Source organism: Streptomyces sp. UC4497 (assembly GCF_054871485.1).
The window spans coordinates 114,932-162,599 of sequence record NZ_JBTYHB010000018.1; the positions used below are offsets into that span (position 1 = coordinate 114,932).

Sequence of the window (47,668 nt, forward strand, 5' to 3'; positions counted from 1 at the left end):
ATCGTGCGGGTGGCGTGAGGCGCCGCCCCCGGCAAAGCTCGGCCCCCGGTGCCGCGCACGATGCGCAGGTCGGGCCCCCGGCGCCGCGCACAAGTACGCCGGGCAGGCCCCCGGCGCCGCCCCCGGCCCCGCCCAACCACACCCCCGCCCACCCGAACGGCACCGCTCGCCGAGACCCCGCCCCCACCCCGTGCAACGGTGGTCCGAACGACTGTCCCACCGACGTCCGGAGCCCTGCCATGGCAGACCTACAGGACGAACTCACCGCCCCCGCCGAGGCAGGCGATCTGGAAGCCGCGAGGCCCACCACCGCCGACCTCGCAAGACCCGTGCCCGCAGGCCACGTCCCGGCCGACGCGGGCAACACACCCACGCCCGCAGGCCACGTCCCGGCCCACGCGGGCAACACACCCACGCCCGCAGACCACGTCCCGGCCGACGCGGGCAACGCCCCCACCCCCGCGGATCCCACATCCGCCGCGCCCACACCCACACCGGCGCCCCCCACCCCACCCCACACCCTCCTCACCCGCCACCCCGTCGCCGACGGCTACTGCGGTCTCCCGCAGGTACTGCGCACCCTCCCCTGGTACGACCTGGAACTCGGCGAGAGTGCCGTGGAGGTCGATCTCCCGAGGCTGCGCGCAGGCGGCACCGGCGCTCAGCTGTGGGCACCCCACGTAGCCCCGGACGCCCCCGTCGCCACGACGCTGGAACAGATCGACCTGATCACCAACGTCGTCGCCCGCCACCCGGAGGACCTCCGCCTCTCCCGCTCCGTCTCGGACACCGCCGACGCCCGCGCCCACGGCCGTATCGCCGTCCTCATCGGCCCGGCCCCGGCCATGGCGGCGGCGGACTCGCTCGGCACGCTGCGCTCCCTGCACGCCCTCGGCCTGCGCGCACTCACACTGAGCGGCACGTCATGGGCGTCGGACGCCGGCCTGACCCGGTTCGGCGAAGAGGTCGTACGGGAGATGAACCGGCTCGGCATGCTCATCGACCTCACCGGCGCCTCGGCCGCGACGGCCACCCGCGTCCTCGCGGTCTCCAAGGCCCCGGTCGCCCTGACCCGCTCCGGCGCCCACGCCCTGAACCACCACCCCGACAACGCCCCGGACGAACTCCTCGCCGCACTCGGCGAGAGCAGGGGGCTGTGCCTGGTGCCGTGCTCCGCGGACCGTACGGGCCCCGCCCTGCGCGACGTGGCCGATCACGTCGACCATGTGCGGCGTCTCGCGGGCCCCGAGGCGGTGGGCCTGTCAGGGACGTACGACACCGGGGAGGCGCGCCCCGAGGGCCTCACCGACGTCGCCGGTTACCCGGCCCTGATCGCGGAACTCCAGGACCGCGGCTGGACCGACGCCGACCTCGCCCTGCTCACCTGGGGCAACGCCCAACGGGTGCTGCGCAGCACGGAGTTCGCCTCCCGCGCCGCGCAACAGCGCCGCGGCCCGTCGACCGCCACCCACGAACCGTAGGGGCCTGCCCAGCCCTGCTTGATCCGGCCGCTAACCCGCCTCCGGCCGGATCAAGCAGAACGGATGCCCCGCCGGATCCGCGTACACCCGGAAGTCACGGGCGCCGCCCTCGTCGTCCAGGTCGAGCGGGACCGCGCCGAGGGCGAGGATCTTCTCCTGCGCGGCCTCGATGTCCTCCACGTCCAGGTCGAGGTGGAGCTGCTGCGAGTCGTGGTCGGCGGCGGGCCACTGCGGGGGCTTGTGGTCAGGGACCCGTTGGAAGGACAACCGCTGCCCACCCGGCGCGTACAGGTTGTACCAGTACCCCTTGCCCTCGTAGTTCTCGATCTCGCCGCCGAGCACGGCCGCGTAGAACTCGGCGAGCGCGAGGGGGTCGGGGCAGTCGTAGGCGATGGTTCCGATCTTCGCGAATGCCATGGGAGGCCCTCCGTCTCGCCAGATGCGTCCCGCGGGGCTCAGCAGGCGCAGAGGCAGAACGGGTGCCCCGCGGGGTCCGCGTAAACCCGCCAGCTGCGATCACGGTCCTCCGCGTCGAGCACCGTGGCGCCCAGTGCGAGAACCTCCTTCTCGGCCGCGTCCAGGTCCTCCGCCGTCAGATCGAGGTGGAACTGCTGCGACGCGTCCGGCGCGGGCCACGAGGGCGCCACGTAGCCGGGCGCCTGCTGGAACGCGAGGCGGTGGCCGCCCGGCGCCTCCACATCGACCCAGTCTTCCTCGTCGCCGGTGATGCTGCCGCCGAGCACGGCGGCGTAGAACTCCGCCAGCTCACGCGGCCGCGGACAGTCCAGGACGACGACTCCGAGTTGTGCGATGGGCATGATGCCTCCTCGTGTTACCCCTATACGGGGTCAACAGGTAACTTCGGCGTTACTGGATACTCCCGCATTGCGGGTAACGTCGCAACCATGAATGCGCGCCCGACCGCACCCGGTGGCCTCGCCCTGATCGAGGCCCTGGTGAACACGCTGCTCGACATCACGACGGGCGAGGACGCGCTGGACCGGGCCGAGGTGCGTGAGCGCTTCGGCATCACGGCGGGCGGGCTCGACGAGGCGCGCGAACTGCGCGAGTCGCTGCGCGCGGCCTGCCTGGCCCACGCGGGCCATCCGCCGCACCGCACCGTGACCCCGCTGGGGGAACTGCTCGCGCGGGCGCCGCTGCGGGTGGCGGTCGACGAGCGGGACGGCGCGGCGAGCCTGGTCCCGGTGCAAGGGGACTCACTGGCCGGACGCGTGGCGGCCGCCATCGCCGAGGCGCGCGGCGACGGAACCTGGGCGCGGCTCAGGGCCTGCGAGGCGGCCGACTGCCACTGGGCGTATTACGACCGGAGCCCCGCGGGCCGCGGTCGCTGGTGCGACATGGCGGTCTGCGGGGCCCGGGCGAAGATGCGGCGCTACCGCGCCAAGTAGCGCTTCAGAGCAAGCGGTACTTCAGAAAGGTCCTACACGGTCCTACGAGGTCCTACGCCGACGGACGCCCCATCGCCCGATACGTCCACCCGGCCGCCCGCCACAGCGAACTGTCCAGCGCATTGCGCCCGTCCAGGATCACCTGGCTCGTGGCCACCTTGCCCAGCTCCGCCGGGTCGAGCTCGCGGAACTCGCGCCACTCGGTGAGGTGCAGCACGATGTCCGCGCCCCGCACCGCCTCAAGCGCCGAATCCGCGTAGCCGAGCGTCGGGAAGACGCGGCGCGCGTTGTCCATGCCCTTCGGGTCGTAGACCGTGACCTGGCCGCCCTGGAGGTGGATCTGCCCGGCGACGTTCAGCGCGGGGGAGTCGCGTACGTCGTCGGAGTCCGGCTTGAACGTGGCGCCGAGGACGGCGACCCGCTTGCCCAGGAACGCCCCGCCTCCGAGCGCCTCGCGCGCCATCTCGACCATCGCGCCGCGCCGCCGCATGTTGATGGAGTCGATCTCGCGGAGGAACGTCAGGGCCTGGTCGGCGCCCAGCTCGCCGGCGCGCGCCATGAACGCGCGGATGTCCTTGGGCAGGCAGCCGCCGCCGAAGCCGATCCCGGCCCGCAGGAACTTGTGCCCGATCCGCTCGTCGTAGCCGATCGCCTCGGCGAGCTTCGCGACGTCGCCGCCGCCCGCCTCGCAGACCTCGGCCATGGCGTTGATGAAGGAGATCTTGGTGGCGAGGAAGGAGTTCGCCGACGTCTTCACCAGCTCGGCGGTCGGGTAGTCCGTCACGATGAACGGGGTGCCCTCGGCGAGCGGCTTCGCGTACACCTCGCGCAGCAGGTTCTCGGCCCTGTCGCTGGTGACGCCGACCACGATCCGGTCCGGGTGCAGCGTGTCGTTCACGGCGAAGCCCTCGCGCAGGAACTCCGGGTTCCACGCCAACTCCGCGTGCTGCGGCAGCAGTTCGGTGAGGCGGACCGCCGAGCCGACCGGCACGGTCGACTTGCCGACGACGAGCGCGCCCTCCTTCAGATGCGGGGCGAGCGAGGAGAAGGCGGCGTCGACGTAGCTCATGTCGCAGGCGTACTCGCCGTGCTTCTGCGGTGTGTTCACGCACACGAAGTGCACGTCGCCGAACTCGCCGGCCTCGGCGAAGTCCATCGTGAAGCGCAGTCGACCGCTCGAACCCTCGAACCCCGGGACGTGCCGGCGAAGAAGATCCTCCAGGCCGGGCTCGTACATCGGGACCTCGCCCCGCGTGAGCATGTCGATCTTCTCGGGCACGACGTCCAGGCCGAGCACCTCGAAGCCGAGTTCGGCCATGGCTGCGGCGTGTGTCGCGCCGAGGTAGCCGGTGCCGATCACGGTGATCTTGAGGGCCATATCGGGGGGCTCCAGAGGTGTGGGTGCTTCAGGGCGCTGCCGAGCATAGCCGTGGCATGTGGAGGCGCCTCACCGGGCAACTTTCCCTTTGTCGCGTAGCTCACGTATCCGTGGTGTGCGCCGAGACCTAAAATTCGGGTTACTTAACGGTAATTAGCATCGACATCTGCACCAGCAGAAGCGTGGCTTGGAGCGTGAGAGACCTTGGCCGGATCGGCTGACTTCGACCTGTACCGCCCGTCCGAGGAGCACGACATGCTCCGCGACACGATCCGCGCGCTGGCCGAGGCGAAGATCGCCCCGTTCGCCGCCGCGGTGGACGAGGAGGCGCGCTTCCCGCGCGAGGCCCTCGACGCGCTCACCGCGTCGGACCTGCACGCGGTGCACGTACCCGAGGAGTACGGCGGCGCGGGCGCCGACGCGCTCGCCACGGTCATCGTGATCGAGGAGGTGGCGCGCGTCTGCTGCTCGTCCTCCCTGATCCCGGCCGTGAACAAGCTCGGCTCCCTCCCCGTGATCCTCTCCGGCTCCGAGGAGCTGAAGAAGAAGTACCTGGGCCCGCTGGCCAAGGGCGACGGCATGTTCTCGTACTGCCTGAGCGAGCCGGACGCCGGTTCGGACGCGGCGGGCATGAAGACCCGCGCCGTGCGCGACGGCGACTTTTGGGTCCTCAACGGCGTGAAGCGCTGGATCACCAACGCCGGTGAGTCCGAGTACTACACGGTGATGGCCGTCACCGACCCGGAGAAGCGCTCGAAGGGCATCAGCGCCTTCGTCGTGGAGAAGAGCGACGAGGGCGTCTCCTTCGGCGCCCCGGAGAAGAAGCTCGGCATCAAGGGCTCGCCGACCCGCGAGGTCTACCTCGACAACGTGCGGATCCCCGCCGACCGCATGATCGGCGCCGAGGGCACCGGCTTCGCCACGGCGATGAAGACCCTCGACCACACCCGCATCACGATCGCCGCCCAGGCGCTCGGTGTGGCCCAGGGCGCCCTCGACTACGCCAAGGGCTACGTCCAGGAGCGCAAGCAGTTCGGCAAGCCGATCGGCGACTTCCAGGGCATCCAGTTCATGCTCGCGGACATGGCCATGAAGATCGAGGCCGCCCGCCAGCTGACCTACGCGGCCGCCGCCAAGTCGGAACGCGGCGACAAGGACCTCACCTTCCAGGGCGCCGCCGCCAAGTGCTTCGCCTCGGACGTCGCCATGGAGGTCACCACGGACGCCGTCCAGCTGCTCGGCGGCTACGGCTACACGCGCGACTACCCGGTCGAGCGCATGATGCGCGACGCCAAGATCACCCAGATCTACGAGGGCACGAACCAGGTCCAGCGCATCGTCATGGCGCGCAACCTCCCGCAGTAAGTAACCTCCCGCCAGCACCCATGCGAACGGCCCCCGGCTCTGTGCCGGGGGCCGTCGCATCTCAGGACACTGCCCGGGGCAGCCAGTGAAGGACGTCTTCGGATGACGGGAACGGACGACCGGCCCACGCGCATGCAGGACCGGCTGTGGCGGGCCGTGAAGGAGTGGCTCACGCCCGCGGACGCCAAGGAGACCGCCGCCAGGGCCAAGGAGCTCGCGCTGAGCGTGCTGCCTCCGGGCGAGGGCGCCGAGCCGTCCGCGGCGCACCTCGTACAGGTCGACTCGCAGGTGCCGCAGCCTCCGGCCCGGCTGCGGCCGAACGCCTTCGACGGGTCGCCGGGGCTGCTGACCCGCGCCGGGGAGATCGACGACCGGCTGTTCCGGCTCAACCCCGTCAACGCCCTGGTCCGCGGCGGCAAGGAGCGCGAGGCGATGCGCGGCGACTGGGAGTCGCTGGCCGGGCTGCTGGTCCGTGCCCTCGTGCCGCGCAAGCTGGAGAACCCCGGCCACGTCCTCGTCGCGGGCGCCGGCGCGTACCACCTGGTCCGTGTCGAGGGCCGGATCGCGCGGGGCGAGGTCGGGCCGCGCGCCGAACTGGCCTGGTCGCTGCCGCGCCCGGCGCTGGCCTGGGTGCGCAGCCGTAACGACATCAAGCACAACACCCACGAGCTCGGTTTCGCCGACGGCTCCTGGACGACCGCCCTGTTCACCAGCGACGGAGCGCATGCCGTCGGCCGCACCTTTCCGCAGCGCCTCCCGTACAGCGCGCCCCGCCCCGGAACCTAGGACGTCCGCCGCAGCACCAAGCACGCGAAGCCGAAGCAGTGGCGGTAGCCGCGGAGCCATTCCGTGCGGCGTTCGTCGACCAGGGTCAGGAGGTCCGCGCTGTCGGGGTGGTCCGGGTGGTCGAGGGACCAGTTCGCGACGGAGCCGAGCCACGACCATTCGTACGCGTCCAGCTCGTGCCGGGTGCTGAGGTGCGCCGCGACCGGGGTCCAGCCGGCCCCGGCGACCCGGTCGAGGGTGGTCGCCAGGTCGGCGAAGTCGCCGAGCATCTCGACCGCCTCGGCGGAGGGCGTGCCCTCCCAGTAGCCGTCGCCGATCACGACCCGGCCGCCCGGAGCCAGGTGGGCGCGCGCCGCGTCGAGGGTGGGCAGCAGGCCGCCGAAGGCGTGCGCGGCGCCGACGCTGAGCACCGCGTCGAACGGCTTCTCCGGCACGAAGTCCTCGGCCGCCTTGTGGTGCAGCGCGAGGCGGTCGGACACACCTGCTGCTTCCGCCCGCTCGCGGGCCTCGGTGAGGGAGCTCTCGGCGAGGTCGACCCCCTCGGCCCGGACGCCCGGATGCGTCGCGAGGGCGCGCAGCAGCCATTCGGCGGGGCCGCAGCCGAGGTCGAGGACGCGCTCGTCGCCGCGGGGCAGGGCGTGGCGCAGCAGTTCGCTTACGGAGTCGTCGCCGAGCGGGGCCTTGATCGGGTGGTCGGCGTGGGCGATGCGGGAGATCTCTTCGCGATCCATCGGCGCAGCGTGTCAGGGGCGGGGGCCCGCCGCACCACCTTTTGCGACTTCCGGCAGCGCCGCGAGGTAGCCGCCGTCCACGGGCAGGCAGACCCCGTTGACGTACGAGGAGGAGGGCCCGGCCAGGAAGGCGACGACGTCGGCGATCTCCTCGGGGGAGCAGAGGCGGCCGAGCGGGTAGTCGGCCTCGACGCGGGCGCGTGCGGCGGGGTCGCGCCAGCGGTGGGCATTGCGCTCGACCGGCACGAAGCCCGGTTCGACGACATTGGTGCGCACACCCAGCGGCCCCCACTCGGTGGCCGCCGCCCGGGCGAGCGCTCCGAGCCCCGCCTTGGCGACCGCGTACGGTGCGCAGCCGGGCGCCGCACCGTGCGCGTGCACCGACCCGACGAGGACCACGGACGCGGGCCCCGCACCCTTGCGCCGCACCAGCTCTGCGGCGGCCTGCCAGGCCGAGACGAGCCCGACGTCGAAGACCCGGTGCCACTGCGGTGACGTCAACTCGCCCAGTGGCGAACGAAGTTCGTGCAGCAGTGCGTGTATGAGTATGGAGGGCCGATCGGGGGCGGCGTCGAAGGCCCGCCCGATGACGGTCGGTTCGGTGGCGTCGCCCACCAACACCTGGTGTGCGCCCGGGAGTTGACGGGCCGTCGGGTCCTGGTCGACCGCGACGACATGCGTACCGCCGGCGGCGAGCCGGGCCACGATCGCCCGGCCGACCCCACCGGCGGCACCGAGAACAAGAGCGGACGTCATGACGACACCCTGGCCTCAGTCGCTGGAGACCGTGACCTTCTCGTCGTTGTTGAACTGGTTGACCAGCTGCTTGACCTTGGCCTTGTCCCACAGCAGGTTGCCGCCGACCGAACCGCTCGTCGGCATGTTCATCGACTTGCCGTCACCGCTGTTGGTGGACTTCATCGCCATGAACATCTTGCCGAGGTCCCACAGGCTCATGTCCTTGTCGACGGTGAGCGAGTCGAGGCCCGCGCCCATCGTCGGGTACAGCGTGAACGGGTTCAGGATCGTCGAGGGCGAGGACACCTTGTGCGCGAGCGCCCCGAGGAACTGCTGCTGGTTCTTGGTGCGCTGCAGGTCGGACTGGGCGAAGGCGTGCCGCGTACGGACGAAGGCGAGGGCCTGCTGGCCGTCCAGGGTCTGCTTGCCCTTCTGGAAGTCGGCCCCGGACCACTTGTCCTTGAAGCCCTCCTTCAGGTTCATCTCGACGCCGCCGACCGCGTCCACGATGCTCGCGAAGCCGCCGAAGCCGATCTCCGCGTAGTGGTCGATGTGCAGACCGGTGTTGAACTCGACGGTGCGCACGAGCAGCGTCGGGCCGTCCTCCGCGTACGTGGCGTTCAGCTTCGTCTGACGGCCCGTGGCGGGGTACGTCTTGCCGGACTCGGCGCCCTTGTACGAGGGGATCTCGACGTTCGAGTCACGCGGCAGCGAGACGAGGGTGTCCCCGTTGGAGCCGACGTGCAGGATCATCATCGTGTCCGTGCGCTTGCCCGCGGCGGAGCCGGTGTGCAGCTTCTTCTTGTCCTCGGCGGACATGCCCTCACGGCTGTCGGTGCCGACGATCAGGTAGTTCGTACCGTCGCCGGCCTCGGGCCGGTCGATGACCTTCGACAGGTCGACGTCGCGGTGCAGCTTGGAGTCGGCCCAGAAGTACGTGCCGATGCTCGCGACGACCACCACGAAGATCACGGTCAGGACGGTCCACTTGATGCGCTTGCCCCAGTTGCGGGGACGCACCGGCCGGCCGCTCGGCGGCCCGTAGTCGCCGCCGTCGTCGAAGCCGGGACCCCGGCCCCGGCCGCTCGGCTGGCCGTAGACCTGGCCCGTGTTGTACCCGTCGTCGTACGACGCGTTGTACCCGCCACCGTCGTACGCGGGCTGCTGCTGCGGCGGCACGGGGCGCTGCACCTGCCGCATGACGCGGGCGCCCTCCGGACGTGCGCTACCGCTGCCACGGCCGTATCCACCGTTGCCGGCGCCGCCCTGCCTGTCGCTCCGCCCGTCGGGCCACTCATTCATAGGGCTCAGTGTGCCGTGCCCGAATACGTGCCTTACAAGCCCTGAAGGGAAATCGCACCAGTGCTGTTGCAGAGCTAACACATTCGGTGCGCGCATAAGGTTGGTGGCATGACAGACCAGGCCCACGGCGCGGAATCGGATATTCCGGGCAAGCCGACTTCCGCTTCCCGCACGACGTTGTCGCACATCATGACGCACAACGACACCAACCTTCTCGGCACGGTGCACGGTGGCGTGATCATGAAACTGGTGGACGACGCGGCGGGCGCCGTGGCCGGCCGGCACTCGGGCGGACCTGCGGTGACGGCCTCCATGGACGAGATGGCGTTCCTGGAACCGGTGCGCGTCGGTGACCTGGTGCACGTGAAGGCGCAGGTGAACTGGACGGGGCGCACGTCGATGGAGGTGGGCGTGCGGGTGCTCGCCGAGCGCTGGAACGAGTCGACGCCCGCGCAGCAGGTCGGCTCGGCGTACCTGGTCTTCGCCGCGGTCGACGCGGACGGCAAGCCCCGCACGGTCCCGCCGGTGGAACCCGAGACCGACCGCGACCGCCGCCGCTACCAGGAAGCCCAGATCCGCCGCCAGCACCGCTTGGCGAGGCGCCGCGCAATCAAGGAGCTGCGCAACTCCAACCCCGCCGGCGACTGAGCCTTTTAAGCCCCTGCGGCGATTGAGCAGCGGGGCCCGGGGCAGAGCCCCGCGACCGCAACCCCGGCCGACCGCAACAAGAGGTCAACCACACACCACCTGGTCCCCGGTAACCGCCCCGTACGACCCAGCGGAAGCGTCCTGTGCCCGCACGGCCCGTACGCCCTTGTAATCCGTCCCGGCGACGACCTTCAACGTCGGCCCAAGACCGTCCACCGGCTCCATCTCCGCCCCCGGCAGGGACGCCGCCAACGACTTGGCCGACCGGTCCCACCCGGGGTCGTACAACACGGTCGTCCGCTTCGCGGTGCGGTCGTCCGCGTTGACCGGCGCCCCGGTCGTCCGGAACCCGGTCTTCTTCAGCGCGGCGTCGACCTTCTTGCCGAGCCCGGAGGACATCGTCCCGTTCTCGACCTGGACGCTGATCTCCTTCGGCGAGACGTCGACCACGGCCGCCTTCTTCGCCTTCGGCAGGTGCGGAGCGAGCGGCTTGTCCTCGCGCAGCGCCTTGAACAGTGCCGCGGACTTCTTGTCGTCCCACTTCACGGTGGAGCCGATGTTCGGCACGGGGTAGCTCATGTTCCCGATCGGCACGGTCGTGAACTCCGAGGACGACGGCGAGAAGTTCCGCATGGCGCGCGCCAGGTCCACCATCTCGTCCGACCCGAAGCCCTTGTCGGCACGGACCGACTTGAGCAGCGTGGAGGCGACACCGCGGAACCGCACCGGATTGAGCAGCACGCCCGACGACGTCGCCTTCGAGATCAGCGCGGCCATGAACCGCTGCTGGCGCTGCATCCGGCCGAGGTCGCCCGCACTGTCCATGTGCCGGGCCCGCACGTACTGCAACGCCTCCCCGCCGTTCAACCGGTGCGTGCCGGCGTCGAGGTCGAGCCCGGTGTAGGAGTCCTTGAGCGGGGAGTCCGTGCAGATGTCGACGCCGCCGAGCTCGTCGACCGTCTTCATGAAGCTGGTGAAGTCGACCTCCAGATAGTGGTCGAGCTTCACCTTCGTCATGTGCTCGACCGTGCGCAGCGTCAGCTGCGGCCCGCCCTCCGCGTACGCCGCGTTCAGCTTCACGGGGTGCTGGTGATGCTTCTCGCCGCTGTTCTGGTCGGTGTGCGCCGGGATCTCCGCGTAGCTGTCGCGGGGGAGGGAGACGACGGAGGCGCGCTCGTGGTCCGCCGAGATGTGCACGATCATCACGGTGTCCGTGCAGTGGCAGGGCGCGCCGCCGAGCTTGTACTTCCGGCGCTCCTCTTCGCTGATCTTGTCGCGGCCGTCGGTGCCGACGAGCAGCACGTTCATGCCGTCGCCCGCCGCGGGCCGGTTCTTCATGTCCTTGAAGGGGTCGATCCGGTGGATCCCGGCGTCGATGCCGCTGACGAGCGCGTGCCCGACGCCGGCCGCGGCGAGCACCGTGACCGACAGCGCCGTCGCCACCCGCATGGCCCACCTGGACTTCTTCCGGAGCGGCGGGCGACCGGGCCTGCGGGCCTGCCCCCGGGGACGGGACGGCCGCTGCGGACGGTCGGGGGAGCGGGGCGGCGTGGGCACCGGGGGACACCTCCGCGGCAGTGGGCGTGGGACGCGAGCACAGTAGGCCCATACGATCTGCTGCCCACGGCAGCGACTCGGCGGCGCGCGCCCGTGTCCCCCATTAGCGGTAACGTGAGCGCCGATGCTGCACTTTCCGGGGGCAACCCCCGGACCCCCGGCCGTGAAAGACGAAATGGACACCCAGAACACGAATCCCGACCGGCAGCTCCCGGCCGTCTCCGTGATCATGCCCATCCTCAATGAGGAGCGGCATCTGAAGGAGGCCGTCGAGGCGATCCTGGCGCAGGAGTACGACGGCGAGATGGAGGTCGTGCTCGCGCTCGGCCCCTCCACCGACCGTACGGACGAGGTCGCCGCGCGGCTCGTCGCCGAGACCGCCTCTTCGGACAAACGCGTGTCCACGGTGCCGAACCCGACGGGCCGCACCCCCGCCGCCCTGAACGCCGCGATCAAGGCCTCCCGCCACCCGGTCGTCGTCCGTGTCGACGGCCACGCGGCGCTCTCGCCCGGCTACATCGCCACCGCCGTCCGCCTCATGGAGGAGACCGGCGCGATGAACGTCGGCGGCATCATGCACGCCCAGGGCACCAACGCCTGGGAGCAGGCCGTCGCCGCCGCGATGACGTCGAAGATCGGCGTCGGCAACGCCGCGTTCCACACGGGCGGCGAGGCGCAGCAGGCCGAGACGGTCTATCTGGGCGTCTTCCGGCGCGAGGTCCTGGAGAAGCTCGGCGGGTACAACGAGGAGTTCATCCGCGCCCAGGACTGGGAGCTGAACTTCCGGATCCGTGAGTCGGGCGGCCTCATCTGGTTCTCGCCCGAGCTGCTGGTCGACTACCGGCCGCGGCCCAGCGTGAAGGAACTCGCCAAGCAGTACCGGAACTACGGCCGTTGGCGGCACGTCGTCGCCCGCTTCCACTCCGGTTCGATCAACCTGCGCTACCTCGCCCCGCCGACCGCCGTGTGCGCGATCGCGGCGGGCGTCGTGGTCGGCGTCGCCCTCACGCCGTGGGGCTTCGTGATCCCCGGCGGCTACCTCGCGGCGATCGTCGCGGGCTCGATACCGGCGGGCAAGGGGCTGTCGCTGAAGGCGCGCGCCCAGATCCCCGTCGCGCTCGCCACGATGCACATGACGTGGGGCTGGGGCTTTCTGACCAGCCCGAAGTCGCTCGCGAAGAAGGTCATCGCGTCGCGCCGCCCGGCCGTGCCGCAGGAGCCCGCGGTCAACTGACCGTCAACTTTCTTACGGGGCGCGGGAGTTCACCTCCCGCGCCCCGTTCTCGTAGGAGCCGCCAGGTGTGCTACCAGGTGTAGCCCTGCTCCACCTTCATGCACTTGGAGTCGTCCGCGCCGTTCTGCGTCTGCTCCTTGTCCAGGGCCTTGCTCGCGTCCTCGTCGTCCGTCGACTTCGGGTACGCGGTGCCCGTCTTCCAGTCGGCGCCCACGATCAGCGTCACCCCGGACACCTCCGTCGACTCCTGAACCGAACTCAGCGGAATCCCGAGGGACTTGGCGACCGCCTGGGCGTCGCCCTCCAGGTCGGCCGACGGATAGCGGATCACCGTTCTGTCCTCGACGAGGGACTGCGCCTGGTCCGGGACCGTCTGCGTGAAGCCCTTGGCCGTGAGCGCCTGCGCCACCTGCGCGGCCCGCCCGGGCGCCGCCGGTGTCGTCGCCGTCCGCGTGCCGTTGCGCACCTGCACCGCGATCTTGTCGTCGGCCGCGGCCGGATCGTCGGACGTCTCGTCCTTCGGCTTCTTCTTGTCGTCCTTGTCCTTGCCGTCGAGCGCGATGTCGTCACGGAGCAGGCGCCACAGCGCGTCGGCGTCCTTCTCCTTCGGCACCACGCGCGCACCCTCGTACACGAACGGCATCGTCGTCATCGTGATCCGCTTCGGCGCGGGCCGCTTCAGCTCGTTGCTCAGGTCGTACAGCTTCTTGACCGTGTCGAGGCCGTCGTCCACGCTGAGCGCGTTCGTCGCCTCCTCGGCGAGCGTGCGCAGCTCGGCCGGGTGGCTGAACGTCGCGTTCTCGCGCAGCTCGCGCACCATCGAGCTCATGTACATGTGCTGCGCCTTGGCGCGCGCGATGTCGCTGCCGTCCTCGAAGCCGTGCCTGGTCCGCAGCCACTGCAGGGCCTGCTCGCCCTTGACGGACGTCGTGCCCTTTCTCAGCTTCAGGCCCGAGCCCTCGCCCGAACTGTTCCTGGAGTAGACATTGGCGTTGACGCAGACGGGTACGCCGCCGATCGCGTCCGCCATCGACACGACACCCGAGAAGTCGACCATCATGTAGTGGTCGATGTGGATGCCGGTCATCTCCTCCCAGGTGGCGACCGTGCAGCCGGCGCCGCCGCGGGCCAGCGAGGAGTTCACCATCTGCCGGGAGAACGTCGCCTCGTACACCTTGCCGGACTTCGGGTCGGTGCACTTGGGCAGCCGGGTCAGGGTGTCGCGGGGCATGCTCACCACGGACATGTTGCTGCGGTCGGCCGACAGGTGCAGCAGCATCTGTACGTCGGCCAGCGGGGCGGAGCCGACGCTCTGCTTGTGCCCGCCGAGCTTCAGGTTCTCCTTGGTGTTCCGGCTGTCGGAGCCGATCAGCAGGATGTTCAGCGGCCGTTGGCCCGCCGCGTTCGGCGTCGGTTCGGGGACCTTGTGCTCGCCGAGATTGAGCTTGCCCGTCTCCAGATTTCCGTTCAGATGGCGGTAGTAGAGGTATCCGGCGCCCGCCGTGCCGATGATCAGGACCGCGAGAACGCCCGCGGTCCAGCGCAGTATTCGTCGTCTGCGCCGGCGCGGCCGGACGGCCGCGCGCTGCCTGCTGCGGGTGGTGCGGCCGCGGCTGTCCGCGTCGTCCCCGCCCGGCGCATGCTCGTACAGGCTGTCGTCCCACCCCAGGTCGGACGCCTGTTTCGGTGGTTCACCCCGCCCGGCAGGCCGCCGTGTGCGCTCCCCACGCACAGTGCTTCGCCCCATGTCCTACCCCGCCCTCCCCGCCCTGTGACAGCGGCTCGGCCGCCCTCTGTCATTTACTTAGACAGTCAACAGGCGGCCGAGGTTGGTCACTTGGCGCACACAGCCTTGTCCGCTGTTGTCTTGTCGACCTCCGGCGCCTTTGCCGAAGCTCCGTCGACGGGTGTCCCCGCACCCTTGAAATCGCCGCCGAGGATGAGCGTCATCGCCGGCAGCCCCTGATCGTTCTTCTCGCTCTTGCCTTCCTTCAGCGCGGACGCCGGAAGGCCCATGATGTCCGCGAGCCGCCGGGCCTGATCGGCCTGGTCCGGCGCGTACTCGAGGCTCGTCTTCGCCTGATTCGGCTTGTTGCCCATCTGGCTCGACTTCAGTACGCCCTCATTGTTCTGCAGTTCCGTGAGAGTTTCCTGAGCGGCGCCGGTCTTGCCACTGCCGTTGTAGATGTTGACGCGGACCGCGGAGGCTGCGGACTTGGGGCCCTTGAGCTTCGCGTCCTGCTTCTCCTTCTGCTTCTTCTTCGTCTCCGTGAGGGACACGTCGTTCTTGATCGCGTTGAAGACCGGCGGCCCGGCCGTCGGGTTCACGACGACGGTCACGGGCGTCGGCTCCGCCGGGTTGTCGATCACGGGAACCGTGGTGAACGACAGGTTCTTCGGCGGCACCTTCCTGATCTCAAGAGCCAGGTCCTTGAGGCTGTTCAGGCTGCCGATGCCCTTGTCGACGGTGAGCGCCTTGGTCGCGGCCTCGGCGAGGCTCGTCAGCTTGCGCGGATTGGTGAGCGTGTCGCTCGAACTCATCTTGCGCGCGAGCGACCCCAGGAACTGCTGCTGCACCTTGATCCGGTCCAGGTCGCCCTGGTTGCCGAAGCTGTGCCGGGTGCGCAGGAAGGCCAGCGCCTGCTCGCCCTGAAGGTTGTGGGTGCCCGCCGACAGCTTGAGGTGCGAGTCCGGGTCGTTGACGTCCTTGCCGACGCAGACCTGGACGCCGCCGACCGCGCTGGACAGCGTCTTCACCGCGTTGAAGTCCGCCATCATGAAGTGGTCGACGGTGATGCCCGTGACCGCCTTGACGGTCTTCATGACACAGCCGGCGTCGCGGTCGTCCTGCCCGAGGCTGGTGTTGAAGCGGACGTTCGGCGTGCCCTTGATGGTCCTGAGCGAGCCGTCCTTCTGCTTCACCTGGCAGTCCGGCACATCCACGACGAGGTCGCGCGGAATGCTCAACGCGGTCGCGTTCGTACGGTCCTTGGAGACGTGCAGCAGCACGTTGGTGTCGGCGTGGCCGACGCTGCCCTTGTCGCCGTAGCCCTCGTTGCCCTTGCCGGTGCGCTTGTCGGTGCCCATGACGAGGACGTTGATCGCCTCGTCCTTGGCGAAGCCGCTCTTGGCGCCGACCACGTCCTGCGACGTGATGTTGCCGTTGAGGTGCTCCCAGTACCAGTAGCCGACCCCGGCGCCCACCAGGACGACCATGGCCATGCCGCCGGCCGTCCAGAGCATGACCTTCTTGGCCTTCGACTTCTTCTTCGGCCGCGAACGCCGCCGGCCGGAGCCGGGGTCCTGCGCCGCCGGCGCCTCACGGCGTCTGCGCTGCGGGGGGACGTCGCGTCGACCGCCGCCGCCACCCTGCGGGTTGCCACGGCGGGGGCCGCCACCGCGCGGGGCGGCGCGACGGGGGCTGGGCACTGCCGACTGCCCAGCGGAGGGGGTCAGTCGCAGTTCGTAGTCACCGGTGTGGGGGTTGAGCACCCACTGATCTGCGGGGTCGATGTTCTCAGCCCGCCCACGGCCTTGCGCGTCCACGGTTGTCTGTGTCCTCCGTCGGGGCCACGCGGCGCCCCACCCCCCTTAAAAGCGGGCGCCCGGTCAAGTCGGTCAGTAGTGCGCGACCGGGCTCGCAAGCATGGCCGGGTGCACCGGATCGCTCACACTATCCGCCCAGTTCAGCGTCAAGCGAGGACGGTGACAAATTCCACTCCCATACAACTGGGCAATCCGGACCATTTCTTTGAACCTGTGGGTCGGTTGATGACTTGCGCTTTACCCAGGGGCCGTTGAGGCGGTGTCCGGGCGTCGGGTCTCAGCCGCAGGAGGCCTGTCCGGCCGTGTTCCCCCGGAAGGTGGGGGCGGGGGAGGCGCCGGGTTTCCCGACGCTGCCGTACGTGCCGTATCCGTCGGAGTATCCATCGGATTCGTCGTCTGTGCCGTATTCGTCCTGTGCGCCGTACTCCTCGGCAGGGGGCGTCTGTTCGGCCACCTTCACGGGCGTGTCCTTGCGCAGCTGCGTGAACAGCCGCTCGGCCGCGGGCTGGACGAGCTGGTCCCGATTGGCGTTGTACTCGTACGACTCGCGGGGCACCGTCAGGAAGTGGACGCGCTCGGCGGGAATGCCGCGCATGCCGCGCACCAGGTCGTAGAGCCCGCGCAGGCTGGCGAGCCCGGGGTCGGTGGTCAGCGAGGAAGTGGCGGCGTCGAGCACGGGGTAGAGCCGGGTCGGGTTCAACAGCACGCCGTTGCTCTGCACCTTTTCGACGAGCGCGCCGAGGAACCGCTGTTGACGGTCCATCCGGTCGGTGTCGCTGCCGTTGCCGAGGCTCTTGCGGGCGCGTACGTAGCCGAGGGCCTGCTCGCCGTTGAGGTGGTGGGTGCCCGCGGCCAGTCGCACATGCGCGTCGTCGTCGTCGATCGGCCGGTCCAGGCACACCGTGACACCGCCGACGGCGTTCACCATGTCCTTGAACCCGTCGAAGTCCACGACCATGTGGTGGTCGATCCGGACTCCCGTCATCTTCTCGACCGTACGGATCGTGCAGGCCGAACCGCCCACCTCGAAGGCGTAGTTGAACATCGCGAACATCTCGTCGTGCCGGGAGCCGTCCCGCTGCCTACAGGCCGGCACGTCGGTCATCAGGTCGCGCGGGAACGAGACGGCCGTCGCGCTCTTCCGGTCCGCCGCGACGTGCAACAGGATCGTGGTGTCGGAGCGCTGGGTGCCGTCGTTGCGGCCGTACTTCCCGTTCTTGCCCGCCCGCGAGTCGGAGCCGATGAGCAGCAGGTTCTGCGCGCCCTCGGCCAGCACGGTGGGCCGTTCCTTCTCGTAGCGCGCGAGCTCGGCGGCGGTGTCCGAGTCCTCGGTGATGTTCCCGTTGAGCCTGTCGTACGCGACCCAGCCGACGCCGCCCGCCACCAGCACCAGGAACGCCGCGCAGATCGCCGAGTACCGCAGCCAGCGCCTGCGCCGCCGCGCGCGCCCCGCGCCGGTGGGCGAGGAGCCGTGGGCCGGCCCGGGGTCCGGGGGCGTGGCAGCGGAGTCGGTCACGTACAGGTCCCCCTCATGGAAACGTAGGCGTACCTACGACCATGGACCCCGCCGCGCGAACGGGCCGGGGGAGCTGAGCCGAACGGGTCAGCGGGCGGTCGCGGTGACCCGCTCGCTCTCCACGCGCTTGGCGAGGGCCTCTTCGTCGAGCCGGTCGAGGTTGCGGCACAGCACGACGGAGCCGCCGGTGGCCAGCGGCGCGTAGAGCCCCGCGGCGAGCCCCTGCCAGGAGTCGTACGCGAGCCCGGACAGCAGCCGCGAACCGGGACCGGTGAGTCCGAGCCCGCCGGCGTCGGCGGAGGCCTTCTCGACGACCTCGGCGCCCGTCCACTCGGCGCCGGCCACGACGAGCGCGGGTTCGTCGGCGTCGACGGGCGCGAAGGGGGCGAACCGGTCGCCCTGCCCCGGCACTTCGACGGCGTAGTCGAGGAAGCCCTCGGGCGGCTGCGGGAACCGCCCGCCGAGCGGCCGCAGCGCGAGCGCGACCCGCTCCCCGGAGCAGGCGCGCGCGGCGTCGAGCGTGTCCGGTCCGCTCACGACGAGATCGGCGCGGCCCGGATCCCCGCCCACATCCGCGACGACGCCGACGGACGAACAGGCGAGCAGCCACACCGCGGACTGCCAGTGGGCGGGCAGCAACAGGGCGAGACGGTCGCCCGGTTCGGCGTTCAGGTCGCCCTGCAACAGATTGGCAGTCTTGGACACCCAGTTCGCGAGCGTCGCCACGGACAACTCCACGCGCTCCCCGGTCGCGTCGTCGTAGAAAGTGACGAGCGGCCGCCCCGGATCATCGACGAGAGCGGCCTGAAGCAGAGCAGCGGGAGTACGAGCAGCACCATTCACCCAACCCACCCTACGCACCGCCCCCAATCGAGACGGCAAGGGCCCGCCCCCGCCTCGGGCAATCCGCCATAGCCCCGACTCCCCACCCATGACGGCCGACCGCACCCCGCCTTGGGCAATCTGCCGTCGGCCTGGCTCCCCGCCCGTTGCGGTCAACCGCCACCGCCTTGGGCAATCTGCCGCCTGGGGCGGCAGGGTGGGCAAGGCGGCACCCCGGTGCCGCGCAACGAAAACCGCCGGCGCCGACCCCGGCACAGCTCACCCACCCCGGTGCCGCGCAACGAAACCCACGGCACCGACCCCGGCACAGCCCCCCAACACCCGTATGACCCTCCCCCAATGGCCGACGCCCAAGGATCCGCACAGCATCGTGCGCATGCGTGGATTCCTTGCTTCATCGATCGGTGTCACCTGCGCCGCCGCCCTGGCCCTCCCGCTCACCCTGCCCACGGCCTCGAACGCCGCGCCGTCCCCGACGCGCGAAGCGGTCCCCGGCAGCACCCAGTCCCTGCCCCTCGAATCGCCACCCGGCAGCACCTCGACGCGCGCCGCCGGTGCCCCGCAAGAACAGGGGCTCACACGCCGCGACGTGCGCCCCTTCTCCCTCGTCGGCGTCGTCTGGGACGACCCGGACGCCCACCTCGACGGCCACGTACAAGTGCGTACGCGGACCACGGACACCACCCGCTGGTCCACCTGGCAGGACGTGGAGACCCACAACGACGACGCCCCCGACCTGGACACCCCGGAACGCGCCGCAGGCAGCCTGCACGGATCGACCGCCCCACTCTGGGTCGGCGACAGCGACGGCGTGGAAGTACGCGTGAAGGCGGACGAGCCCGACGCCGAGCGCGCGCAGCCGAGCCCCCTCCCCAAGGGCCTGCGCCTCGAACTCGTCGACCCCGGCGACGAACCCCCACAGGGCTCCCGCGCCGAAGGGGCCAGCGCCGGCGTCATCCCCGCCCTCGACAAGAAGCAGACGGAGGACGAACTGATCGAGGCCCGCGGCGGCAAGCCGGCCGCGGCCGGGTCCCGCCCGTTCATCGGCCCGCGCCCGCGCATCATCACGCGCAAGGGCTGGGGCGCCAACGAGAAACTCCGGGAACGCAAACTCGGCTACACCAAAACCGTCAAGGCCGCCTTCGTCCACCACAGCGCTTCCGGCAACAACTACCGCTGCTCGCAAGCCCCTTCCGTCATCCGCAGTATCTACCGCTACCACGTCAAGAGCAGTGGCTGGCGCGACATCGGCTACAACTTCCTCGTGGACAAGTGCGGAAACATCTACGAAGGACGGGCCGGTGGCGTCGCCAAGCCGGTCATGGGCGCACACACCCTCGGCTTCAACACCAACAGCACGGGCATCGCGGTCCTGGGCACGTACAGCAGCTCCAACCCGCCCTCCGCGGCCGTCAAGGCCATCGCGCGTCTCACGGCCTGGAAGCTCGGTCTCCACGGCGCGAATCCGCGCGGGTCGACATATCTGAAGTCGGGCGGTGGCAATCTCTACCGCAAGGGAAAGAATGTACGACTCAAGGTGATCTCCGGTCACAGGGACGGTTTCGCGACCGAATGTCCGGGACGCCGTCTCTACAACAAGCTCGGCAGTGCCCGCTCCAGCTCCGCCCACCTCCAGGGTCGCTGACGCCGGCCGGCCTGGGCGCCTCGCACGGTCTGCATACACTGGCCGGCCGAAAGACAGTTCGGCCGGCCCAAGCAGGAAGCAGAGACGACAGGTGACAGAAGCGATCCTCCTGGTCGGCGGCAAGGGCACCAGACTCCGGCCACTCACGGTGAACACGCCGAAACCGATGGTCCCGGCGGCCGGTGTGCCGTTCCTCACGCACCAGCTGGCGCGCGCGAAGGCGGCGGGCGTCGACCACATCGTTCTGGCCACCTCCTACCTGGCGGAGGTCTTCGAGCCGTACTTCGGCGACGGCTCCCGCCTCGGCCTGCACATCGAATACGTCACCGAGGTCGAACCCCTCGGCACCGGCGGCGCCATCCGCAACGTCGCCTCGCGCCTGCACTCGGCCCCCGACGACCCGGTCCTCATCTTCAACGGCGACATCCTCACGGGCCTCGACATCGCCGCGCTGGTCGACGAGCACGAGACGACCGGCGCGGACGTCTCCCTCCACCTCTCCCGCGTCGAGGACCCCCGCGCGTACGGCCTGGTCCCCACGGACGACACGGGCCGGGTGACGGCCTTCCTCGAGAAGCCCCAGACCCCCGAAGAGATCGTCACGGACCAGATCAACGCGGGCGCGTACGTCTTCCGCCGCTCGGTCATCGACACGATCCCGACGGGCCGCCCGGTCTCGGTGGAGCGCGAGACGTTCCCCGACCTCCTGTCCTCTGGCGCCCACCTCCAGGGCATGGTCGACTCGACCTACTGGCTGGACCTCGGCACCCCTCAGGCCTTCATCCGCGGCTCCGCCGACCTGGTCATGGGCCGCGCCCCGTCGCCCGCCGTCCCCGGCCGCCGCGGCGACCGCCTGATCCTGCCGACGGCACGGGTGGCCCCGGACGCGAAGCTCACCGAGGGCACGGTCGTGAGCGAGGGCGCGCTGATCGGCGAGGGCGCCCGCATCTCCGGCTCCACGATCCTGCCCGACGCCGTGGTCGAACCGGGCGCGGTGATCACGGACTCCCTGGTCGGTACCGCCGCCCGCGTGGGCGCCCGCACGACCCTCAAGGATGCGGTGATAGGAGACGGCGCCCACGTCGGCGCGGACAACGAACTCCAGTCCGGCGCCCGCATCTGGTGCAACGCCACCTTGCCCCCGTCCTCCATCCGCTTCTCATCGGACCAGTAGCCGATTAAGCCCCGCCGGCGATTGAGGACCATTTCAAGCCCCGCCGGCGATTGAGGCGCGGGGGCCTGGGGGGCAGAGCCCCCAGTTCCGGGAAGGGGCGGGTCGGGGGAAGAAAAGCCCTACCCTCGAAGCACCACCCGCCCCACCCGAAGGACCCCGTGGCCGGCCGCCGATACGCCCCCCGCACACCACCCACCCGCACAACGGTGCGCGGCGGCGAAACCCGCGTACCCGCCCCCACCCCGGCCCCCGGGCCCGGCACCCCGACCCTTCACACCCACACCCACACCCACACCCCGGAAACCCCCCTCCACCTGGGCCTCACCCTCGGCCCCCTGCGCCGCGGCCCGGCCGACCCCACCTTCCGCACCACGCCGACCGGCGCCGTGTGGCGAGCCAGCCGCACCCCTGAGGGCCCCGCCACGCTCCGCGTAACCCAGAACCCCGACACGACAGCGGTCGAGGCACACGCCTGGGGACCGGGCGCCACCTGGTTCCTGTCCCAACTCCCGCACCTGCTCGGCGAGTCGGACGACCCCACCGCCTTCGAACCCCGCCACCGCCTCGTCGCACAGACGACCCGCCGCCGCCCCGGCCTCCGCCTCACCCGTACGAACCTGATCCTCGAGTCCCTGATCCCGTCGATCCTGGAACAGAAGGTCACGACGGACGAGGCGTACCGCGCCTGGCGCCTGCTCCTGAACAAGTACGGCGAACCGGCCCCGGGCCCGGCCGGCGAAGAGCTGCGCATGCGCGTGATGCCGGACCCCCGCACGTGGGCGCTGATCCCGTCCTGGGAGTGGCACAAGGCAGGCGTGGACAACAAGCGCGCATCGACGATCATCCGCGCGGCGAAGGTGGCCCGCCGCCTGGAGGAAGCGGCGGCGATGGAGCCGGCGGCAGCCCGCACGCGCCTGGAACTCGTCCCCGGCATCGGCCCCTGGACGTCGGCGGAGACGGTCCAGCGCACGCACGGCGCCCCGGACGAGGTGACGACGGGCGATCTGCATCTGCCCGGCATCGTCGGCTACGCCCTCGCGGCCAACAGGGACGCGACGGACGAGGACATGCTGGAACTCCTGGCCCCGTACGCGGGCCAGCGCCACCGGGCGGCCCGCCTGATCATGCTCAGCGGCGTCTCACCGGCGCGCAGGCAACCCAAGATGCGCAAGGTGAACATCGCGGAGTGGTGAGCCAGCACCCGACGCTCGACACCACAGCGGCGGCGGCCGACCCGCCCTACCGAACCTCCACGAAGTCGGAGACACTCCGCTCCGGCCGCACCCCCGCCGCCCCCGCCGCATGCCCCACCGCGACGGCCCCCATCGGGTCCCACGACTCCGGTAGCCCGAGCACGTCCCGTACGACATCGCGGCAGAACATGGTCGACGAGACCCACGCGGACCCGAGCCGCTCCCCGGCCAGGGCGACCAGGAAGTTCTGCACCCCGGCCCCGGTGGCCACCACGAACATCTCCCGCTCGGCGGCATCCCGCCGGGGATCCCCGTACGTGTGCGACCCGTCCATCACCAGGCACGGAACAACCAAGTACGGCGCATTACGCAGCACGTCCCCCCGCCGCACCCGCTTCGCGATCGACTCCTCGCTCTTCCCGTCCCGCCGCAGATCAGCGACCCACGCGTCCCGCATCGCGTCGAGCAGCCGCACCCGCGACTCCTCCGACTCCAGGAGCACGAACCGCCACGGCGTCGTGTGATGCGGCGCGGGCGCCGTGACGGCCGCCGCGACGGCCCGCCTGACAGCCCCCGGGTCGACCGGCTCGTCGGTGAACGCGCGCACGGTCCGCCGCTGCGTCACGGCCTCCCGTACCGCCTCCGACGTACCGAGCCGGAACATGTCGTCGCGCGCGACCCGCACCAACTCCCTTGCGGATCCGCCCTGTTCACCCTCGCCAGTGACCGCGTCGAGCCCGCGCACCACGGCGACCGGCAGCCCGCCGGCCTTCCCCTTCACGAGGTCACCCGCGGCCGCCAGCTCGTCGGCGGTGGCCACCACGGTGGCGCTGAGCGGGTTCCCGTACGCGTCCGTGCCGCCCCGCAGATCGTCGAGTACGCGCACGCCCGCCGCCCCGATGGCGACATCGGTCAGCCCGTTCCGCCACGGCCTGCCGAAGGTGTCGGTGACGACGACCCCGACGTCCACGCCGAGCGCGTCCCGCACGCCGTCCCGGATCGCGGCCGCGGAGGCGTCCGGGTCCTCGGGCAGCAACAGCACCGTCCCGGCAGGGGTGTTGGAGGCGTCGACCCCTGCCGCGGCCATCACGAGCCCCAGCTTGTTCTCGACGATCCGCAGCGTGCCGCGCCGCGCCACGACCCGTACGGTCTCGGCGTCGATCGCGGCCTCCCGGTCGTCGGCAAGCATCACGCGGCCCTCGGCCTTGCTGACGATCTTCGAGGTGACGAGCAGTACGTCCCCGTCGACGAGCCCCGGCTCGGCGGCGACGATCAGCTTCGCGATGTCGTCGCCCTCCCGCACCTCGGGGATGCCGGGGACGGCCCACGCGCGAAAGCCAGGGGTTCCGGTCACGCGCCCCGCACCTCCTCCGCGAGCTTCAGCGCCTCGCGCGCCATCTCCGCGGCGGCGGTGCCCTCCACGGGGTCCGTCATCATCAGCGGCACGGCCCGGCACGGGATCCCCGCCGCCTCGACCCGCTCCACGGCCTTCTCGTCCACGGAGTCGACCAGCCACCCGTCGAGCAGCCCCACCCCGTAGTGCTCGGCGACGGCGGCCGCGCTGGACTCGACGCCCACGGCCGCGAGCACCTTGTCGGCCATGCCGCGCACCGGAGCGTCACCGACGATCGGCGAGAGCCCGACGACGGGCGCGTCGGCCTCGGCGATGGCCTCCCGGATCCCGGGGACCGCCAGGATCGTCCCGACGCTCACCACGGGGTTCGACGGCGGGAACAGGATCACGTCGGCCTCGGCGATGGCCTCCAGAACGCCCGGCGCGGGCTTCGCCTCCTGGGCGCCCACCGGCACCACGGCCTGCGCGTCCACGGAGGCGCGCAGCTTCACCCAGTACTCCTGGAAGTGCACGGCCTTGCGCTCGCCGTCCACATCGACCGCCACGTGCGTCTCCACGCGGTCGTCCGACATGGGCAGGAGCCGCACGCCCGGCTGCCACCGCTCGCACAGCGCCTCGGTGACCGCGCTGAGCGGGTAGCCGGCGGCCAGCATCTGCGTACGGACGATGTGGGTCGCGAAGTCCCGGTCGCCGAGCCCGAACCACTTGGGTCCGACCCCGTACGCCGCGAGCTCCTCCTTGACCGTGAACGCCTCGTCCGTACGTCCCCAGCCCTGCTCCTCGTTGATGCCGCCGCCCAGCGTGTACATCACCGTGTCGAGGTCAGGACAGACCTTCAGGCCGAAGAGGTGGATGTCGTCCCCGGTGTTGCCGATGACCGTGATGTCCGCGTCCGGAGCCGCCTGCTTGAGACCGCGAAGGAACCGGGCACCACCGATGCCGCCTGCCAGAACCACAATGCGCATGTGCCCAGCATCTCAGGCACCTCTGACAACGCGTCGGCCGGTCTCAGGCAGTGGCGCCTTCGGTGACCGAGCAGGTGGGGGAGGGCGCCCCCGCCGCTCGGGCGGAGTCGGCTGCGTGGGGGTGCATGGGCATCTGGGTCAGGCCGGGGAAGTAGACGTGCAGGCTGACCGCGGGCTCCAGGGAGTCGTTGACGACCTCGTGGGCGTAACCGGGCGCGAAAACCCGCTGCGCGCCGGTGCCGAGCGCACGCACGCCCCCTTCCGTACGCTCCGTCAGTTCGCCCTGGAGCAGCGTCAGTACGCCGGAGGACCGGCCGTGGTCGTGCAGCCCGCTGCCCTGGCCCGGCACCCACGACAGGAGCCACACCTCGTAGCCGGGGCCCGTGCGCAGGCGGTGGTACCAGCGGGTCGTGGCGTCGTACTCGACGAGGTGCTCCCACTGGGAGCGGTCGGCGGCGATGGAGCGCGCGAGGCCGACGAATTCGGCCACCGTCTCGGGGTGTTCACGGGCGGGCTGCAGCAGGTGCGTGACTTCGAGGAGGTCGCCGGCGATCTGGAGGTCGCTGTCGCTGTTCATGGGGTGGTGGTGTTCCTCAAGGGAGTGCGGTGCACAGGGCCGTACTGAGATGAGAAGAAGCGTGGTCGGAGCCGACGGGCTCAACGACTCAACAGCTGGAACAGCAACAACACGCGAGGGCAACGCGAACGGACCCGGCGGTGCGGGTCGTCGAGGATGCCGAAATCGCGAGCATGCCCAACAGGACAGCGGTTCATGCCCTTGTTGTCAACCCAATGTCCGGATTGTGGAATATGGTTCACCTCATCCGGTGCCCTTGGCAGGCGAAAGGTTTGTGCACCGAGGTCGCGGGACATGTGGCGCAGCAACCAGGCGTGCAAACGTCGGAACGGCAGCGATCTTTGCGGCGTCCTTCCTTGTAGCGGTTCATTACGGGAGGGCCGACTGCATGGCGTGCGGTCGGCTCCGAATGGGCCGCGGGCAAGTGTCATGGTTTTTGGCGATTTGAACACTTTCCGCATAGCCTTGGTTCCGCAGAGTGAATAACGGGCCCAATAGCAGATCTCGGCTTGACTGCCCCGGATCGGCACACTTGTAATTTCACTCGTGTCGTTCAGCCGAAATCGGTAGCGGCAACATCACGGGGACGCACGGACAGACGAGGGGCGCACTATGACCGAGTCGTTTCAGGATCTACTGGTCGAGGACGCGGAAGAAGAACTCGGCTGGCAGGAGCGCGCGCTGTGCGCCCAGACCGACCCCGAATCCTTCTTCCCCGAGAAGGGCGGCTCCACGAGAGAGGCCAAGAAGGTCTGCCTCGCGTGCGAGGTCCGCTCCGAGTGCCTCGAATACGCGCTCGCCAACGACGAACGCTTCGGCATCTGGGGCGGCCTGTCCGAACGTGAGCGCCGTCGACTGAAGAAGGCCGCTGTCTAGGGCCCATCTGTCTGGGGCCCGTCGTTCGGATCAGGCCTGGGGCCTGTCCTCGAACTCCCGTCGTCGTCCGAGATGTGCGGTGCTTTCCGGCCCGCTGCCCGTGGTTGTCCACAGGCGGCGGGTCGCTGTTGTTGGCAGCCGTTAGTGTGGGGCCCCGTCCCGGACGCCACCGTGTCCCCAGCGGGCGCGGGCGTCCACCGCAGTCCAACGAACCGGGGCCCGTACCTCGATGTCCGTGCACAGCCACTCGGCAGGCCAATTCGGTACTGCCGCCGCCGCGTTCAACCCGGGGCCCGCAGCAGGGGTCGACCCGAGCAGCGCCCCCGAGTTCCCCAGGCATGTCGTCACCGCCGTCGTCGTCTCGCACGACGGAGCGCGCTGGCTGCCCGACGTTCTGACAGGACTGCTCTCCCAGGAGCGCCCCGTACAGAACGCGATGGCGGCCGACACCGGCAGCGCCGACGACTCCGCCGCGCTCGTCGCGCGGGCCATCGGTGACGACCGCGTTCTGCACCTCGCGCGCCGCACCGGCTTCGGCCAGGCCGTCGAGGAGGCCGTGCGCAGCGCGGGCGTCCTCACCCCCGAAGAGCTGCCGTACCTGAAGCGCCCGAGCGGCTGGGACCCCGTCAGCCGCCAATGGCGCGACGACGCGTACGACCTGCCGGACCTGCCGCACGGCGAACCCGAGCAGTGGCTGTGGCTGCTGCACGACGACTGCGCGCCCGATCCCGACGCGCTCGCCCAGATGCTGCGCGTCGTCGAGATGGAGCGCGAGGCCGGCAGCGACGTCGCGATCGTCGGCCCCAAGCTGCGCGGCTGGTACGACCGCAGGCAGCTCCTCGAGGTCGGCGTCTCCATCGCCCACTCCGGGCGCCGCTGGACCGGACTCGACCGCCGCGAGCAGGACCAGGGGCAGCACGACCACGTGCGGCCCGTGCTGTCCGTGTCCACCGCCGGCATGCTGATCCGGCGCGATGTCTTCGAGCAGCTCGGCGGCTTCGACCGCAGGCTGCCGCTGATGCGTGACGACGTCGACCTGTGCTGGCGCGCCCATGCCGCGGGCCACCGGGTCGTCGTCGCCCCCGAGGCCGTCGTGCGGCACGCCGAGGCCTCCTCCCGCGAGCGCCGCACCGTCGACTGCGTCGGCCGCACCGCCACGTCGCCGCACAAGGTCGACAAGGCGGGCGCCGTCTACACACTGCTCGCCAACGCGCGCGGGGCGGCGCTTCCGTGGGCCCTGCTCCGCCTCGTGTTCGGCACACTGCTCCGTACGCTCGCGTACCTCGTCGGCAAGGTGCCGGGACAGGCCTTCGACGAGATCACCGGTCTGCTGGCGACGCTGCTGCGGCCGGGGCGGATCCTCGCCGCCCGCAGGCAGCGGGGCAAGGGCGTCGTCGACTCCAAGGAGCTGCGCCCGCTGTTCCCGCCGCCGGGAGCGACGGTGCGGCTCACCGTCGAACAGGTGGCGGGGAGCCTCTTCGAAGGCTCCGACCCGGAGACCGCCAGAGCGGGCCGGCACGGTGGCGGTGGCCTCGTGTCGCCCGACGACGCCGAATTCGTCAGGGTCGAGCGGTTCGCGCGCCTCAAGCGCATCGCCCGCAACCCCGGACCGGTGCTCCTGGTAGTGCTGCTCTTCGTCTCCCTCATCGCCTGTAGAGGGCTGCTGGGCGGCGGCGCGCTCGCGGGCGGCGCGCTGCTGCCGGCTCCTGCCGACGCGTCCGAGCTGTGGGCGCGGTACGGCGACGCCTGGCACGCCACCAGTACGGGCGGCACCCAGGCGGCGCCCCCGTACCTCGCGCTGCTCGCCACCCTCGCGTCCGTGCTGTTCGGCTCCACCGGCCTCGCGGTCACCGTGCTGCTCGTCGGCTCGGTGCCGCTCGCCGGTATCACCGCGTACTTCGCGTCCAGGCCGCTCGTCACCTCGCGCCTGCTGCGCGCGTGGGCGGCCGTCGCGTACGCCTTCCTGCCCGCCGTCACGGGCGCCCTCGCGGGCGGCCGCATCGGCACCGCGGTCCTTGCGATCCTGCTGCCGCTCCTCGCGCGCGCGGGTCTCGCCGCTTCGGGCCTGACGCACACTCAGGGCGGGCGCGGCAGCTGGCGGGCCACGTGGGCGTACGCGCTGCTGCTCACGATCACGACGGCCTTCACGCCGATCGTGTGGCCGATCGCGCTCGTCCTCGGCATCGCCCTCCTTGTAGTGCGGCGCTCCGACATCACCGCCTACGGGCTGCGTTTCCTGGCCGTGCTCGGCACGCCGCTGCTGATGCTCGCGCCGTGGTCGCTCTCGCTGCTCCCGTTCGGCTTCTTCAAGGAAGCCGGAATCCCGTACGGGGCGGGCTCCGCGACCGGGCTCGGACTGCTCGGCGCGTCGCCGGGCGGCGCCGGGACCACGGGCAGCCTGCTGCTCGTCGGCATCGTCCTCGCGGCGCTGGCCGCCCTGCTGCGCACCGAACGCCGCCTCGCGATCGTCGCGTCCTGGTCCGTCGCCGTCGTGGCGCTCGTCTTCGCGGCCCTGTCGAACGGTTCGGCGTGGGCCGGACCCGCCACCCTCGTCTACGGCATCGCGCTCCTGGTCGCTGCCGCGCTCGGCGCCGACGGCGCGCGCTCGCGGGTGGCCGAGCAGAGCTTCGGCTGGCGTCAGCCGGTGGCCGCGCTCATCGCGTTCGCCGCGGCGGCCGGCCCCGTGCTGCTCGCCGCGGGTTGGATGATCGGCGGCGCCGACGGGCCCGTCGAGCGGCGCGACCCGGTGCAGGTGCCCGCGTTCGTCGCCGAGGAGGCCGGCACCCGCGACCAGGCCCGCACGCTCGTCATGGACGGCTCCACGGGCGACGTCGCGTACTCGCTGGTGCGGGGCGCGGGCGTGCGCCTTGGTGACGGCGAACTGACCGAGGCGGCGGGCGAGAACGCCAAGCTCGACAAGGTCGTCGCCAACCTGGTCGCCGGCTCCGGCGCCGACCAGGCCGACCAGCTCGGCGGCTTCGCCGTGCGCTACGTCCTCGTACGGGGCGGCGCACCGCGCGAGATGAGCCGCGTCCTCGACGCGACGCCCGGCCTGACCCGGCTCAGCCAGCAGGACGGCACGGCGCTGTGGCGCGTCGACCGTCAGGTGGCGCGGGCCGTCGTCCTGCCGAAGGCCGACGCCGGTTCCACGGCGGAGGAGGCCGTGCCGGTCGCGGCGGGCCCCGTCGAGCTGCACACGAAGGTGCCGCAGGGCAAGGAGGGCCGCATCCTGCGCCTCGCCGACCAGGCCGCCGAGGGCTGGACCGCGACGCTGGACGGCGCACCTCTGACGAAGACCACCGTCGACGGCTGGGCGCAGGGCTTCGAACTGCCCGCATCAGGCGGCACGCTGGACGTCACGTACGACGCGCCGATCACGCACGTCGCCTGGCTGTGGGCGCAGGGCGCGCTCGCCCTCGTCCTCGTGGTGCTCGCCCTGCCGGGCCGGCGCGAGAACGTCGACGACGACCTGCCGGACGAGCCCGTGGTGACCGCGGAGGACCTCGCGGGCGACGGCCGAAGGGCGCGGCGACTGCGCGCCCAGGCCGAGGCGGAGCAGGCGGCACAGGCGGAGCCCGTGCCCCAGCCGGTTCCCGGCGCCGACATGCCTCCTCCTCCGGAGGAGGCCCCGGTGGCGGGCTTCCCGCACCAGCAGACCTACGCGGAGTGGGACCAGCCCAGCTACGCGGGCGCCGAGTACGGCACGTACGCGGCGGGGGAGCAGCAGTACCAGGGCGGCGCCTACGGGTACGACCAGCAGGCCGACCCCTACCAGGCGGGCCAGTACGACCCGTACGCCTACGGAGGCGGGTACGAGATGCCCCAGGCCCAGCCCCAGCCCCCGCAGTACGACCCGACGTACGAGCAGCAGCACGGCCACGGCAACGGGGCCGACAATGAGCGCCCCGACGGGAGCCAGCAGTGAACCGCACGACCCTGTCCCTGATCGCCGCCGTGACCGCCCTGGCCGCCGTCACGGGCTTCGCCGCGGCCACCACGCCCGGCGGGGACGACACCTCCGACAAGGCGGCCGCCGCGCGCCTCCCTGTCGAGCGCTCCAGCCTGCTGTGCCCGGAGCCCAGCCAGTCCGACCTGGCCGAGACCGCGTACACCTCGTACACGCCCGAGACGAAGGGCACCGAGGGCGCAGGCACGGCCGAGCTGCTGCCTGCCAAGGGCGGCAAGGAGGGCAAGGCGGTCGTCACCCCGAAGAAGCCCGGCACGCCCGTCGCGGGCGACGCCACAGGGGCCGAGGCGCCCGCCCTGACCGGCACCGCCGACGGCCCCCTCGCGCCCGGCTGGACCGTCCAGCAGACCACCAGCGTGACCGCGGGTTCTGGCCGCGGCCTGCTCGGTGTGAACTGCTCGGAGCCCGACACGGACTTCTACTTCCCCGGTGCCAGCACCGCCAAGGGCCGCAGCGACTACGTCCACCTCACGAACCCGGACGACGAGGCCGCGGTCGTGGACGTGCAGATGTACGGCCCCGAAGGGGCCATCAAGTCCGAGGTCGGCGAGGGCATCACCGTGGGGCCGCACTCCAGCGTCCCGGTGCTGCTGTCGACGCTGACCGACAAGGCGTACACGAACCTCACGCTGCACGTGACCGCGCGCAGCGGCCGGGTCGGGGCGGCCCTGTCGGACGTGGACGAGAAGCAGGGCGGGGACTGGCTGCCGGCCGCCGCCGACCCGGCCCCGTCCCTCGTGCTGCCCGGCATCCCGAAGGACGCCAAGAACGTGCGCCTGGTCGCCTTCGCACCGGGGCAGGACGATGCCGACCTGAAGGTCCAGCTCGCGACCTCCAGCGGCAAGATCGCGCCCGCCGGGCACGACACGCTGCACCTGAAGTCGGGCATGACCACGGCCGTCGACCTCGGCGCCGTGACGCGCGGCGACGCGGGGTCGCTGATCCTGACGCCCTCCGAGGGCTCCGTGCCGGTCGTGGCCGCCCTGCGCGTCACGCGCGGCAAGGGCGCCGACCAGGAGACCGCGTTCATCCCGGCCACGCGGAGCATCGGCGCGCGCGCCACGGTCGCCGACAACCGCTCCAAGGGCTCCACGCTCGCCCTGACGGCCCCCGAGTCGACCGGCAAGGTCAAGGTCACCGCGTCCCCGGGCACCGAGGGCGGCACGGCGACCACGAAGGAGTACACGGTCAAGGGCGGTACGACCCTGTCGGTCACCCCGCCCGTCCCGTCCGGCCTGAAGGGCAGTTACGCGCTGACGGTGGAGCCGGTGTCCGGCGGCCCGGTCCACGGCTCGCGGATGCTGGAGAAGAAGCAGGGCTCCGTCCCCGCGTTCACGGTGCAGACGCTGCCGGACGACCGGGGCATGGTGTCGGTGCCGAAGGCGGACGAGGACCTTTCGGTGGTGCAGAAGTAGCTGCCGGGGCGGCGAGGTCAGTCCTCGCCGTCTCCGTAGTCCCCGTAGCGGGGATCCACGGTATCCGGGGTGAGCCCCAGAACCTCCGCGACCTGCTCGACGACCACCTCGTGCACGAGCGCCGCCTGCTCCTCGCGCCCCTTGGTGCGGATCTCCACGGGACGCCGGTAGATGACCACGCGCGCAGGGGTGTCGTCCCGCGCGGGGACCGTGCCGCCGAGCGGCACCGTGCCGCCGGTCATCGCCTCGTCCTCGGCCGTCAGCCGGGGCACGTCCAGAATCAGGAAGTCGACCTCGGCGAGCTGCGGCCAGCGCCGCTCCAGGCGCTCCACGGAGTCCTGTACGAGGTCGGAGAAGGCCTCGGCACGGCTCGCGGACAGCGGCACCTGCGGCGGCGCCACGGGGCCGCGCATGCCCCGCCCGTGCCGGTCGCGGCGGCGCGGCGGGCGCGGTTCCCCGGAGGGCGGCGAAACCGCGTCGTCTGTGTTGACTGGCCTTTCCATCACTGACGCAGCGTAGTCCTCCGCGGCGCCGGAAGCGGGGCGGCGCCTGACGGAGCGCTCCATGTCGCTTCCTGACCGATCAAGCCAATCTTGGGGCTGATTCAACTTCTCTCCCGGATCGATGATCTCGCGGCAATTGAAGCTATATGCCCCGAGTGGTGACCGCTTTCAACTGCCTCGTGGGGCGCACAGTCCGGGGTCCACGCAGGTCATCGGGGCGCACGCGCGCGGTGGTGTGCGCCGTATCACGCCACGACACGGTGGGGTGACCTCGGGGAGAGTCGTCGCGGCCCGCTCAAGAGTGCGGTACCGTCCAACGCTGTGAGCCCTGTACGTCGCTGTTCGCGCACCGCTTGCGGCCGTCCCGCCGTCGCGACGCTGACGTACGTCTACGCCGACTCGACCGCGGTCCTCGGCCCGCTCGCCACCTACGCCGAACCCCACTGCTACGACCTGTGCGCCGAGCACTCCGAGCGCCTCACCGCGCCGCGTGGCTGGGAGGTCGTCCGCCTCGCCGACACCAGCGGTCCCAGCCGTCCCAGTGGGGACGACCTGGAGGCACTCGCCAACGCCGTGCGTGAGGCGGCCCGCCCCCAGGAGCGCGCGGCCGAGGCCGGCGGCTCGGGGCCGCGCACCGCGGACCCCATGGAGGTCGCGCGCCGTGGCCACCTCCGCGTGCTGCGCTCGCCCGACAACTGACCGGGTCGGCGGCCGGTCGACTTCCTCGGTCAACTTCCTTGTAGATCAGCCCCCTTCACGGGATCTTCACAGTCGTACGCGTTGACCCGCGATTGTTGAGGACACGACGATTTCGCCACCCGACTCCGGGATTCCGGGAGGCGCACGTGTTCGTCCAGCAATTGGAGCCCGTAGGCGGCTCGCTCGGCCTGTCCGCCCTCGTCGCGGCCCTGCCGCTCGTGACCGTCCTCGTCCTGCTCGGCGCCGTGCGCATGAAGGCGCACCGGGCGGGCCTGATCGGTCTCGCCGTGGCAGCCGCCGTCGGCTGGATCGCGTACGGCATGCCCCTCGGGCAGACCGTCTCCAGCGCCGCACAGGGCGCCGTCTTCGGCCTTTTCCCCATCATGTGGATCGTCGTCAACGCCCTGTGGGTGTACCGGATGACGGTGCGCACCCGGCACTTCGACATCCTGCGCCGCTCCTTCGGGCGGCTCTCCGACGATCCGCGCATCCAGGCGCTCGTCGTCGCGTTCTGCTTCGGCGCGCTCCTGGAGGCGCTCGCCGGGTTCGGGGCGCCGGTCGCCATCTGCTCGGTGATGCTGGTCGCGCTCGGTTTCGACCCCGTGAAGGCGGCGGTCGTCGCGCTCGTCGCCAACACGGCGCCCGTCGCCTTCGGGGCCATGGGTACGCCGGTCGTGACGCTGGCTCAGGTGACGGGCCTTCCGCTGGACACCGTCGCCTCCGTGGTGGGTCGTCAGACGCCGCTGCTCGCCCTCGTGGTGCCGCTCGTGCTCGTCGGCCTGGTGGACGGCAAGCGGGGCCTGCGCGAGACCTGGGTGCCCGCCCTCGCGTGCGGATTCGCCTTCGCCGTCGCCCAGTTCGTGGCCTCCAACTACGTGTCCGCCCAACTCGCCGACATCGGCGCCGCCCTGGTGGGCGCCGGCGCCCTCGTCGCGGTGCTGCACGCGCGCAGGCCGGCCGCCGAGCCCGTACGCGCCGCCGTCCTGACCGGCGTACGCAGTGAGGACCTGGACGAGGAGGACGCGCGGCCCGAGGTGCTGCGCGCCTACGCCCCGTACGCGCTCATCGTCGTGATCTTCTCCCTGGCGCAGATCCCCGCCATCAAGGACTGGCTCGCCAAGGCCAACTGGGTCTTCGACTGGCCCTTCCTGAACGTCGCCGACCCGAGCGGCAAGCCCGTGGGCGGCAACATCTTCACGCTGCCGCTCGTCTCCACCGGCGGCACGCTCGTCCTGCTCGCGGGCGTCTTCACCGCGGTCGTGATCGGGGTGCACGCGCGCGATGCGGTGCGCGAGTGGTTCGCCACCGTGCACGAACTGCGGTTCGCGATCCTGACGGTGACGAGCGTGCTGGCCCTCGCGTACGTCATGAACCTCTCCGGACAGGCCGCCACCATCGGGCACTTCGTGGCGGCCGCGGGCGCGGGGCTCGCCTTCTTGTCGCCGGTTCTGGGGTGGTTCGGCGTCGCGGTCTCCGGATCCGACACCTCGGCCAACGCCCTCTTCGGCGCCCTCCAGGTGACGGCCGCGCAGCAGTCGGGCCTCTCGCCGGAACTCCTTGCCGCGGCGAACAGTTCGGGCGGCGTCCTCGGCAAGATGATCTCGCCGCAGAACCTGACGATCGCCTGCGCGGCGGTCGGCCTCGCGGGCCGGGAGGGCGACCTGCTGCGCAAGGTGCTGCCGTGGAGCGCCGGGCTGCTGCTGGTGATGTGTCTGATCGTGTGGGGGCAGAGCACGGCGGTGCTGGGGTGGATGCTGCCGTGAGGGATGTCGGTGCTCACCGGTCACAGCTGAGTACTGCTGTGACCAGTGAGGACGCGGGAGGCCGGGTTCCTCGGGAGGAATGAGGGGTTCACGATCCGCTGTCAGTGCGGCCAGGTACTTTGTGGGTCCGTGCAGGACTCCAGGAGGGCTGGGCAGACCGTGGCTGCTGCTGATCTGTCGCAGATCGTGAAGGCGTACGACGTACGTGGGGTGGTCCCGGACCAGTGGGACGAGGAACTCGCCGCGCTGTTCGGCGCCGCGTTCGTGCGGGTGACGGGCGCTTCCGCGATCGTCGTGGGTCACGACATGCGGCCCTCCTCGCCCGGCCTGACGGCGGCGTTCGCGCGCGGGGCCGCCGCCCTCGGCGCGGACGTCACCGAGATCGGCCTGTGCTCGACGGACCAGCTGTACTACGCGTCGGGCGCGCTCGACCTGCCCGGCGCCATGTTCACGGCCTCGCACAACCCGGCGCAGTACAACGGCATCAAGATGTGCCGGGCGGGCGCGGCGCCGGTCGGCCAGGACACCGGCCTCGCGGAGATCCGCCGGCTGGCCGAGGAGTGGAGCGAGTCCGGCGCCCCGGAGCCGGCCGCCACGCCTGGGACCGTCACGCGGCGGGACACGCTGCAGGACTACGCGGCGCACCTGCGCGGCCTGGTCGACCTGACGGCGATCCGCCCGCTGAAGGTCGTGGTCGACGCGGGCAACGGGATGGGCGGGCACACGGTCCCGACGGTCCTCGGAGGCCTGCCGCTCGACGTCGTGCCGATGTACTTCGAGCTGGACGGCACGTTCCCGAACCACGAGGCGAACCCGCTGGACCCGGCGAACATCGTGGACCTCCAGGCACGCGTGCGTGCCGAGGGCGCCGACCTCGGCCTCGCCTTCGACGGGGACGCGGACCGCTGCTTCGTGGTGGACGAGAACGGCGACCCGGTGTCCCCGTCCGCGATCACCGCCCTGGTCGCCGCCCGCGAGCTCGCGCGAAACGGCGGCTCGGGCACGATCATCCACAACCTGATCACCTCCTGGACCGTGCCGGAGGTCGTGAAGGAGAACGGCGGCACGCCCGTGCGCACGCGCGTGGGCCACTCGTTCATCAAGCAGGAGATGGCCACGACCGGCGCGATCTTCGGCGGCGAGCACTCCGCGCACTACTACTTCCGCGACTTCTGGAACGCCGATACGGGGATGCTGGCGGCGCTCCACGTCCTCGCGGCGCTCGGCGGCCAGGACGGCCCGCTCTCCGCCCTGGTCTCCTCCTACGACCGCTACGCGGCCTCCGGCGAGATCAACTCAACGGTCGCCGACCAGGCAGACCGCCTCGCCGCGATCAAGGCGGCGTACGCGGGCCGCGAGGGCATCACGACGGACGAGCTCGACGGCCTGACGGTCACGGCGACCGACTGGTGGTTCAACGTCCGCCCGTCCAACACGGAACCGCTGCTCCGCCTGAACACGGAGGCCCGGGACACCCCCACGATGGAAAAAACCCGCGACGAGGTCCTGGCGATCATCCGGGGCTGAGGCTCCTAAATTAAGCCCCTGCGGCGATTGAGCAGCGGGGTCCGGGGCTGAGGCTTTGCCGCCAACCACGGATCGCCGTCCGGTCCGGTGGGCCCCGCCGCCTTGGGCAATCTGCCGCCTTGGGCGGCAGGGTGGGCAAGGCGGCACCCGGTGCCGCGCACCCGTTCACGGAGGCCCCGGCCACCGCACGGCCAGGCCCCCCGCCGGTAGGCTGGTGACCAGCGCCGCACTCAGGTCGGCCACCCGGCCACCGCACAAGGTGCAGCGCACCCGAACCCCACTCACCCCCCCCGGAGGGAAACCATGCCGCTCGAAGCCGGCCTCCTGGAGATCCTCGCCTGCCCGGCCTGCCACGCCCCGCTCAAGGAGGCCGACGCCGAGCTGATCTGCACCGGCAAGGACTGCGGCCTGGCCTACCCGGTCCGCGACGGCATCCCCGTCCTCCTGATCGACGAGGCGCGCCGCCCAGCGTAGGACCTCCCCGGCGCCGACGGATCAGGGCCGCACGCGACCCGATCCGCCGGACACCCGCCGGAAAGGCCCTGACCCTCCACCACGCCCCGCAGGAGGCCCGACGCCATGTTCGACGAATCGCTCTTGGACGACCCGGACGCACTGGCCAGGGCCGACCACCGCGGCCTGCTGCGCGGCGCCGCAGAGGCCGGCGCCCGCGTCCGCACGGCGGCCCGGCACGCGGCAGAGGCCGGCATCGCCGACCTGAAGCCCGACGGCCGCCCCCGTGCCGTCCTGATCGCGGGCCCCGGCATGGCCGCCGCGGGCGTCGCCGACTTCATCGGGCGCCTGGCAGGTGCGGCCTGCCCGGTCGTCCGCCTGCGCCCCACCGGCGTGGCCCCCGCGGCGGGCGCGCTGCGCTGGGAGCTGCCGGGCTGGGCGGGCTCGGTCGATCTCCTCCTGATCGCCACCCCGGACGGCACGGAGCCGAGCCTCTCGCTCCTCGTGGAGCAGGCGTACCGGCGCGGCGTCACGGCCGTCGCGGTCTGCCCCTCCGGCGCCCCGCTGACCGAGGCCGTCGCAGGGGCGCACGGAATGTCCGTACCGATGGCCACGGCCCCGTACGAGCAGGAAGAGCCCGCGGCCGCCTCCGCGCCGGGCGCACTCTGGGCGCTGCTCACGCCCCTCCTCGCGCTGCTCGACCGCACGGGCCTCCTCACGGCCGCGCCGGACACGCTCGAGAAGGTCGCCGACCGTCTCGACCAGGTCGCCGAGCGCTGCGGCCCGGCCATCGCCACGTACAGCAACCCGGCCAAGACGCTCGCCGCCGAGCTCGCCGAGGCGCTCCCGCTGATCTGGACCGAGGGCGCCGCCGCGGGCCCGGCGGGCCGTCGCTTCGCCGCCGCCATCGCCGAGCTCGCCGGGCACCCCGCGCTCGCCGCGGACCTGCCCGAAGCGATGCCCGCGCACGGCGCGCTCCTCACTGGCGACCTGGCCGCGGGCGCCGACCCCGAGGACTTCTTCCGCGACCGCGTCGAGGAGGTCCAGATGATGCGCGCCCGCGTCGTCCTGCTGCGCGACCGGCCGGCCGGCGGCCTCACCGCCGCGCCCGCGGCCCGCGAACTCGCGCTGTCGCACGACATCGCCATCAGCGAGCTGGAACCGGAGGAGGGCAGCGACCTGGAGACCCTCGCGGAGCTGATCGCCGTCACGGATTTCGCCGCCGTTTACCTGGGTCTCGCCTCGCGCGCCTGACAGCTTCAGAACAATCGGCTTCAGAGCAACTGGCTTCAGAACACCCCTTGTCGTCCGCCCGGACCGCGTATCGAAAGAAAGCCTCATGGACCGCCTCACCAACACCATCCGCCCCTACGCCTGGGGCTCCACCACCGCCATTCCGCAGCTCATCGGCGTAAGCCCGACCGGTGAACCGCAGGCGGAGATGTGGATGGGCGCGCACCCGGGCGCCCCCTCGCGCACCGAGCGCGGCCCGCTCAACGAGGTCATCGACGCACACCCGGCCGACGAACTGGGCGACGCCGCCGTCGAAAAGTTCGGCCCCCGCCTCCCGTTCCTCCTCAAGCTGCTCGCCGCGGGCGCGCCCCTCTCCCTCCAGGTGCACCCCAACCTCCAGCAGGCGAAGGAGGGTTACGAGGACGAGGAGAAGCGCGGCGTCCCGATCGACGCCCCGCACCGCAACTACAAGGACGCCAACCACAAGCCCGAACTGATCTGCGCGCTCACGCCGTTCGACGGCCTGTGCGGCTTCCGCGCACCCGAGGAAGCCGCCCAACTCCTCGAAGGCCTCGGCGTCGACAGCCTCAAGCCGTACGTCGACCTGCTGCGCGCCCACCCCGAAGAGGCCGCGCTGCGCGAGGTCCTCACCGCCGTGCTGAGCGCCGATCCGGGGGAGATGGAGCGGACCGTCGCCGACGCCACGGCCGCCGCCCAGCGCATCGGCGGCGCCTACGAGCCGTACGCGGGCATCGCCCACCACTACCCCGGCGACCCGGGCGTCATCGCCGCGATGCTGCTCAACTACGTCCAACTGCAGCCCGGCGAGGCCCTGTTCCTCGGCGCCGGCGTCCCGCACGCCTACCTCAACGGCCTCGGCGTCGAGATCATGGCCAACTCGGACAACGTGCTGCGCTGCGGACTCACCCCGAAGTACGTCGACGTGCCCGAGCTGCTGCGCATCGTCCGCTTCGAGGCCACCGACCCGGGCGTACTGCGCCCCGAGGCCTCACCCGAGGGCGAAGAGGTCTACGACACCCCCATCGACGAGTTCCGCCTCTCGCGCTTCGTCCTGCCCGAGGGCGGCGCGGACCACGACCTGACGGCCACGACGCCGCAGATCCTGCTGTGCACGGCGGGCACCGTCCGGGCCGGCGAGCTCGCGCTCGCACCCGGCGAATCGGCCTTCGTCCCGGCGGGCGAAAAGGTGAATGTGTCCGGATCCGGCACGGTTTTCCGTGCGACCGTGGTGGCCTGAGAGACACCTGCGACGTCCCGTGCTGCAACAATGACCCACCGCGCACGGGACGTACGCAGAACCTCGAAAGGACACCAGGAACGACATGAGTGCTTCAGGCGGAGCCAAGGCGATCGTGGCGGCGCTGGCCGCCAACCTAGCGATCGCGGTAGCGAAATTCGTGGCGTTCCTCTTCAGCGGCTCCTCGTCGATGCTCGCCGAGGCAGTCCACTCGCTCGCGGACTCGGGCAACCAGTTCCTGCTGCTGATCGGCGGCAAGAAGGCCCAGCGCGAGGCGACTCCGCAACACCCCTTCGGGTACGGACGCGAGCGGTACATCTACGCCTTCTTGGTGTCGATCGTCCTCTTCTCCGTAGGTGGCATGTTCGCCGTCTACGAGGGCTACGAAAAGATCAGCCACCCGCACGACCTGGAGCACTGGTACTGGCCGGTCGGCGTCCTCGTCTTCGCGATCATCGCCGAGGGCTTCTCCTTCCGCACGGCCATCAAGGAGTCCAACGCCCTGCGCGGCAAGCTCACTTGGGGCCAGTTCGTCAAGCGCGCCAAGGCGCCCGAGCTGCCCGTCGTCCTCCTGGAGGACCTCGGCGCGCTCATCGGTCTGGTCCTCGCGCTGTTCGGCGTGGGCCTGACGCTCGCCACCGGCGACGCCGTCTGGGACGGCATCGGCACCCTCTGCATCGGCATCCTGCTGATCGCCATCGCGATCGTCCTCGCCCTGGAGACCAAGTCGCTGCTGCTCGGCGAGTCCGCGGGCACCGACGAGGTCACGAAGATCGAGCAGGCCGTCGTCGACGGCGACACCGTCACCGGCCTGATCCACATGCGCACGCTCCACCTCGGCCCCGAGGAGCTCCTCGTCGCCGCGAAGATCGCCGTGCGCAGCGACGAATCGGCCGCCGAGGTCGCCCGCGCCATAAACGAAGCCGAGGCCCGCATCCGCACCGCCGTCCCGATCGCCCGCGTCATCTACCTCGAGCCCGACATCTACAGCGAGTCCGAGGCCGAGAAGGGCTCCGACCGGGAGGCCCGCCCGGGCGGCCCGACGCCGACTCCGGAGCACTGAACACTTCCTCTACGTAGATGGGGCCCAGCCGAGAATCTCGGCTGGGCCCCATCTACGTAGGCACGTGGTGCGGTTACTGATCTACGTAGGCACCTGGTTCGGTTACTGAACCTCCGGGTTACTGAACCTCCGCCAGCACCCGCAGGATCGCGGCCTCGTCCGGCGCCGCCTGCAGCCGCGCCCGGAAGTCCGTGTCCATCAGCTTCCGCGACAGCAGCGCCAGGATCCGCAGGTGCTCGTCGCCCGCTGCCGCCTCCGGCACCGAGATCATGAAGACGAGCCTGGCCTTCGTGCCGTCGAGCGAACCCCACTCGATGCCCTCGTCGGACCGCGCGAAGCAGACGACCGGGGCGGTCACCGCGTCCGTCTTGGCGTGCGGGATGGCGATCTCCTCGCCGAGCCCGGTCGTGCCCTGCTCCTCGCGCCGCAGCGCGGTCTGCACGAGCTCCTCGACATCGGCGACCTTGCCGGTACCGGCGGCGAGGCCCGCCATCTCGCGGATGGCCGCTTCCTTGTCCTGCGCGTCCAGCTGCACCTTGACGGTCCGGCCGGTGAGGTAGCCGGAGAGCACCTCGGGCTCCTTCTGCGCCGTTTCCGTCTCGGCGGCGCCGGCCGCGGTGGAGGCGGAAGCGGCCGCCTGGAGCGACGCGGCCGCGGACGCGGAGGCGACAGTCGCCGTGGCGTGGGCCTCGGGCGCGCTCTCGGCGGCGACGGCCGGAGTGGCACCGACCAGGGCGGGCTCGGCGGGCCCGTTGGGCTCGGCCTCGGTGGACTTCGCCGAGTCGGCCGCGGCCTGCTTGGCGGCGGCACGGCGGTTGCTCACGCCGACCAGCGCGTTCGTCGTCACGGCGGTGATCACGGTGCCCGCGACGATCGCGATGAAGAACCAGGCGAGCCCGCTGATCGCGCCGAACACCGCGACGATCGGACCACCGTGCGGCACGGAGTCCTCGACCCCGGCGAGACCGGCGATCGCACCGGCGACCGCGCCACCCAGCATGTTCGCCGGGATGACCTGCGCCGGACGTGCCGCCGCGAACGGGATGGCACCTTCGGAGATGCCGAAACAGCCCATGAACAGCGCCGCGATACCCGCCTCGCGTTCCGCGTCCGTGTAGAGCTTGCGGCGGATCATCGTGGCCAGACCCTGGCCGAGCGGCATGACCGGGATGGCCGCGGCGGCCATACCCATGACGGCGTTGTTCGTCCCGATCAGACCGACGGCGAACAGGAACGCGGTCTTGTTGACCGGGCCGCCCATGTCGAACGCGATCATCAGACCGATGAGCGCGCCGAGCAGCACCGCGCTCGACCCGGTCATCCCGCCGAGGAAGTCGGTGAGGTGCGTGAACACCCAGGAGATCGGCCCGCCGAGGATGTAGATGAAGGCGAGACCGACGGCCAGCGTGGACGCGATGGGGACCACGATGATCGGCATGATCGGCTGGATGGCCTTCGGGACCTTGATCTTCCGGATCGCGAGGACGAGATAGCCCGCGAGGAAACCGGTCACGATGGCGCCGAGGAAGCCGGCGTTGGCGTCGGAGCCGTAGATGCTGGCGTCGGCGGCGAGGAAGCCACCGATCATGCCCGGCACGAGCGCGGGCCGGTCACCGAGTGCGTAGGCGATATAGCCGGAGAAGATCGGCAGCATCAGCTTGAAGCCGAGCGTGCCGAGCGCGTTGACGTTGAACCAGAACGTGTCCTTGGGGATCTGGATCCCGTCGGGCGTCGCGTGACCGCCGATCGCCAGCGAGACGGCGATCAGCAGACCGCCGACGACGACGAACGGGATCATGAAGCTGACGCCGTTCATCAGCGCCTTGTACGCCGCACTGCGCTCCTTGCCGCCGGACGCCGCGGCCTCCTGCGCGCCGCCGCCCTCCGAGCCGGCCACGGGCGCGCTCTGCACTCGCTCGATCAGCTGCTCGGGGTGGCTGATGCCCTCCGACACGCCGACCGACAGCACCCGCTTACCGGCGAACCGGGCACGGTCGACGTCCTTGTCTGCGGCGATGATGATGCCGTCGGCGGCTTTGACATCGTTGTCGGTGAGGACGTTCTCGGCCCCGATGGACCCTTGCGTCTCCACCTTCATGTCGATACCCGCGGCGTCCGCTGCCTGCTGCAGCTTCTCCGCCGCCATGTAGGTGTGCGCGATGCCGGTCGGACATGCGGTCACCGCGAGCAGCTTCAACTTCTTCTGCTGCTCGACGGCCCCTCCGCCCGCGTGGGGGTCGGCCGGACTGGTCACGTGGCTCTCCTTCAAGCGTTCCGTGCAAGAGCGCGCAAATCTTTGCCGCTCTCCCAGCATGGTGCAACACATACGCACAGGGCCGACAGTTCAAAGGTCCCGGATCCGGTAGTCCGTCGTCATGTATCCCTATTTCCGCTCCACCTTTCCTTCAGAGGGGGCCCGGTCTTTCCCTCAGAGGCGGCCCGGTCCGGAACGCGCCCGACCGGATCCAGAGGCGGGGTGGGTCCGGCTGGGCCGATCGGTGTAGCTTTGTACCGAGCCAGACGTCGCTGCTGATGGCGGTCGGGCGGCCCGCACGCCGGGTCGGCCGAGGGAGAGAGGGCCTCCGACGGACTGCGCTGCGAGCGCCAGGGGACACTTGTGTCCCAGGACGCCGCAGGTCAGCTCCATGCGCGCATCGCCCATACCGTGGGCAGGCGCGTCAGCCCACCTCGACCGACTGCAACAGCACCGAGGAGCAGCTCACTTATGACTTCTGTCGCCAACCGACAGGACCAGGACTTCAAGGTCGCCGACCTCTCCCTCGCCGCCTTCGGGCGCAAGGAGATCACCCTCGCCGAGCACGAGATGCCCGGCCTCATGGCGATCCGCAAGGAGTACGCCGCCACCCAGCCGCTCGCGGGTGCCCGCGTCACCGGCTCCCTCCACATGACGGTCCAGACGGCCGTCCTCATCGAGACCCTCGTCGCCCTCGGCGCCGAGGTCCGCTGGGCCTCCTGCAACATCTTCTCCACGCAGGACCACGCCGCCGCGGCCATCGCCGTCGGTCCGAACGGCACGCCGGACAACCCCCAGGGCATCCCGGTCTTCGCCTGGAAGGGCGAGACGCTGGAGGAGTACTGGTGGTGCACGGAGCAGGCTCTGACCTGGCCGAACACCCCCACCGGCGGCCCGAACATGATCCTCGACGACGGTGGTGACGCCACCCTCCTCGTCCACAAGGGCGTCGAGTACGAGAAGGACGGCAAGGTCCCCTCGGTCGACACCGCCGAGTCCGACGAGCACCGCGTCATCCTCCAGCTCCTGAACCGCACGATCTCGAACGGTTCGCAGAAGTGGACCCAGCTCTCCTCCGAGATCCGCGGCGTCACCGAGGAGACCACGACCGGCGTCCACCGCCTGTACGAGATGCAGCGCGACGGCGTCCTCCTGTTCCCGGCGATCAACGTGAACGACGCCGTGACCAAGTCGAAGTTCGACAACAAGTACGGCTGCCGCCACTCGCTCGTCGACGGCATCAACCGCGCCACCGACGTCCTCATCGGCGGCAAGACTGCCCTCGTCTGCGGCTACGGCGACGTCGGCAAGGGCTGCGCGGAGTCGCTGCGCGGCCAGGGCGCCCGCGTCATCGTCACCGAGGTCGACCCGATCTGCGCGCTGCAGGCGGCCATGGACGGCTTCCAGGTCACCACGCTCGACGAGGTCGTCGACAAGGTCGACATCTTCGTCACGACGACCGGCAACAAGGACATCATCATGGCCAGCGACATGGCCAAGATGAAGCACCAGGCGATCGTCGGGAACATCGGCCACTTCGACAACGAGATCGACATGGCCGGCCTGGCGAAGATCGACGGCATCGTCAAGGACGAGGTCAAGCCGCAGGTCCACACCTGGACGTTCCCCGACGGCAAGGTCATCATCGTGCTGTCCGAGGGCCGCCTGCTGAACCTGGGCAACGCGACGGGCCACCCGTCCTTCGTGATGTCCAACTCGTTCGCGGACCAGACGCTGGCCCAGATCGAGCTCTTCACCAAGCAGTCCGAGTACCCGACCGGCGTGTACGTGCTGCCCAAGCACCTGGACGAGAAGGTCGCCCGCCTCCACCTGGACTCGCTCGGCGTGAAGCTGACGACGCTCCGCCCGGAGCAGGCCTCGTACATCGGCGTCGAGGTCGAGGGCCCGTACAAGCCGGACCACTACCGCTACTGAGCACGCGCCCGCCGAGCACTCGTCTCCGGACCACTCGCCTCGGCGCCGCGCATCAGCCGCCCGCCGGCTGACCGCCTCGCAGGACAGGCCCCCGCACCCCCGTGTCGGGGGCCTGTCCCGTGTCCGCGCACACCGCTGGCTACGGTGGACACGTCCTTCGACGACCGCCGGCGCCGCACCCGACGGCGGCCGTCACCAGGCCAGACAGAGGACCCCACGAACGCCATGCCCCGCGGCCGTTATTCGCTCCACGATCTGCACGATCACACCCCCCTCGGCGAAGAACACTTCCAGTGCGCGCCCGGCCCTTCCGGCTGGCGCTATGTAGCGCAACGGACCACCCCCTCCGGCGACCACGCCGGCTCGATCGACCTCGCCCTCGACGAACTCGGCCGCCCCATCCGCCTCGAACTGAATGCGGCGAGCTGGCAGGTGAGAGGCGCCGCCATCGACGGCGTCACCTGGGTCCGCACCGACCCCACCGGCACTCACGCGACCGAAGGAAACGCCCCCGCGCACGCGTTCACGGGAACATCCCCCGCGTTCCTCATCGCCACCGCACGTCTGCTCGGTCTCACCCCCGCTTCCCCTACGACCCGCGTCCGCCTCGTCGCCCTGACGGACCCCGTCCTTGCGCCGCTCACTCTGGACCAGTCCTGGACCTTGCTGAACAGCGAAGCACACGCCACTGACAACGGACCTCTGACCGTGGACGAATACCAGGTCACAGCCCTGGACACGGGGGAGCAGCAGGCGGTCCACATCAGCGGCGACGTGGTCCTCGCGGCCCCCGGCATCGAGCTGGAGGACCTCGAGACCCCGCCGTCGGTGTTCCGCTGACGTCGCGCGCTCAGGCCGGCGGTACGAACCCGGTGGCCGACCCGTCCGAACTCCCGGATCCCGCCGGGTAGTTGTCGACCGGAGTCGGGCGCTGCGCGGAGGACTCTGCCGGGCCGGACACAGGAGCCGGAGGAACGGGAGGGGCAGCCGGAGCCGCGGGCGGCACGGTCCCTGCGGCCTCGGCATATCCGCCGTACGGCCCGGGAGTCGGACCGGCCATGGTCGAAGCCGCCTGACCACCCCCTGCGGCCCCCGCCCCGAACGCGCGCTGCGCCTCCCGCGACTGCCGCTCGTGCGTCACGGCCGCCAGGAACGCGGCTGGCGGCACATCACTCGGCACCGGCGCCCCCGTGTGCGCGGCGAGCTCACCCGCGAGCCGCTCGGCGATCCCCCACCCCACCTGCGGATCCAACTGCCCCATCCGCGTCAGGTACTGCCGCACCGCGAGCCACAGCCCCTCCGGCACGGCCGACAGATCCAGCTCGGCGAACCTCCCCACCAGCCACGGCGGGGGAGGCGGCACGACCGCCAACTGCCCGGTCGGCACCCTTTCCCGTACGACGAGGGTCCCGGCGAACACGTCCCCGACCCGCCGGCCCCGCGCGGACACGAGCGAAGCGATGCACGCCACGACCCCAAAGGTCATGAGGATCTCCACGACCCCGACTGCCCCCCGCACCAACGCATGCCGGAACCGGATCGGCCCGCCGTCGTCCCGCACCACGCGCAGCCCGCACGCGAGCTTCCCCAGCGACCGTCCATGGCTCAACGTCTCCACGGCGATCGGAATGCCGACCAGCACCAACAGAAACGTCGCCACCGCGACGGCCGCCACCGCCGCGTCGTCGAGCGAGGCAGTCGCAGCCGCGAACGCCATGGTCACCGCGATATAGACGGCGAACGCCACCACCAGATCGATGAGCACGGCAAGCGCCCGACTCGGCAGCTTCGCGGGCTGCAGCTCCAGCGCCACCGCCTCACCCGTCACCAGCTCACTCACGCCGGCCACCCACCCTTCAACGAGCTGCCCCAGGAACCGCCAGTCTGCCAAGCTGAAGGACCATCGCGCCGTACAGGTGCCGGAAAGCGAGGAGCAGCAGACCGGATGGACCTCGACGTCTTCGTGTCCGCCCACCGGGCCGAGTGGGACCGACTGGACGCCCTGCTGCGCCGCCGACGCCGCCTCACCGGCACAGAGGCGGACGAACTGGTGACCCTGTACCAGCGCACCGCCACCCACCTCTCCCTCATCCAGTCGAGCGCACCGGACCCCCGGGTGATCGGCCGCCTCACTCAACTCGTGGCCCGCGCGCGTAGTGCCGTGACGGGTACCCGCCGCGCTTCATGGCGCGACGTCACGCGCTTCCTGACCCACGGTTTCCCGGCAGCGGTCTACAGGGCGCGCCACTGGTGGGTACCCACCGCGCTGCTGTCGACCGCGATAGCCGCCCTCATCGGTTGGTGGATCGGCACCCACCCCGATGTCCAGGCCGCCATCGCGGCCCCCTCCGAGCTCCGCGAGATGACCCGCCCCGGAGGGCAGTACGAGACGTACTACTCAAGCCACCCGGCCGCGTCGTTCGCCGCCCAGGTCTGGACGAACAACGCTCAGGCCGCTGCCATGTGCCTGGTCCTGGGCGTCTTCCTGGGCCTGCCGGTCCTGTGGATCCTCTTCCAGAACATGCTCAACGTAGGTGTGGGCATCGGCCTGATGGCCTCCGTCGGCCGCCTCGACACCTTCCTGGGGCTGATCCTCCCGCACGGCTTGCTCGAACTGACCGCGGTCTTCGTAGCGGCCGGAACCGGCCTCCGCCTCGGATGGACCGTGATCGACCCGGGCCCCCGTACGCGCAGAACGGCCCTGGCCGAAGAGGCCCGCGCGGCCCTCGGCATGGCCATCGGACTGGCCCTGGTTCTCTTCATCTCCGGGGCCATCGAAGGCTTCGTCACCCCCTCCGGCCTCCCGACCTGGGCCCGCATCGCCATCGGCATCGCGGCCGAGCTGGCCTTCCTGACGTACGTCTATGTCCTCGGCGGCCGAGCGGTTCGTGAGGGCGAAACGGGCGATGTGGCCACGGACGAGCGCAGCGCGCTGCTGCCCACGGCCGCCTGATGTGCGAGCGCCCCGCTGACCTGCTAGTCTCCTCTTCGCCCCGGAAAGACCGTTGACACGGACAGACCGGGGAGGTAGATTCGAACAGTTGCCCCGAACTCGACAGGTTCGATTGCAACGGCTAGTATCTAGCGCGCTTCACGAAATTCAATTCTTTCGAGAAGCCCCTCCCGATTAATCGGAAACCCTGAGCCGGTCAGCCCGGCCCAAAACTTCTGATAAAGTCGGAACCGCCGAAAGGCAAAGGCCCTCCAACGGCCACCGGAGATGAAATCCGAACCGGAAACGGAACGGAAAACGGATCTGGTAGGGTTGGAAACACGAAAT

Annotated in this window: 40 protein-coding genes; 22 read left to right on the forward strand and 18 right to left on the reverse strand. The window is 71.0% G+C overall.

Annotated features, from left to right (window positions below):
- The first annotated feature begins 239 nt into the window (after nt 1-239).
- Nucleotides 240-1,481, forward strand: coding sequence for a dipeptidase (locus tag ACYSUO_RS24535; RefSeq protein ID WP_461778393.1), 1,242 nt, complete (start codon nt 240-242; stop codon nt 1,479-1,481).
- A gap of 30 nt (nt 1,482-1,511) precedes the next feature.
- On the opposite strand, the gene ACYSUO_RS24540 is transcribed toward ACYSUO_RS24535, so the two are convergent.
- The gene (locus ACYSUO_RS24540) at nt 1,512-1,898 is read right to left on the reverse strand and encodes a VOC family protein (RefSeq protein ID WP_461778394.1); all 387 of its coding nucleotides are present in this window, start codon (nt 1,896-1,898) and stop codon (nt 1,512-1,514) included.
- A 38-nt stretch (nt 1,899-1,936) separates the two neighbouring features.
- Nucleotides 1,937-2,299: a VOC family protein gene (locus ACYSUO_RS24545; RefSeq protein ID WP_461778395.1), complete on the reverse strand. Its 363-nt coding sequence runs from the start codon at nt 2,297-2,299 to the stop codon at nt 1,937-1,939.
- 87 nt (nt 2,300-2,386) lie between these two features.
- Here ACYSUO_RS24545 and ACYSUO_RS24550 point away from each other — a divergent pair, with 87 nt between their 5' ends.
- On the forward strand, nt 2,387-2,890 hold the full coding sequence (locus tag ACYSUO_RS24550) for a CGNR zinc finger domain-containing protein (RefSeq protein WP_461778396.1): 504 nt from the start codon (nt 2,387-2,389) through the stop codon (nt 2,888-2,890).
- A gap of 52 nt (nt 2,891-2,942) precedes the next feature.
- On the opposite strand, the gene ACYSUO_RS24555 is transcribed toward ACYSUO_RS24550, so the two are convergent.
- Nucleotides 2,943-4,268 carry a UDP-glucose dehydrogenase family protein gene (locus tag ACYSUO_RS24555; protein WP_461778397.1) on the reverse strand — a complete coding sequence of 442 codons (1,326 nt, stop codon included), beginning with the start codon at nt 4,266-4,268 and terminating at the stop codon, nt 2,943-2,945.
- A gap of 204 nt (nt 4,269-4,472) precedes the next feature.
- Here ACYSUO_RS24555 and ACYSUO_RS24560 point away from each other — a divergent pair, with 204 nt between their 5' ends.
- Together ACYSUO_RS24560 and ACYSUO_RS24565 are read left to right on the forward strand one after the other, a co-directional pair.
- On the forward strand, nt 4,473-5,633 hold the full coding sequence (locus ACYSUO_RS24560; RefSeq protein WP_461778398.1) for an acyl-CoA dehydrogenase: 1,161 nt from the start codon (nt 4,473-4,475) through the stop codon (nt 5,631-5,633).
- A gap of 102 nt (nt 5,634-5,735) precedes the next feature.
- Nucleotides 5,736-6,419, forward strand: a complete 684-nt coding sequence (locus tag ACYSUO_RS24565; protein WP_461778399.1) for a hypothetical protein — start codon at nt 5,736-5,738, stop codon at nt 6,417-6,419.
- On the opposite strand, the gene ACYSUO_RS24570 is transcribed toward ACYSUO_RS24565, so the two are convergent.
- From ACYSUO_RS24570 to ACYSUO_RS24580, 3 genes are read right to left on the reverse strand one after another with little or no spacing between them, the layout of a single operon-like run.
- A complete protein-coding gene (locus tag ACYSUO_RS24570; protein ID WP_461778400.1) occupies nt 6,416-7,150 on the reverse strand; it encodes an SAM-dependent methyltransferase in 735 nt (244 codons plus the stop codon). The genes ACYSUO_RS24565 and ACYSUO_RS24570 overlap by 4 nt on opposite strands.
- A gap of 12 nt (nt 7,151-7,162) precedes the next feature.
- The gene (locus ACYSUO_RS24575) at nt 7,163-7,906 is read right to left on the reverse strand and encodes an SDR family NAD(P)-dependent oxidoreductase (RefSeq protein ID WP_461778401.1); all 744 of its coding nucleotides are present in this window, start codon (nt 7,904-7,906) and stop codon (nt 7,163-7,165) included.
- Between the two features lie 15 nt (nt 7,907-7,921).
- Nucleotides 7,922-9,190: an LCP family protein gene (locus tag ACYSUO_RS24580; RefSeq protein WP_461778402.1), complete on the reverse strand. Its 1,269-nt coding sequence runs from the start codon at nt 9,188-9,190 to the stop codon at nt 7,922-7,924.
- 108 nt (nt 9,191-9,298) lie between these two features.
- Between ACYSUO_RS24580 and ACYSUO_RS24585 the strand changes: the two genes are divergently transcribed.
- Nucleotides 9,299-9,838, forward strand: a complete 540-nt coding sequence (locus tag ACYSUO_RS24585; RefSeq protein ID WP_461778403.1) for an acyl-CoA thioesterase — start codon at nt 9,299-9,301, stop codon at nt 9,836-9,838.
- Between the two features lie 84 nt (nt 9,839-9,922).
- On the opposite strand, the gene ACYSUO_RS24590 is transcribed toward ACYSUO_RS24585, so the two are convergent.
- Nucleotides 9,923-11,395 carry an LCP family protein gene (locus ACYSUO_RS24590; RefSeq protein ID WP_461778404.1) on the reverse strand — a complete coding sequence of 491 codons (1,473 nt, stop codon included), beginning with the start codon at nt 11,393-11,395 and terminating at the stop codon, nt 9,923-9,925.
- Between the two features lie 175 nt (nt 11,396-11,570).
- Between ACYSUO_RS24590 and ACYSUO_RS24595 the strand changes: the two genes are divergently transcribed.
- The gene (locus ACYSUO_RS24595) at nt 11,571-12,629 is read left to right on the forward strand and encodes a glycosyltransferase family 2 protein (protein ID WP_461778405.1); all 1,059 of its coding nucleotides are present in this window, start codon (nt 11,571-11,573) and stop codon (nt 12,627-12,629) included.
- 70 nt (nt 12,630-12,699) lie between these two features.
- On the opposite strand, the gene ACYSUO_RS24600 is transcribed toward ACYSUO_RS24595, so the two are convergent.
- From ACYSUO_RS24600 to ACYSUO_RS24615, 4 genes are all read right to left on the reverse strand, one after another.
- Nucleotides 12,700-14,376 carry an LCP family protein gene (locus ACYSUO_RS24600; RefSeq protein ID WP_461778406.1) on the reverse strand — a complete coding sequence of 559 codons (1,677 nt, stop codon included), beginning with the start codon at nt 14,374-14,376 and terminating at the stop codon, nt 12,700-12,702.
- Nucleotides 14,377-14,462: 86 nt separating this feature from the next.
- A complete protein-coding gene (locus ACYSUO_RS24605) occupies nt 14,463-16,175 on the reverse strand; it encodes an LCP family protein (protein WP_461778407.1) in 1,713 nt (570 codons plus the stop codon).
- Between the two features lie 277 nt (nt 16,176-16,452).
- Nucleotides 16,453-17,691 carry an LCP family protein gene (locus tag ACYSUO_RS24610; protein WP_461778408.1) on the reverse strand — a complete coding sequence of 413 codons (1,239 nt, stop codon included), beginning with the start codon at nt 17,689-17,691 and terminating at the stop codon, nt 16,453-16,455.
- A gap of 87 nt (nt 17,692-17,778) precedes the next feature.
- Nucleotides 17,779-18,534 (reverse strand): TIGR03089 family protein, encoded by a 756-nt coding sequence (locus ACYSUO_RS24615; protein ID WP_461778409.1) that lies wholly within the window; start codon nt 18,532-18,534, stop codon nt 17,779-17,781.
- A gap of 376 nt (nt 18,535-18,910) precedes the next feature.
- Here ACYSUO_RS24615 and ACYSUO_RS24620 point away from each other — a divergent pair, with 376 nt between their 5' ends.
- The 3 genes from ACYSUO_RS24620 to ACYSUO_RS24630 all read left to right on the forward strand — a co-directional run bounded on the left by ACYSUO_RS24620 (nt 18,911) and on the right by ACYSUO_RS24630 (nt 22,546).
- Nucleotides 18,911-20,179, forward strand: a complete 1,269-nt coding sequence (locus tag ACYSUO_RS24620) for a peptidoglycan recognition protein family protein (RefSeq protein WP_461778410.1) — start codon at nt 18,911-18,913, stop codon at nt 20,177-20,179.
- 91 nt (nt 20,180-20,270) lie between these two features.
- Nucleotides 20,271-21,353: a mannose-1-phosphate guanylyltransferase gene (manB, locus tag ACYSUO_RS24625; RefSeq protein WP_461778411.1), complete on the forward strand. Its 1,083-nt coding sequence runs from the start codon at nt 20,271-20,273 to the stop codon at nt 21,351-21,353.
- Between the two features lie 158 nt (nt 21,354-21,511).
- Nucleotides 21,512-22,546 carry a DNA-3-methyladenine glycosylase family protein gene (locus tag ACYSUO_RS24630; RefSeq protein WP_461778412.1) on the forward strand — a complete coding sequence of 345 codons (1,035 nt, stop codon included), beginning with the start codon at nt 21,512-21,514 and terminating at the stop codon, nt 22,544-22,546.
- A gap of 46 nt (nt 22,547-22,592) precedes the next feature.
- Here ACYSUO_RS24630 and ACYSUO_RS24635 read toward each other — a convergent pair whose 3' ends face one another.
- Genes ACYSUO_RS24635 through ACYSUO_RS24645 form a run of 3 tightly spaced genes read right to left on the reverse strand, consistent with a single transcriptional unit; the run spans nt 22,593 to nt 25,442 of the window.
- The gene (locus ACYSUO_RS24635) at nt 22,593-23,900 is read right to left on the reverse strand and encodes a coenzyme F420-0:L-glutamate ligase (RefSeq protein WP_461778413.1); all 1,308 of its coding nucleotides are present in this window, start codon (nt 23,898-23,900) and stop codon (nt 22,593-22,595) included.
- Nucleotides 23,897-24,865 (reverse strand): 2-phospho-L-lactate transferase, encoded by a 969-nt coding sequence (gene cofD / locus ACYSUO_RS24640; protein ID WP_461778414.1) that lies wholly within the window; start codon nt 24,863-24,865, stop codon nt 23,897-23,899. Before cofD ends, ACYSUO_RS24635 begins: the two co-directional genes overlap by 4 nt.
- Before the next feature lie 43 nt (nt 24,866-24,908).
- On the reverse strand, nt 24,909-25,442 hold the full coding sequence (locus tag ACYSUO_RS24645) for a cysteine dioxygenase (RefSeq protein WP_461778415.1): 534 nt from the start codon (nt 25,440-25,442) through the stop codon (nt 24,909-24,911).
- Nucleotides 25,443-26,054: 612 nt separating this feature from the next.
- On the opposite strand from ACYSUO_RS24645, the gene ACYSUO_RS24650 reads away from it, so the two are divergent.
- From ACYSUO_RS24650 to ACYSUO_RS24660, 3 genes are all read left to right on the forward strand, one after another.
- Nucleotides 26,055-26,318, forward strand: a complete 264-nt coding sequence (locus ACYSUO_RS24650; RefSeq protein WP_127831770.1) for a WhiB family transcriptional regulator — start codon at nt 26,055-26,057, stop codon at nt 26,316-26,318.
- A gap of 229 nt (nt 26,319-26,547) precedes the next feature.
- Nucleotides 26,548-30,243, forward strand: coding sequence for a glycosyltransferase family 2 protein (locus tag ACYSUO_RS24655; RefSeq protein WP_461778416.1), 3,696 nt, complete (start codon nt 26,548-26,550; stop codon nt 30,241-30,243).
- Nucleotides 30,240-31,700: a DUF5719 family protein gene (locus ACYSUO_RS24660; RefSeq protein WP_461778417.1), complete on the forward strand. Its 1,461-nt coding sequence runs from the start codon at nt 30,240-30,242 to the stop codon at nt 31,698-31,700. Before ACYSUO_RS24655 ends, ACYSUO_RS24660 begins: the two co-directional genes overlap by 4 nt.
- 17 nt (nt 31,701-31,717) lie before the next feature.
- Here the strand turns inward: ACYSUO_RS24660 and ACYSUO_RS24665 are convergent, their stop codons facing one another.
- Entirely contained in the window at nt 31,718-32,203 is a 486-nt protein-coding gene (locus tag ACYSUO_RS24665; protein ID WP_461778418.1) for a metallopeptidase family protein, read from the reverse strand.
- A gap of 321 nt (nt 32,204-32,524) precedes the next feature.
- On the opposite strand from ACYSUO_RS24665, the gene ACYSUO_RS24670 reads away from it, so the two are divergent.
- From ACYSUO_RS24670 to ACYSUO_RS24700, 7 genes are all read left to right on the forward strand, one after another.
- Complete coding sequence (locus ACYSUO_RS24670) at nt 32,525-32,902, forward strand: DUF3499 domain-containing protein (RefSeq protein ID WP_206302118.1); 378 nt, start codon at nt 32,525-32,527, stop codon at nt 32,900-32,902.
- A 146-nt stretch (nt 32,903-33,048) separates the two neighbouring features.
- Entirely contained in the window at nt 33,049-34,665 is a 1,617-nt protein-coding gene (locus ACYSUO_RS24675; protein ID WP_461778419.1) for an L-lactate permease, read from the forward strand.
- Between the two features lie 159 nt (nt 34,666-34,824).
- A complete protein-coding gene (locus ACYSUO_RS24680) occupies nt 34,825-36,192 on the forward strand; it encodes a phosphomannomutase/phosphoglucomutase (RefSeq protein ID WP_461778420.1) in 1,368 nt (455 codons plus the stop codon).
- Nucleotides 36,193-36,495: 303 nt separating this feature from the next.
- Nucleotides 36,496-36,666: a Trm112 family protein gene (locus tag ACYSUO_RS24685; RefSeq protein WP_266710935.1), complete on the forward strand. Its 171-nt coding sequence runs from the start codon at nt 36,496-36,498 to the stop codon at nt 36,664-36,666.
- Nucleotides 36,667-36,771: 105 nt separating this feature from the next.
- Nucleotides 36,772-37,899, forward strand: a complete 1,128-nt coding sequence (locus tag ACYSUO_RS24690; protein WP_461778421.1) for an SIS domain-containing protein — start codon at nt 36,772-36,774, stop codon at nt 37,897-37,899.
- Nucleotides 37,900-37,984: 85 nt separating this feature from the next.
- Nucleotides 37,985-39,136 carry a mannose-6-phosphate isomerase, class I gene (manA, locus tag ACYSUO_RS24695; RefSeq protein WP_461778422.1) on the forward strand — a complete coding sequence of 384 codons (1,152 nt, stop codon included), beginning with the start codon at nt 37,985-37,987 and terminating at the stop codon, nt 39,134-39,136.
- Between the two features lie 85 nt (nt 39,137-39,221).
- Nucleotides 39,222-40,199 carry a cation diffusion facilitator family transporter gene (locus ACYSUO_RS24700; protein WP_461778423.1) on the forward strand — a complete coding sequence of 326 codons (978 nt, stop codon included), beginning with the start codon at nt 39,222-39,224 and terminating at the stop codon, nt 40,197-40,199.
- A 118-nt stretch (nt 40,200-40,317) separates the two neighbouring features.
- On the opposite strand, the gene ACYSUO_RS24705 is transcribed toward ACYSUO_RS24700, so the two are convergent.
- Entirely contained in the window at nt 40,318-42,453 is a 2,136-nt protein-coding gene (locus tag ACYSUO_RS24705; protein WP_461778424.1) for a fructose-specific PTS transporter subunit EIIC, read from the reverse strand.
- 471 nt (nt 42,454-42,924) lie between these two features.
- On the opposite strand from ACYSUO_RS24705, the gene ahcY reads away from it, so the two are divergent.
- Together ahcY and ACYSUO_RS24715 are read left to right on the forward strand one after the other, a co-directional pair.
- Entirely contained in the window at nt 42,925-44,388 is a 1,464-nt protein-coding gene (ahcY, locus tag ACYSUO_RS24710; RefSeq protein WP_461778425.1) for an adenosylhomocysteinase, read from the forward strand.
- 225 nt (nt 44,389-44,613) lie between these two features.
- Nucleotides 44,614-45,228 (forward strand): hypothetical protein, encoded by a 615-nt coding sequence (locus tag ACYSUO_RS24715; RefSeq protein ID WP_461778426.1) that lies wholly within the window; start codon nt 44,614-44,616, stop codon nt 45,226-45,228.
- Between the two features lie 10 nt (nt 45,229-45,238).
- On the opposite strand, the gene ACYSUO_RS24720 is transcribed toward ACYSUO_RS24715, so the two are convergent.
- Nucleotides 45,239-46,228 (reverse strand): RDD family protein, encoded by a 990-nt coding sequence (locus ACYSUO_RS24720; RefSeq protein ID WP_461778427.1) that lies wholly within the window; start codon nt 46,226-46,228, stop codon nt 45,239-45,241.
- A 105-nt stretch (nt 46,229-46,333) separates the two neighbouring features.
- Here ACYSUO_RS24720 and ACYSUO_RS24725 point away from each other — a divergent pair, with 105 nt between their 5' ends.
- Nucleotides 46,334-47,341 (forward strand): stage II sporulation protein M, encoded by a 1,008-nt coding sequence (locus ACYSUO_RS24725; RefSeq protein WP_461778428.1) that lies wholly within the window; start codon nt 46,334-46,336, stop codon nt 47,339-47,341.
- 128 nt (nt 47,342-47,469) lie between these two features.
- Here the strand turns inward: ACYSUO_RS24725 and ACYSUO_RS24730 are convergent.
- The coding region (locus ACYSUO_RS24730) for a hypothetical protein (RefSeq protein WP_461778429.1) at nt 47,470-47,668 on the reverse strand (199 nt) is incomplete at its 5' end.

Coding starts and splice junctions, on each gene's coding strand:
- ACYSUO_RS24645 (WP_461778415.1), bottom strand. CDS start 25,442: ATGAACAGCGACAGCGACCTCCAGATCGCCGGCGACCTCCTCGAAGTC.
- ACYSUO_RS24570 (WP_461778400.1), bottom strand. CDS start 7,150: ATGGATCGCGAAGAGATCTCCCGCATCGCCCACGCCGACCACCCGATC.
- ACYSUO_RS24665 (WP_461778418.1), bottom strand. CDS start 32,203: ATGGAAAGGCCAGTCAACACAGACGACGCGGTTTCGCCGCCCTCCGGG.
- ACYSUO_RS24700 (WP_461778423.1), top strand. CDS start 39,222: ATGAGTGCTTCAGGCGGAGCCAAGGCGATCGTGGCGGCGCTGGCCGCC.
- ACYSUO_RS24600 (WP_461778406.1), bottom strand. CDS start 14,376: ATGGGGCGAAGCACTGTGCGTGGGGAGCGCACACGGCGGCCTGCCGGG.
- ahcY (WP_461778425.1), top strand. CDS start 42,925: ATGACTTCTGTCGCCAACCGACAGGACCAGGACTTCAAGGTCGCCGAC.
- ACYSUO_RS24535 (WP_461778393.1), top strand. CDS start 240: ATGGCAGACCTACAGGACGAACTCACCGCCCCCGCCGAGGCAGGCGAT.
- ACYSUO_RS24685 (WP_266710935.1), top strand. CDS start 36,496: ATGCCGCTCGAAGCCGGCCTCCTGGAGATCCTCGCCTGCCCGGCCTGC.
- cofD (WP_461778414.1), bottom strand. CDS start 24,865: ATGCGCATTGTGGTTCTGGCAGGCGGCATCGGTGGTGCCCGGTTCCTT.
- ACYSUO_RS24595 (WP_461778405.1), top strand. CDS start 11,571: ATGGACACCCAGAACACGAATCCCGACCGGCAGCTCCCGGCCGTCTCC.
- ACYSUO_RS24650 (WP_127831770.1), top strand. CDS start 26,055: ATGACCGAGTCGTTTCAGGATCTACTGGTCGAGGACGCGGAAGAAGAA.
- ACYSUO_RS24540 (WP_461778394.1), bottom strand. CDS start 1,898: ATGGCATTCGCGAAGATCGGAACCATCGCCTACGACTGCCCCGACCCC.
- ACYSUO_RS24565 (WP_461778399.1), top strand. CDS start 5,736: ATGACGGGAACGGACGACCGGCCCACGCGCATGCAGGACCGGCTGTGG.
- ACYSUO_RS24580 (WP_461778402.1), bottom strand. CDS start 9,190: ATGAATGAGTGGCCCGACGGGCGGAGCGACAGGCAGGGCGGCGCCGGC.
- ACYSUO_RS24555 (WP_461778397.1), bottom strand. CDS start 4,268: ATGGCCCTCAAGATCACCGTGATCGGCACCGGCTACCTCGGCGCGACA.
- ACYSUO_RS24545 (WP_461778395.1), bottom strand. CDS start 2,299: ATGCCCATCGCACAACTCGGAGTCGTCGTCCTGGACTGTCCGCGGCCG.
- ACYSUO_RS24715 (WP_461778426.1), top strand. CDS start 44,614: ATGCCCCGCGGCCGTTATTCGCTCCACGATCTGCACGATCACACCCCC.
- ACYSUO_RS24690 (WP_461778421.1), top strand. CDS start 36,772: ATGTTCGACGAATCGCTCTTGGACGACCCGGACGCACTGGCCAGGGCC.
- manA (WP_461778422.1), top strand. CDS start 37,985: ATGGACCGCCTCACCAACACCATCCGCCCCTACGCCTGGGGCTCCACC.
- ACYSUO_RS24725 (WP_461778428.1), top strand. CDS start 46,334: ATGGACCTCGACGTCTTCGTGTCCGCCCACCGGGCCGAGTGGGACCGA.
- ACYSUO_RS24575 (WP_461778401.1), bottom strand. CDS start 7,906: ATGACGTCCGCTCTTGTTCTCGGTGCCGCCGGTGGGGTCGGCCGGGCG.
- ACYSUO_RS24655 (WP_461778416.1), top strand. CDS start 26,548: ATGTCCGTGCACAGCCACTCGGCAGGCCAATTCGGTACTGCCGCCGCC.
- ACYSUO_RS24550 (WP_461778396.1), top strand. CDS start 2,387: ATGAATGCGCGCCCGACCGCACCCGGTGGCCTCGCCCTGATCGAGGCC.
- ACYSUO_RS24620 (WP_461778410.1), top strand. CDS start 18,911: ATGCGTGGATTCCTTGCTTCATCGATCGGTGTCACCTGCGCCGCCGCC.
- ACYSUO_RS24585 (WP_461778403.1), top strand. CDS start 9,299: ATGACAGACCAGGCCCACGGCGCGGAATCGGATATTCCGGGCAAGCCG.